This window comes from Pseudonocardia petroleophila (genome assembly GCF_014235185.1).
GTDB lineage: Bacteria > Actinomycetota > Actinomycetes > Mycobacteriales > Pseudonocardiaceae > Pseudonocardia > Pseudonocardia petroleophila.
On the sequence record NZ_CP060131.1, the window covers coordinates 4401141 to 4457580 of the forward strand.

Annotated in this window: 55 protein-coding genes (2 of these 55 only partly in view); 30 read left to right on the top strand and 25 right to left on the bottom strand. The window is 75.5% G+C overall.

Annotation, left to right across the window (positions count from 1 at the left end; genetic code table 11):
* From H6H00_RS32425 to glgX, 3 genes are all read left to right on the top strand, one after another.
* Positions 1 to 253 carry the 3' end of a CaiB/BaiF CoA transferase family protein gene (locus tag H6H00_RS32425; protein ID WP_185717575.1) on the top strand. It extends 884 nt beyond the left edge of the window, so 253 of the gene's 1137 nt are visible here — the last part of the coding sequence; its start codon lies off the left edge, out of view; its stop codon occupies positions 251 to 253.
* 127 nt (positions 254 to 380) lie between these two features.
* Complete coding sequence (locus H6H00_RS21755) at positions 381 to 1076, top strand: DUF4333 domain-containing protein (RefSeq protein WP_185717576.1); 696 nt, start codon at positions 381 to 383, stop codon at positions 1074 to 1076.
* 68 nt (positions 1077 to 1144) lie between these two features.
* Positions 1145 to 3253: a glycogen debranching protein GlgX gene (gene glgX / locus H6H00_RS21760; protein WP_185717577.1), complete on the top strand. Its 2109-nt coding sequence runs from the start codon at positions 1145 to 1147 to the stop codon at positions 3251 to 3253.
* On the opposite strand, the gene H6H00_RS21765 is transcribed toward glgX, so the two are convergent.
* The 3 genes from H6H00_RS21765 to hrpB form a co-directional block, all read right to left on the bottom strand.
* Positions 3254 to 4684 (bottom strand): SDR family NAD(P)-dependent oxidoreductase, encoded by a 1431-nt coding sequence (locus H6H00_RS21765; protein WP_221775622.1) that lies wholly within the window; start codon positions 4682 to 4684, stop codon positions 3254 to 3256. It lies immediately after the preceding gene.
* Positions 4685 to 4694: 10 nt separating this feature from the next.
* The gene (locus H6H00_RS21770; RefSeq protein ID WP_185717578.1) at positions 4695 to 5129 is read right to left on the bottom strand and encodes a DUF6319 family protein; all 435 of its coding nucleotides are present in this window, start codon (positions 5127 to 5129) and stop codon (positions 4695 to 4697) included.
* An 87-nt stretch (positions 5130 to 5216) separates the two neighbouring features.
* Entirely contained in the window at positions 5217 to 7733 is a 2517-nt protein-coding gene (gene hrpB / locus H6H00_RS21775) for an ATP-dependent helicase HrpB (RefSeq protein ID WP_185717579.1), read from the bottom strand.
* Between the two features lie 52 nt (positions 7734 to 7785).
* Between hrpB and H6H00_RS21780 the strand changes: the two genes are divergently transcribed.
* Positions 7786 to 8148 carry a hypothetical protein gene (locus H6H00_RS21780; protein ID WP_185717580.1) on the top strand — a complete coding sequence of 121 codons (363 nt, stop codon included), beginning with the start codon at positions 7786 to 7788 and terminating at the stop codon, positions 8146 to 8148.
* A gap of 55 nt (positions 8149 to 8203) precedes the next feature.
* Here H6H00_RS21780 and H6H00_RS21785 read toward each other — a convergent pair whose 3' ends face one another.
* Positions 8204 to 9190 (bottom strand): ferritin-like domain-containing protein, encoded by a 987-nt coding sequence (locus H6H00_RS21785; protein ID WP_185717581.1) that lies wholly within the window; start codon positions 9188 to 9190, stop codon positions 8204 to 8206.
* 68 nt (positions 9191 to 9258) lie between these two features.
* Positions 9259 to 10149, bottom strand: coding sequence for a hypothetical protein (locus tag H6H00_RS21790; RefSeq protein WP_185717582.1), 891 nt, complete (start codon positions 10147 to 10149; stop codon positions 9259 to 9261).
* Between the two features lie 77 nt (positions 10150 to 10226).
* Between H6H00_RS21790 and H6H00_RS21795 the strand changes: the two genes are divergently transcribed.
* A complete protein-coding gene (locus H6H00_RS21795; RefSeq protein ID WP_185717583.1) occupies positions 10227 to 11024 on the top strand; it encodes an intradiol ring-cleavage dioxygenase in 798 nt (265 codons plus the stop codon).
* A 22-nt stretch (positions 11025 to 11046) separates the two neighbouring features.
* On the opposite strand, the gene H6H00_RS21800 is transcribed toward H6H00_RS21795, so the two are convergent.
* Positions 11047 to 12342, bottom strand: coding sequence for an ABC1 kinase family protein (locus H6H00_RS21800; protein WP_185717584.1), 1296 nt, complete (start codon positions 12340 to 12342; stop codon positions 11047 to 11049).
* Between the two features lie 93 nt (positions 12343 to 12435).
* Here H6H00_RS21800 and H6H00_RS21805 point away from each other — a divergent pair, with 93 nt between their 5' ends.
* Positions 12436 to 14421 carry an alpha-amylase family protein gene (locus H6H00_RS21805; protein WP_221775623.1) on the top strand — a complete coding sequence of 662 codons (1986 nt, stop codon included), beginning with the start codon at positions 12436 to 12438 and terminating at the stop codon, positions 14419 to 14421.
* Positions 14422 to 14442: 21 nt separating this feature from the next.
* Here H6H00_RS21805 and H6H00_RS21810 read toward each other — a convergent pair whose 3' ends face one another.
* From H6H00_RS21810 to H6H00_RS21820, 3 genes are read right to left on the bottom strand one after another with little or no spacing between them, the layout of a single operon-like run.
* Positions 14443 to 15204, bottom strand: a complete 762-nt coding sequence (locus H6H00_RS21810; protein WP_221775624.1) for an AIM24 family protein — start codon at positions 15202 to 15204, stop codon at positions 14443 to 14445.
* Complete coding sequence (locus H6H00_RS21815; RefSeq protein WP_185717585.1) at positions 15201 to 15851, bottom strand: AIM24 family protein; 651 nt, start codon at positions 15849 to 15851, stop codon at positions 15201 to 15203. Before H6H00_RS21815 ends, H6H00_RS21810 begins: the two co-directional genes overlap by 4 nt.
* Positions 15851 to 16474: an AIM24 family protein gene (locus tag H6H00_RS21820; protein WP_221775625.1), complete on the bottom strand. Its 624-nt coding sequence runs from the start codon at positions 16472 to 16474 to the stop codon at positions 15851 to 15853. The genes H6H00_RS21815 and H6H00_RS21820 overlap by 1 nt, the downstream gene beginning before the upstream one ends.
* Before the next feature lie 142 nt (positions 16475 to 16616).
* On the opposite strand from H6H00_RS21820, the gene H6H00_RS21825 reads away from it, so the two are divergent.
* The 10 genes from H6H00_RS21825 to H6H00_RS21870 all read left to right on the top strand — a co-directional run bounded on the left by H6H00_RS21825 (position 16617) and on the right by H6H00_RS21870 (position 26638).
* Positions 16617 to 17618 carry a 3-oxoacyl-ACP synthase III family protein gene (locus H6H00_RS21825; RefSeq protein WP_185717586.1) on the top strand — a complete coding sequence of 334 codons (1002 nt, stop codon included), beginning with the start codon at positions 16617 to 16619 and terminating at the stop codon, positions 17616 to 17618.
* On the top strand, positions 17615 to 18346 hold the full coding sequence (locus tag H6H00_RS21830; protein WP_185717587.1) for a glycosyltransferase: 732 nt from the start codon (positions 17615 to 17617) through the stop codon (positions 18344 to 18346). Before H6H00_RS21825 ends, H6H00_RS21830 begins: the two co-directional genes overlap by 4 nt.
* The gene (locus tag H6H00_RS21835) at positions 18343 to 19497 is read left to right on the top strand and encodes a cytochrome P450 (protein ID WP_185717588.1); all 1155 of its coding nucleotides are present in this window, start codon (positions 18343 to 18345) and stop codon (positions 19495 to 19497) included. The genes H6H00_RS21830 and H6H00_RS21835 overlap by 4 nt, the downstream gene beginning before the upstream one ends.
* Positions 19490 to 21292, top strand: a complete 1803-nt coding sequence (locus H6H00_RS21840; RefSeq protein ID WP_255425304.1) for a class I adenylate-forming enzyme family protein — start codon at positions 19490 to 19492, stop codon at positions 21290 to 21292. The genes H6H00_RS21835 and H6H00_RS21840 overlap by 8 nt, the downstream gene beginning before the upstream one ends.
* 106 nt (positions 21293 to 21398) lie before the next feature.
* Positions 21399 to 22280: an NAD-dependent epimerase/dehydratase family protein gene (locus tag H6H00_RS21845; protein ID WP_185717589.1), complete on the top strand. Its 882-nt coding sequence runs from the start codon at positions 21399 to 21401 to the stop codon at positions 22278 to 22280.
* 123 nt (positions 22281 to 22403) lie between these two features.
* A complete protein-coding gene (locus H6H00_RS21850; protein WP_185717590.1) occupies positions 22404 to 22835 on the top strand; it encodes an ATP-binding protein in 432 nt (143 codons plus the stop codon).
* Positions 22836 to 22879: 44 nt separating this feature from the next.
* Complete coding sequence (locus H6H00_RS21855) at positions 22880 to 23830, top strand: esterase/lipase family protein (protein WP_185717591.1); 951 nt, start codon at positions 22880 to 22882, stop codon at positions 23828 to 23830.
* A 168-nt stretch (positions 23831 to 23998) separates the two neighbouring features.
* Positions 23999 to 24769: an ABC transporter ATP-binding protein gene (locus H6H00_RS21860; RefSeq protein WP_255425305.1), complete on the top strand. Its 771-nt coding sequence runs from the start codon at positions 23999 to 24001 to the stop codon at positions 24767 to 24769.
* A gap of 43 nt (positions 24770 to 24812) precedes the next feature.
* A complete protein-coding gene (locus H6H00_RS21865; RefSeq protein ID WP_185717593.1) occupies positions 24813 to 25829 on the top strand; it encodes an aliphatic sulfonate ABC transporter substrate-binding protein in 1017 nt (338 codons plus the stop codon).
* Entirely contained in the window at positions 25826 to 26638 is an 813-nt protein-coding gene (locus tag H6H00_RS21870; protein WP_221775626.1) for an ABC transporter permease, read from the top strand. Before H6H00_RS21865 ends, H6H00_RS21870 begins: the two co-directional genes overlap by 4 nt.
* Here the strand turns inward: H6H00_RS21870 and H6H00_RS21875 are convergent.
* The 3 genes from H6H00_RS21875 to H6H00_RS21885 are packed head-to-tail and all read right to left on the bottom strand — an operon-like array spanning position 26635 to position 30987.
* Positions 26635 to 28071 (bottom strand): pyridoxal phosphate-dependent decarboxylase family protein, encoded by a 1437-nt coding sequence (locus H6H00_RS21875; protein ID WP_185717594.1) that lies wholly within the window; start codon positions 28069 to 28071, stop codon positions 26635 to 26637. The genes H6H00_RS21870 and H6H00_RS21875 overlap by 4 nt on opposite strands.
* On the bottom strand, positions 28068 to 29429 hold the full coding sequence (locus tag H6H00_RS21880) for an alpha/beta hydrolase family protein (protein WP_221775627.1): 1362 nt from the start codon (positions 29427 to 29429) through the stop codon (positions 28068 to 28070). The genes H6H00_RS21875 and H6H00_RS21880 overlap by 4 nt, the downstream gene beginning before the upstream one ends.
* 19 nt (positions 29430 to 29448) lie before the next feature.
* A complete protein-coding gene (locus H6H00_RS21885; protein ID WP_185717595.1) occupies positions 29449 to 30987 on the bottom strand; it encodes a long-chain-fatty-acid--CoA ligase in 1539 nt (512 codons plus the stop codon).
* Positions 30988 to 31087: 100 nt separating this feature from the next.
* On the opposite strand from H6H00_RS21885, the gene H6H00_RS21890 reads away from it, so the two are divergent.
* The 3 genes from H6H00_RS21890 (at position 31088) to H6H00_RS21900 (ending at position 34190) form a co-directional block, all read left to right on the top strand.
* A complete protein-coding gene (locus H6H00_RS21890; RefSeq protein ID WP_255425306.1) occupies positions 31088 to 32245 on the top strand; it encodes an MFS transporter in 1158 nt (385 codons plus the stop codon).
* A 65-nt stretch (positions 32246 to 32310) separates the two neighbouring features.
* On the top strand, positions 32311 to 33618 hold the full coding sequence (locus H6H00_RS21895; protein WP_185717597.1) for a hypothetical protein: 1308 nt from the start codon (positions 32311 to 32313) through the stop codon (positions 33616 to 33618).
* Between the two features lie 17 nt (positions 33619 to 33635).
* Complete coding sequence (locus tag H6H00_RS21900) at positions 33636 to 34190, top strand: GNAT family N-acetyltransferase (protein WP_185717598.1); 555 nt, start codon at positions 33636 to 33638, stop codon at positions 34188 to 34190.
* A gap of 19 nt (positions 34191 to 34209) precedes the next feature.
* Here the strand turns inward: H6H00_RS21900 and H6H00_RS21905 are convergent, their stop codons facing one another.
* Positions 34210 to 34551 carry a histone-like nucleoid-structuring protein Lsr2 gene (locus H6H00_RS21905; protein ID WP_185717599.1) on the bottom strand — a complete coding sequence of 114 codons (342 nt, stop codon included), beginning with the start codon at positions 34549 to 34551 and terminating at the stop codon, positions 34210 to 34212.
* A 145-nt stretch (positions 34552 to 34696) separates the two neighbouring features.
* Here H6H00_RS21905 and H6H00_RS21910 point away from each other — a divergent pair, with 145 nt between their 5' ends.
* Positions 34697 to 35167: a MarR family winged helix-turn-helix transcriptional regulator gene (locus H6H00_RS21910; protein WP_255425307.1), complete on the top strand. Its 471-nt coding sequence runs from the start codon at positions 34697 to 34699 to the stop codon at positions 35165 to 35167.
* Here the strand turns inward: H6H00_RS21910 and H6H00_RS21915 are convergent.
* Positions 35154 to 35900, bottom strand: a complete 747-nt coding sequence (locus tag H6H00_RS21915; RefSeq protein WP_255425308.1) for a hypothetical protein — start codon at positions 35898 to 35900, stop codon at positions 35154 to 35156. The genes H6H00_RS21910 and H6H00_RS21915 overlap by 14 nt on opposite strands.
* A gap of 17 nt (positions 35901 to 35917) precedes the next feature.
* Between H6H00_RS21915 and H6H00_RS21920 the strand changes: the two genes are divergently transcribed.
* The gene (locus H6H00_RS21920) at positions 35918 to 36082 is read left to right on the top strand and encodes a hypothetical protein (RefSeq protein WP_185717601.1); all 165 of its coding nucleotides are present in this window, start codon (positions 35918 to 35920) and stop codon (positions 36080 to 36082) included.
* On the opposite strand, the gene H6H00_RS21925 is transcribed toward H6H00_RS21920, so the two are convergent.
* On the bottom strand, positions 36079 to 37365 hold the full coding sequence (locus tag H6H00_RS21925; RefSeq protein WP_185717602.1) for an acyl-CoA dehydrogenase family protein: 1287 nt from the start codon (positions 37363 to 37365) through the stop codon (positions 36079 to 36081). The genes H6H00_RS21920 and H6H00_RS21925 overlap by 4 nt on opposite strands.
* A gap of 22 nt (positions 37366 to 37387) precedes the next feature.
* Between H6H00_RS21925 and H6H00_RS21930 the strand changes: the two genes are divergently transcribed.
* Positions 37388 to 38953, top strand: a complete 1566-nt coding sequence (locus H6H00_RS21930; protein ID WP_221775628.1) for an acyl--CoA ligase family protein — start codon at positions 37388 to 37390, stop codon at positions 38951 to 38953.
* 16 nt (positions 38954 to 38969) lie between these two features.
* Positions 38970 to 40904, top strand: a complete 1935-nt coding sequence (locus H6H00_RS21935; RefSeq protein WP_185717603.1) for a bifunctional chorismate-binding protein/class IV aminotransferase — start codon at positions 38970 to 38972, stop codon at positions 40902 to 40904.
* Here H6H00_RS21935 and H6H00_RS21940 read toward each other — a convergent pair.
* The 3 genes from H6H00_RS21940 to H6H00_RS21950 are packed head-to-tail and all read right to left on the bottom strand — an operon-like array spanning position 40861 to position 43715.
* Positions 40861 to 42066 carry a trans-sulfuration enzyme family protein gene (locus H6H00_RS21940; RefSeq protein ID WP_185717604.1) on the bottom strand — a complete coding sequence of 402 codons (1206 nt, stop codon included), beginning with the start codon at positions 42064 to 42066 and terminating at the stop codon, positions 40861 to 40863. The two genes, H6H00_RS21935 and H6H00_RS21940, sit on opposite strands and share 44 nt — an antisense overlap.
* Positions 42063 to 43010, bottom strand: coding sequence for a TIGR03854 family LLM class F420-dependent oxidoreductase (locus H6H00_RS21945; RefSeq protein WP_255425309.1), 948 nt, complete (start codon positions 43008 to 43010; stop codon positions 42063 to 42065). The genes H6H00_RS21940 and H6H00_RS21945 overlap by 4 nt, the downstream gene beginning before the upstream one ends.
* 9 nt (positions 43011 to 43019) lie before the next feature.
* The gene (locus H6H00_RS21950; protein WP_185717605.1) at positions 43020 to 43715 is read right to left on the bottom strand and encodes a DUF4383 domain-containing protein; all 696 of its coding nucleotides are present in this window, start codon (positions 43713 to 43715) and stop codon (positions 43020 to 43022) included.
* 303 nt (positions 43716 to 44018) lie between these two features.
* Here H6H00_RS21950 and H6H00_RS21955 point away from each other — a divergent pair, with 303 nt between their 5' ends.
* On the top strand, positions 44019 to 45878 hold the full coding sequence (locus H6H00_RS21955; protein ID WP_255425310.1) for a transglycosylase domain-containing protein: 1860 nt from the start codon (positions 44019 to 44021) through the stop codon (positions 45876 to 45878).
* Here H6H00_RS21955 and H6H00_RS21960 read toward each other — a convergent pair.
* Entirely contained in the window at positions 45860 to 46054 is a 195-nt protein-coding gene (locus H6H00_RS21960) for a hypothetical protein (RefSeq protein ID WP_185717607.1), read from the bottom strand. The two genes, H6H00_RS21955 and H6H00_RS21960, sit on opposite strands and share 19 nt — an antisense overlap.
* A 59-nt stretch (positions 46055 to 46113) precedes the next feature.
* Here H6H00_RS21960 and H6H00_RS21965 point away from each other — a divergent pair, with 59 nt between their 5' ends.
* Positions 46114 to 46458: a DUF3817 domain-containing protein gene (locus tag H6H00_RS21965; RefSeq protein WP_185717608.1), complete on the top strand. Its 345-nt coding sequence runs from the start codon at positions 46114 to 46116 to the stop codon at positions 46456 to 46458.
* Here the strand turns inward: H6H00_RS21965 and H6H00_RS21970 are convergent.
* Genes H6H00_RS21970 through H6H00_RS21985 form a run of 4 tightly spaced genes read right to left on the bottom strand, consistent with a single transcriptional unit; the run spans position 46428 to position 51607 of the window.
* On the bottom strand, positions 46428 to 47249 hold the full coding sequence (locus tag H6H00_RS21970; protein ID WP_185717609.1) for an SWIM zinc finger family protein: 822 nt from the start codon (positions 47247 to 47249) through the stop codon (positions 46428 to 46430). The genes H6H00_RS21965 and H6H00_RS21970 overlap by 31 nt on opposite strands.
* Positions 47242 to 50301 (bottom strand): SNF2-related protein, encoded by a 3060-nt coding sequence (locus H6H00_RS21975; protein ID WP_185717610.1) that lies wholly within the window; start codon positions 50299 to 50301, stop codon positions 47242 to 47244. The genes H6H00_RS21970 and H6H00_RS21975 overlap by 8 nt, the downstream gene beginning before the upstream one ends.
* A 51-nt stretch (positions 50302 to 50352) precedes the next feature.
* Positions 50353 to 50637, bottom strand: a complete 285-nt coding sequence (locus tag H6H00_RS21980; protein WP_185717611.1) for a GNAT family N-acetyltransferase — start codon at positions 50635 to 50637, stop codon at positions 50353 to 50355.
* A complete protein-coding gene (locus H6H00_RS21985; RefSeq protein WP_185717612.1) occupies positions 50630 to 51607 on the bottom strand; it encodes a pirin family protein in 978 nt (325 codons plus the stop codon). Before H6H00_RS21985 ends, H6H00_RS21980 begins: the two co-directional genes overlap by 8 nt.
* Positions 51608 to 51705: 98 nt before the next feature.
* On the opposite strand from H6H00_RS21985, the gene H6H00_RS21990 reads away from it, so the two are divergent.
* The 3 genes from H6H00_RS21990 to H6H00_RS22000 are packed head-to-tail and all read left to right on the top strand — an operon-like array spanning position 51706 to position 54119.
* Positions 51706 to 52785 carry a dipeptidase gene (locus tag H6H00_RS21990; RefSeq protein ID WP_185717613.1) on the top strand — a complete coding sequence of 360 codons (1080 nt, stop codon included), beginning with the start codon at positions 51706 to 51708 and terminating at the stop codon, positions 52783 to 52785.
* A 3-nt stretch (positions 52786 to 52788) separates the two neighbouring features.
* On the top strand, positions 52789 to 53676 hold the full coding sequence (locus H6H00_RS21995) for an SMP-30/gluconolactonase/LRE family protein (RefSeq protein WP_185717614.1): 888 nt from the start codon (positions 52789 to 52791) through the stop codon (positions 53674 to 53676).
* 2 nt (positions 53677 to 53678) lie between these two features.
* On the top strand, positions 53679 to 54119 hold the full coding sequence (locus H6H00_RS22000; protein ID WP_185717615.1) for a TIGR03668 family PPOX class F420-dependent oxidoreductase: 441 nt from the start codon (positions 53679 to 53681) through the stop codon (positions 54117 to 54119).
* Here the strand turns inward: H6H00_RS22000 and H6H00_RS22005 are convergent.
* Positions 54116 to 54892, bottom strand: coding sequence for an alpha/beta fold hydrolase (locus tag H6H00_RS22005; RefSeq protein WP_185717616.1), 777 nt, complete (start codon positions 54890 to 54892; stop codon positions 54116 to 54118). The genes H6H00_RS22000 and H6H00_RS22005 overlap by 4 nt on opposite strands.
* Between H6H00_RS22005 and H6H00_RS22010 the strand changes: the two genes are divergently transcribed.
* Positions 54893 to 55318 (top strand): VOC family protein, encoded by a 426-nt coding sequence (locus tag H6H00_RS22010; protein WP_185717617.1) that lies wholly within the window; start codon positions 54893 to 54895, stop codon positions 55316 to 55318. It abuts the gene before it with no gap.
* On the opposite strand, the gene H6H00_RS22015 is transcribed toward H6H00_RS22010, so the two are convergent.
* Entirely contained in the window at positions 55278 to 55694 is a 417-nt protein-coding gene (locus H6H00_RS22015; RefSeq protein WP_185717618.1) for an MmcQ/YjbR family DNA-binding protein, read from the bottom strand. The genes H6H00_RS22010 and H6H00_RS22015 overlap by 41 nt on opposite strands.
* A 35-nt stretch (positions 55695 to 55729) precedes the next feature.
* Here H6H00_RS22015 and H6H00_RS22020 point away from each other — a divergent pair, with 35 nt between their 5' ends.
* Positions 55730 to 56440, top strand: the beginning of a protein-coding gene (locus H6H00_RS22020) for a SpoIIE family protein phosphatase (protein WP_185717619.1). Its footprint extends 1644 nt past the window's final position; the window shows 711 of its 2355 coding nt (coding positions 1-711); it begins with the start codon at positions 55730 to 55732; its stop codon lies off the right edge, out of view.

The following is a 56440-nucleotide window of genomic DNA, read 5'->3' on the forward strand; positions in this document are numbered from 1 at the left end:
CGGGTCGCAGCTCGTCGACCGGCTCGCGGACGCCCGCATCGCCCACGGCCGCCGCCGCGAGGTCGCCGAGGTGCTCGACCACCCGCAGCTCGCCGCCCGCGACCGCTGGGTGACCGTCGACTCCCCGGGCGGGCCGGTGCGCACCGTGCTCCCGCCGATCACGCTGCCCGGGCGCCCGCCGCGGCTGGACCCGATCCCCGGCGTCGGCGAGCACACCGACGCGATCCTGGCCTGGCTGGACGAGCCGGCCTGACGGGCCGGTCCGACGGGCCGGGGTGGTGCTGGCACGACCCCGGCCGACCTGGAGGCACCGTGTCCGGGAGGGCGCCCGGGGACGAGTGTTTATCTGCGTACAGCACCGAGACCCCAGGAGAGCCACCGTGTACGAGCCGACCACCGTCGTCCCGAACTTCGCCGGACCCCAGCAGATCCCCGCGCAGCGCCACCCCGAGTTCGCGCCCGGCACCCCGCCCTTCGGCTCCCCGCCGTTCGGGAACGGGGGGTACCCGCCCCCGCAGTGGACCCCGCCCGCGCCCCCGCCGCGGCGCCGGCGCACCGGCCTCGTCGTCGCCGTCGTGCTGGGTGCGCTCGTGCTGCTGGGCGCGATCGGCGCCGCCGCGGTGTTCCTGCTCGCCCCGCAGCGCCTCGACGTCGACGACGTCCGCGGCGAGATCGTCCGCGTCACGCAGGAGGAGGTCGGGATCGTGCCGGTCGACGTGGTGTGCCCGGAGACGATCGACGTCGTCGTGGGCGCCAGCACCACCTGCACCGCGACGCTGGACGGGCAGCCGCTGAGCTACACCGTCCGCCAGAACGACGACCAGGGCAACCTGACGATCTTCCACGACCGCACCCTGCTCGTCGCCGAGCTGGAGTCGGCCGCGTCCGCGCTGCTGAGCACCGACGTCGGCGAGGAGGTCGTCGTCGCCTGCACGCCCGAGGAGCAGACCGTCCTGGTCAACGCCGTGGGCGCGCCGATCTCGTGCGGGGCCGCGAACGTCGCCGACCCGTCGCTCACCGCGCAGGTGACCCTCACCGTCGACGAGGCGGGCACCATCGCCTACGAGATCCTCTGACGCGGTGACCGGGGGCACTCCCGGCCGCTGCGTCCAGCGGCCGGGCCCCCGCGATGGTGGGATGGTTCGTGCACATCTGGCCCGGTAAGCCCTATCCCCTCGGTGCCACCTACGACGGTGGCGGCACCAACTTCGCGATCTTCTCGGAGGTCGCCCACCACATCGAGCTGTGCCTCGTCGACGACGCCGGGGTCGAGACGCGGCTCCCCCTCCCTGAGCGCGACGGGCTCGTGTGGCACGGCTACCTCCCGCGCTGCGGGCCCGGCCAGCGCTACGGGTACCGCGTGCACGGCCCGCACGACCCCGCGGCCGGCCTGCGCTGCAACCCCTCCAAGCTGCTGCTCGACCCCTACGCGAAGGCCGTCGACGGGGAGAACACCTGGGACGAGGCGCTGTTCGGCTACCACTTCGGTGACCCGGACTCCTACAACGACGCCGACTCCGCCCCCTACGCCGCCACCTCGGTCGTCGTGAACCCCTACTTCGACTGGGCCGACGACCGCCCGCTGAAGATCCCGTACCACGAGACCGTCATCTACGAGGCGCACGTCAAGGGGATGACGATGCGCCACCCGGACGTCCCCGACGACGTCCGCGGCACCTACGCGGGCCTCGCGCACCCGGCGATGATCCGGCACCTGCAGTCGCTCGGGGTGACGGCGCTGGAGCTCATGCCGGTGCACCAGTTCGTCCACGACTCCACGCTCGACGACAAGGGCCTGCGCAACTACTGGGGCTACAACACGATCGGCTTCTTCGCCCCGCACAACGGCTACGCCTGCTTCGGCACCCGCGGCGAGCAGGTGCAGGAGTTCAAGACGATGGTGCGCTCGCTGCACCGCGCGGGCATCGAGGTGATCCTCGACGTCGTCTACAACCACACCGCGGAGGGCAACCACCTCGGCCCGACGCTGTCCTTCCGCGGCGTCGACAACCAGGCGTACTACCGGCTCGTCGACGGCGACGAGAAGTACTACTTCGACACCACCGGCACCGGCAACAGCCTCAACGTCCGCCACCACGAGTCGCTGCGGCTGATCATGGACTCGCTGCGCTACTGGGTCACCGAGATGCACGTCGACGGGTTCCGGTTCGACCTCGCGTCGTCGCTGGCGCGGGAGTTCCACCAGGTCGACCGGCTCTCGGCGTTCTTCGACCTCGTCAACCAGGACCCGGTCGTCAGCCAGGTCAAGCTGATCGCCGAGCCGTGGGACGTCGGCGACGGCGGCTACCAGGTGGGCGGGTTCCCCCCGCTGTGGACGGAGTGGAACGGCAAGTACCGCGACACCGTCCGCGACTTCTGGCGCGGCGAGCCAGCGAGCATCGGCGAGTTCGCCGCCCGCTTCACCGGCAGCTCCGACCTCTACGAGGCCGACAGCCGCCGCCCCATCGCCTCGATCAACTTCGTCACCGCGCACGACGGGTTCACCCTCAACGACCTGGTCTCCTACAACGAGAAGCACAACGAGGCCAACGGCGAGGACAACAACGACGGCGAGAGCCACAACCGCTCGTGGAACTGCGGGGAGGAGGGGCCGAGCGAGTCGGCCGAGGTCAACGTGCTGCGCGAGCGGCAGAAGCGCAACTTCCTCGCGACCCTGCTGCTCAGCCAGGGCGTCCCGATGATCTCCCACGGCGACGAGCTGTCCCGCACCCAGCACGGCAACAACAACGTCTACTGCCAGGACACCGAGATCGCCTGGGTCGACTGGGAGGACGCGCGCGAGCACGAGGTGCTCACCGAGTTCGCCGCGGGCGTGGCGAAGCTCCGCCAGGCGCACCCGGTGTTCCGGCGCAGGCGGTTCTTCCAGGGGCGCGCGATCACCGGGTCCAGCATCGAGGACATCGCCTGGCTGCGGCCCGACGGGCAGCAGATGTCGGACGAGGACTGGAACTCCGGCACCCGCAGCATCGGGGTGTACCTCAACGGCAAGGGCATCCCCGAGCGCGACGACCTCGGCGAGCAGATCGTCGACGACTCGTTCCTGCTGCTGATCAACGCCCACCACCAGCAGGTGTCGTTCACGCTGCCCGACGAGTCCTACGGGCGGGCGTGGCAGGTCGTCGTCGACACCGCGGACCCGCTGCTGGCCAACGCCCGGCGCCGCCACCCGTCGCCGGGGGGCCGGGTGCGGATCCCGGCACGGGCGATGCAGGTCCTGCAGTGCCGCTACTAGTCACCAGTCGGTGGGCGCGTAGTCCTTGAGGAAGCACCCGTGCACGTCCTCGCCCGCCTCGCCGCGGACGATCGGGTCGTAGACGCGGGCGGCACCGTCGACCAGGTCGAGGGGGGCGTGGAAGCCCTCCTCGGCCAGGCGCAGCTTCGTGGGGTGCGGGCGCTCGTCGGTGATCCAGCCGGTGTCGACGGCGGTCATCAGGATCCCGTCGGACTCCAGCATCTCCCCGGAGCTGGTGCGGGTGAGCATGTTCAGCGCGGCCTTGGCCATGTTCGTGTGCGGGTGGCCGGGACCCTTGTACGCGCGGCTGAACTGACCCTCCATCGCGCTGACGTTCACGACGTACTTGCGGCGGGCGGACGCGGCGGCCATCGCCGGGCGCAGGCGGCCGATCAGGATGAACGGCGCCGTCTGGTTGCACAGCTGCACCTCGAGCAGCTCCAGGGGGTCGATCTCGTCGACGTGCTGGGTCCAGCTGTTCACCGGGGCGGTGTCGGGGAGCAGGCCGCCCGCGTCGATCGCGGTGCCGGCGGCGATCCGCTCCGGTGACGCGCTGCGGGCCGCGAGCGCCAGCTCGGCGACGGCGCCGTCGAGGATCGGGTGCGGGCTCTGGTGCTGCAGGCTCCCCGCGAGGGCGGCCGGGTGGGCGTCGCTCACGTGGTCGAACGTGATCACCTCGACCGGCGTCTCCGGCAGCGCGGCGCGCTCGGCCTCGACCAGCGCCGAGTAGGAGCCGGGGGAGCGGCGGACGGTCTGGGCGGCGTTGTTGACCAGGATGTCGAGCGGGCCCTGGGCGGCGACGGTGTCGGCGAGCGCGACCACCTGCGCCGGGTCGCGCAGGTCGACCCCGACGACGCGGAGCCGGTGCAGCCAGTCGGCGCTGTCGTCCATCGCGGAGAAGCGGCGCACGGCGTCGTGCGGGAAGCGGGTGGTGATCGTGGTGTGCGCGCCGTCCCGGAGCAGCCGCAGCGCGATGTACATCCCGATCTTCGCGCGGCCGCCGGTGAGAAGGGCGCGGCGACCGGTGAGGTCGGTGCGGGCGTCGCGGCGGCTGCGGTTCAGCGCCGCGCACGGCGGGCAGAGCTGGTGGTAGAAGGCGTCGACGACGTGGTAGCGCCGCTTGCACGTGTAGCAGGCCCGCGACCGCAGCAGCGTGCCCGCGCTCGCGCCGACCGCGCTGGACACCAGCGGCAGCCCGGCGGTCTCGTCGTCGATCCGGCCGGGGGCGCCGGTGGCGGTGGCCGCGGTGACGGCGTCGTCCGCTGCGGCGACGGCGTCGCGCTTCGCGTGCCGGCGGGCGATCTTGACGGACTTCCAGATCCCCGCCGTGGCCCGCCGGATCGCGACGGCGTCGGGGTGCTCGGGCTCGAGGTCGGTGACCTGGTCGAGCACCCGCAGGCAGGTCTCCAGGTCGGCGGGGTCGATGGACACGCCGTAGAGGTTACGTGCCCGGGTTCGGCGTCCCGGCGTCGTCCATCTCGGCCAGCGCCTTCCGCGCCTGCTCGAGCTCGGCCTCCAGGGCGGCCACGCGGGCGGCCCGCTGCTCGCGCGCGGCCCCGATCACCGAGTCGATCGGGCCGGCGACCTCCGGGTGCAGCTCGGCGGCCGCCCGGGACACGGCGGCCGCGGTGACCGGCAGCCCGCGGGTGAGCCAGGTGGCGCCCTGCTTGAGGTCGGCCTGCCACTCGCCGTCGGCGGTGCCGCTGACGGTGAGCGTCAGCTCGACCACGCGCGTGGTGCGGGCGGTGGAGGTGGAGCCCTTCGGCCGGCCGCGGCGGCGCTTCTCCGGCTCGGCCGGGGCGTCGGCGGCCGGGGCGTCGGCGGCGGGGTCGGCGGGAGCCGGGGTGGGGACGCTGGTCTCGGTCGGGCTGGTCATCTCGCGGCGGGTTCCCTCTCGTGACGGTCGGCGATCCATGGTGATGCTAGAACACATGTTCGACGGAGTCGGCTCCGGGCGAGGCCGTCATCGCCGCGGACGCCCACCGGCACGACGGGTCGGTGCCGCGCCGAGGGGGTCCTCGGGCCACGGGTGCTTCGGGTAGCGCCCGCGCAGCTCGGCGCGCACCTGCGGGTAGCCGGTCGTCCAGAACGACGCGAGATCGGCGGTGACGGCGGTCGGGCGCCCGGCCGGGGAGAGCAGGTGCAGCACCACCGGGAGCCGCCCGCCCGCGACGGTCGGGGTGGCGGTCCAGCCGAAGCACTCCTGCAGCCGGACGGCGAGCACCGGCTGGTCGCCCGACCAGTCCAGCGTGACCGACGACCCGGTCGGCACGGTGATCCGCTCCGGGGCCAGCTCGTCGAGGGTGCTCGTGTGCCGCCAGTCCAACCGGGAGCGCAGGACCGGCCCGGCGTCGATGCGGCCGAGGTCGGCGCGGGAGCGGGCTCTCGCGAACGGGCCCGTCCACCACGGGTCGGGGTCGGCGAGCAGGGCCTCGTCGGACACGTCCGGCCACGGGTCCCCGACGACCCGGTGCAGGGTGGCCAGCCGGTCGCGCAGCCGCTTCGCCCCGTCCGACCAGCGCAGCAGTCCCAGTCCCTCCGCGCGCAGACCCTGCAGGAGCGCGGCGCGGACGAGGTCGCGGTCGGGGCGGTCGAGCCGGCGCTCGTGCAGGACGATCGCGCCGAGGCGCCGGACGTGGCGGGCGGTGACGTCGCCCCGGTCCCAGCGGACCTCGTCGGCCTCGACGAGCAGCGCGGGTGCCGCGAGCTCGGCGAGCTCCTGGTCGGCCGCGGCGGCGAGGCGGACGGTCCCGTTCTCCGCGCCCGGCGCCCGGTCGGCGACCGCGACGGCCAGCCACTGCGCCGCGGCCAGCGGGCTGCCGGGCGGCAGCGCGACCGCCGTGCCCCCGGCCATGAGGTACAGCGCGCCCCGCTCCGGCCGTCGCCCCTGCACCGGCGGTGCGGGGTCCCCCGGGCGGCGCCGGGCGAGCCGTTCGGGATGGGCCAGCGCGACGACGAGCGCGGCGTGGTCGTGGGGGTGCTCGTGGTCGTCCGCCCCGGAACGCCCCGACGAGGGTGCCGACGTGCGGCCGGGGTCGACCAGCCGGCGCAGGCGGGCGGACTCCGTGCGCCACCGCCCGCTGCCCGGGGCGGACCCGTCGCGCAGGCGGCGCAGCTCGGTGTCGGCGTCGGCCCCGGAGCCGAGGGTGTCGTCGTCGAGCAGGGCCACCACCTCCGCGGCGGTCCGGGCGCCGACCAGCGCGGCCCCGTCGAGCAGGGCCCGGGCCAGGCGGGGGTGCAGGCCCAGCCCGGCCATCCGCCGGCCGCGGTCGGTCACCGTGCCGTCGGCGGCGAGGGCGCCGAGCGCGCGCAGCACCTCCTGCCCGGCGCGCAGCGGGCCCTCCGGCGGGGCGTCCCACCAGCGCAGACCGCCGCCGTCCGGGGTGCCCCAGCAGGCGAGGTCCAGCGCCAGGCGGGTGAGGTCGGCGGTGCGGATCTCCGGCTCGGGGTAGCGGGGGAGCAGCTCGCCCTCGGGCCAGCAGCGGTGCACCCGCCCCGGGGCCTCGCGTCCGGCCCGCCCGGCGCGCTGCTGCGCCACGGCGTCGGAGACCCGGACGGTGACCAGCCCGGCCAGCCCGCGCCGGTGGTCGACCCGCGGCGTCCGCGCCAGCCCGGCGTCGACGACGGCGCGCACGCCGGGCACGGTCAGGCTCGACTCGGCCACCGCCGTCGCCAGGACGATCCGGCGCCGCGACCCGACGCCCCCGGCCGGTCGATGCAGCGCCGCGTCCTGCTCGGCCGCCGGGAGCCGTCCGTGCAGCGGCAGCACGTCGGCGTCGACGCCGGACAGCGCGGACGCCGTCCGCCGGATCTCCGCGACGCCCGGCAGGAACGCGAGCACGTCGCCGTCCCCGCCGTCCAGGGCCGCCCGCACCGCGCGCGCGACGGTGCCCTCGATCCGCTCGCCGCGCAGCGGGGGATCGTGGCGGACCGTCACCGGGAACGTCCGCGCCTGCACCCGCAGCACCGGGGCATCACCCAGCAGCTCGGCGAGCCGGCCCGTCGCCACCGTGGCCGACGTGGCGAGCAGCCGCAGGTCGGGGCGCAGGCCGTCGCGGGCGTCGAGCAGCAGGGCGAGCAGCAGGTCGGCGTCGAGGTGGCGTTCGTGGCACTCGTCGAGCAGGACGGAGCCGACGCCGGTCAGCTCGGGGTCGGCGGCCAGGCGGCGCAGCAGCAGCCCCGAGGTGACGACCTCGATCCGGGTCCGCGCCGACGTGCGGGAGTCGCCGCGCACGGAGTACCCGACGGTCCTGCCGACCGGCTCCCCGAGCAGGTGCGCCATCCGCGCGGCGGCGGCCCGGGCCGCGAGCCTGCGGGGTTCGGCGACGACCACCCGGCCGTCGAGGGCCAGCAGGGCGAGGGGCACCAGCGTGGTCTTGCCGGTGCCCGGGGGCGCGACCAGCACCGCGCAGCCGTGGGCGGCCAGGGTCGCCGTGATCTCGTCGAGCGCCGCGCGCACCGGGAGATCGGGGAGGTCCATCGCGGACCAGTCTCCCCGAGCGGTGGTGCGGGGCTGCTGCGAGGATCGGGCCATGACCTGGCTCCCTCGCACGCTCGGCGTGCTCACCGCCGCCTACGGCCTGTCCACCCTGGTCCGGCCCGCGATCTTCGCCAAGCCCGCCGGCCTCTCCGGCGACGAGCCGCCCGCCCCGGTCGGGATCCTCGTGCGCGCGGTCGGCGTCCGCGACCTCGCCAACGGCATCGCCATGGCCGCCGCCCCCGCGGGCCCGGCGCTGCAGCTCGCCGTCGCCGCCCGGATCGCCGGTGACCTCGGCGACGCGCTCACCTTCGCCCTGTCGCCCAACGACGACCGCGACGCGAAGAAGAAGGCGATCGGCGTCGGGCTGGGCTGGGGCGCGCTCAACGTGCTCGGCCTGCTGGCCGCGCGGCGCTGAACGCACGGGAGCGGGGCACCACCGACGGTGGTGCCCCGCTCCGCACGACCAGGGATCAGACCCCGGCCTCGTCCTTCGCGACCGCGGCGTAGCGGGTCTGCGCGGCGGAGGCGACGCCCGCGCGGTTCTTGTGGTTCTCCTCGTAGGTGGCGACGGCCGTGATGTCCTCCGGCGTCGTCAGCTCGCGGATCGCGGAGATCGCGTCCTGCGCGTTGAGCTCGTCGTAGTCGCGGACCGGCAGCTCCGAGGCGCGCAGCGTGCCCAGGTTGCGGCGCGTCTCGTGGACGGCCTGCGCGGTGTCGTCGGCGCCGTCACGGCGGGCGACCTGCTCGGCGCGGCCCAGCGCGGCGTCGCGCCCGGCGGTGGCGACCTCACGGGCGCCGGTGCTGATGCGCGTCACGGTGGAGGCGGTCTCGCGGGCCAGGTCCTCGGCGGAGTCGCGGACCTGCTCGCCCGTGCGCGAGACGGCGGCGACGGCCTGGTTGAACCGCTCGATCGCGAACCGCGTCGGCAGGCTCACGACGCGGGTGACGCCACCGGCGACGCGCTGCAGCGGCGTGGCGACCAGCGCGGTGACCCCGCCCATGGCCTCCTCGGCCAGCACGGTCGTCAGCCACTCGACGGTGGCCTCGTGCGCGGTGACGAGGTCGTCGGCCAGGCGCTCGGTCGAGACGCGCTCGGCGCGGCGGGCCAGCGTGCGGACGTAGCGGGCCCGGTCGAGCAGCTGGTGCTCGAGGGTGAGGTCGCCCAGCAGCGCCTCGTCGAGGGGCTGGCCCTGCTCGACGGTGGACTTGACCAGCGCGAGCACGCGGCCGATGGCCGGGGTGACGACGTCGGGCACGCCGCCGACGCGGCGCAGCTCGTCGTTGATGCGCTCGGTGCGGCGCTCGGCGTTGGCGCCGTTCTGCCGCAGCTCACGCCGCACGGCCTCGGTCCGGGCCTGGGTGACGCGCACCTTCGCGATCTGCGCCTCGGTCTGGGTGAGCTGCTGCAGAGCGCGGAGCTGGGTGATCAGGGTCGGGACGACGGTGCGGGTATCCATGTCCAGAGGGTGTCCGGGGCGACGGGGGGCTCACACCTCGTCACGGTGTGTCCGCCCGCACAAGCCGATCACGCCTCCTCGACCCGCGCCCTGGCGCGCGCCGTGCGGGTCGCGGCGGTGCCCGCCTCCCGGGCCGCGGCCCGCGCCGCGGCCGCGGCCTCCCGGCTGTCGGCGGCCGCGGTGCGCTCGTGGCGCTGGGCGGCGTCGAGCTCGGCGGTCAGCGACGCGACGCGCTCGCGGGCCCGCTCGTGCTCCTGCTCGGCCCGCTCGTGCTCGGCCTCGGCCGCGTCGCGCCGTTCCCGGGCCGTCGCCTCCATCGCCTCGGCGTCGGCGAGGTCGCGGCGGCGCTCCGCCCGCTCGCGCTCGCGGCGGGCGACCTCGGCGGGGTCCTCCGCGGGTTCCGCCTCCGCGGGCTCCGCCGCGTCGGCGGGCTCGGGAGCGGCCGCCTTCTCCGCCGCCCGCTGCACGACGGCGTCGGGGTCGGACCCGGGACCGAAGCCCGAGTAGGTGATCGTGCGGGTCAACCGACCGGACCGGACCTCGTCGGCGACGACGGGGTCGGCGAGGGCCGCCTCCAGGATGTCGCCCAGCTCGCGCAGCAGGGAGTCGCTGACGGGCTCGTGCGCCTCGCGCGCCAGCCGGCCGGCCTCCCGCGCCATCCCCGCCACGAGCTTGCGACGCTGCGACGACAGCGCGCGCAGCGCGGCCCCGTCGAGGGTCCGCTGGGCGTCGGCGAGGCTCGCGGCGATCCCGAGCAGCCCGTCGAGCTGGTCGCGGCGGTGGCGGGCCAGCAGGTTCGCCAGCCACGCCGCGCGGGTGGGGCGGCGCAGGCGCGCGGCGGCCGTCGCGAACTCCTTGTCGCCGCGCTCGCGCGCCGCCCGGACGGCCTCGTCCCGCGTGGCGACGAAGTCGGCGGGCGGCGCGGCGTAGAGCGCGTCGGCCAGCTCGTCCAGGTCCACGGGGAGGACCCTAGAACGAAACCGCCGCACAGCGGGCGCACAGCGGGCCCACAGGGCCGCGCGCCAGGCTCGGGGCCATGAGCGAACACGAACACGATCTCGGCCTGGCCCACGACCTGCCCCGCCTGATGGGACGCCGCAGCCTGCTCGGCCTGTTCGCCGGCGCCGGGGCCCTCGCGCTGGCGGGCTGCGCGTCGGCGGCGACCGGCACGACCGCGACGACCGGCACGGCGACCGGCACCGCGACGGGCTCGGCCGCCGAGATCCCCGAGGAGACCGCGGGCCCGTACCCCGGCGACGGCTCCAACGGCCCGAACGTGCTCACCGAGAGCGGCGTCGTGCGCAGCGACATCCGGTCGAGCTTCGGGTCGCTGTCGGGCACCGCGCAGGGCGTGCCGCTGACGATCACGCTCGCGCTGGTCGACACCGCGACGGGCGCCCCGCTGCCCGGCGCCACGGTCTACCTGTGGCACTGCGACCGCGACGGGCGGTACTCCCTCTACGACGTCGAGGACCAGAACTACCTGCGCGGCGTCCAGGCCGCCGACGCCGACGGCCGCGTCACGTTCACGACGGTCTTCCCGGCCGCGTACTCGGGACGCTGGCCGCACGCGCACCTCGAGGTCTACCCCGACCTCGCGTCGGCCACGACCCCGGAGAACGCGACGGTCACCACGCAGCTCGCGCTCCCGCAGGACGCCTGCGAGCTCGTCTACGCGACGACCGGCTACGAGTCGAGCGTGCGGAACCTCGCGCGGACCTCGCTGGACCGCGACACGGTCTTCGCCGACGGGTACGCCACGCAGCTCGCGACCGTCACCGGCGACGTGACGGCCGGGATGACCGCGACCCTGACGGTGGGGATCGACGCCTGATCCGGACCCGCCCGGGACCCGCTCAGCGGAAGCCCGGTAGCCACTCCCGCGCCAGGCCCCGGGCGTCGACGGTGCAGTCGAGCTGGGCCAGCACCGCGCACCAGCCGGACAGCACCCGCACCACCACCATGTGCCCGGCCGGCAGCGACAGTGCCCGCCCGGTCTCGCGGTAGGCCCGGCCGCGCAGGTCCGTCACCCGCGCGCCGTGCCGGGCCAGCCACGCGCGGTGGAACCGGAACCGCGGCTCGCGCAACGGGTCGGCCAGCCCGCCGACGAACCGCAGCACGTCCGACGCCGCCACCTCGCCCGCGACGAAACCCTCCGCGCGCATCAGCGCCACCGCGGCGTCCGCGTCGCCGTCGGCGACGTGCCGCAGGATCGTGGCCAGCACCGGCGGGACGCCGTCGGGCAGCTCCGCGACCGCCCCGAAGTCGACGAGCCCGAGCCGCCCGTCGGGCAGGACCAGGACGTTGCCCGGGTGCGGGTCGGCGTGCAGCAGCCCGAGGCGGGCGGGGGTGGAGAACATCGTCTCGACGATCGTGCGCGCCCACCGGTCGCGCTGCGCCGCGTCGGTGTCCCGGGTCATCGCGACGCCCAGCGGCTCGCCGTCGAGCCACTCCGAGACGATCACCCGCGGCGCCGACGCGACGACCTTCGCGACGGCCAGGTGCTCGTCGCCGTCGAACGCGGCGGCGAAGACGCGCTGGTGGGCGGCCTCGGCGCGGTAGTCGAGCTCGTCGAGCATCCGGCGGCGCAGCTCGGCGAGCACCGCGCGGGCGTCCAGCTCGGGGACGATCATCGTGAGGACCCGGGAGAACCGCTCCAGGGTGCGCAGGTCGGCGTCGAGCGCGTCGCCCGCGCCGGGGTACTGCACCTTGACGGCGACCGCGCGGCCGTCGTGCCACACCGCGCGGTGCACCTGCCCGACGCTCGCGGCGGCCGCGGGCTCGGCGTCGAACTCGCGGAACCGGGTGCGCCACGCCGATCCCAGCTGCGTGTCCAGGACGCGGTGCACGTCGGCGACCGGCATCGCGGGGCCCGCGGCCTGCAGGCGGGTCAGCGCCCGGCGGTAGGGCTCGGCGAACTCCGCGGGCAGCATCGGCTCGTAGACCGACAGCGCCTGCCCGACCTTCATCGCCCCGCCCCGGAGCTGCCCGAGCACGGCGAAGAGCTGCTCGGCGTTGCGCTCCAGCACGTCGGCCGACACGGCGTCGGCGTCGGCGCCGGCGAGGCGGCGACCCCAGCCGGCGACCGCGCGCCCGCCGAAGGACAGGGGGACGGCGGCGAGCCGCGCCCGGCGGCCGATCACGGTGGTCATGGGGGAATCCTGGTGCCGCTCCACCGACGGGTGAAGGACCCGGGTACCCGTTCCGCGGGTGGTGCCAGCACGCCCGTTTGGCAGGATGGGCCGGTGATCGCAGCTGCCGCCGCCCGGTCCGACGGCGAACGGGCCCGCAGTGCCGCCGACGCGCTGGCGCGGCTGCGCCCCGGCGTCGTGGAGGAGGCCCGGCGCTGCCTCGGATCGGTCGAGGCCGTCGGGTTCGTCGCCCGGCTGGACCGCTGGTTCGCCGACGTGCACGTGCCGCTGTCGGCGCTCTACCCCGACCCCGACGGGCTGGCCGCGATGATCGTGCATCTGGCCCTGCGCGCGGCCGCGCAGCGCCCGGCCGACCTGCGGGCGGTCGACCGGCGCCGGGAGGTCGACCCGGGCTGGTTCCAGCACGAGCGGATGGTCGGCTACGTCGCCTACACCGACCGCTTCGCCGGCACCCTCGACGCGCTGCCCGCCCGCCTGGACCACCTCGCCGAGCTGGGCGTGACCTACCTGCACCTGATGCCGCTGCTCGCCCCGCGCGAGGGCGCCAACGACGGCGGCTACGCGGTGGCCGACTACCGCTCCGTCGACCCGCGCCTGGGCACCATGGACGACCTGTCCGACCTCGCCGCGGAGCTGCGCGCCCGCGACATGAGCCTGTGCGTCGACCTCGTCCTCAACCACACCGCCCGCGAGCACGCCTGGGCCCGCGCCTGGCTGGCGGGCGATCCCGCGTACGAGGGCTTCTACCTCGCCTTCCCGGACCGCACGCTGCCCGACGCCTACGAGGAGACGATCACCGACGTCTTCCCCGACCAGGCGCCCGGCTCGTTCACCGAGGTGCCCGGCACGGGCTGGGTGTGGACCACGTTCTTCGACTACCAGTGGGACCTCGACTACTCCACCCCGCGCGTGTTCACCGCGATGCTGGAGGAGATCCTGTGGCTGGCCAACCGCGGGGTCGAGATCTTCCGGATGGACGCCGTGCCGTTCATGGGCAAGCGCCTGGGCACCTCGTGCATGAACCAGCCCGAGGTGCACGACATCGTGCAGGCGCTGCACGCGGCGGTGAAGCTCGCCGCCCCGGCCACGGTGTTCAAGGCCGAGGCGATCGTGGCGCCCGACGAGCTCGTCGCCTACCTCGGCGCCCACGGCGACGAACGGTCCGGGCGGTACCGCCCCGAGTGCGAGCTGGCCTACCACAACCAGCTCATGGTGATGCTGTGGTCGAGCCTGGCGACGAAGGACGCCCGGCTCGCCGTGCAGTCGCTGCGCCGGCTGCGCCCGATCCCGCCCGAGACCTCCTGGGCCACCTACGTGCGCTGCCACGACGACATCGGCTGGGCGGTCGGTGACGTCGACGCGCGGGCCGTCGGCTACGACCCGCACGCCCACCGCGACTTCCTCAACGCCTTCTACGCGGGCGAGTTCCCGCTGTCCTTCGCCCGCGGCGCCCGCTTCGGGGAGAACCCGGAGACCGGCGACGCCCGCATCTCCGGATCGACCGCGGCGCTGTGCGGGATCAGCGAGGCGCGCGAGCGGGGCGACGCGGCCGCGCTGGAGGCCGGCATCCGCCGGTTCGTGCTGCTGCACGCCGTCACGTTCGCCTGGGGCGGGGTGCCGCTGCTCTACATGGGCGACGAGCTGGCCCAGGGCAACGACACGACCTACCTCGACGACCCCGCGCTCGCCGGCGACAACCGCTGGATGCACCGCCCGTACTTCGACGACGCCGCGGCCGCGCTGCGCCACGACCCGGCCACCGTCGAGGGGCGGGTGTTCGGCTGGACGAAGGCGCTGGCCGCGGCCAGGGCGTCGCTGCCCGCGCTGCACGCGGCGGGGCGGGGGCGGGCGCTCGACGTCGACTCGCCGCACGTGCTGGCCTGGCACCGCCGCCACCCGCGCAGCGGGCACTTCGTCGGGATGGTCAACGTCGCCGAGCACCCGGTCACGGTCGACGCGCACGTCCTGGACGGGTTCGGCGCGCTCGACACGGTGCTGTCGAGCGACGGCCCGCTGCTCGTGCACGACGGCCGGCTCGTCGTGCCCGCGCTGGGTTTCGTCTGGCTCGCCGAGCCGTAGGCAGGGCCCCGCGGGCGGGCCTCAGCGCTGCTGCTGCTGGGCCAGCCGCTGCGCCACGACCTGCTGCATCCGCTGCAGCCCGGACAGCCCGAGCCCCGCGACCTGACCCTCCAGCTGCTGCAGCAGGTGGGGGTCGGCCACGGTGTTCTCGCTGGACTGGATGAGCACCGTGCCGGCGCCGGTGAAGTCGAACTGGCGCTCCTCACCGGAGTTGCTCCCCAGCATCCCCATCGCCCCGCCGAGGAACCCGGTCATCCACCGCGCGTCGTAGTGGTGGCTGGGGGACGGGCAGTCGGCCCAGCCGACCAGTGCGTCCGGGTCGACCCGGATCGGGGGCTCGGCGAAGATCACCGGGCCGGAGCTGGAGGCCAGGAACTTGCCGGTGCCGATCAGCGTGAGGAACCCGGGCACGATCGACTGCTTGAGCTCGAGGGAGGAGTCGAACGCGAGCAGGTTCGCGGCGCGCAGCGTGAGGTTGCCGTCGTCGAGGTCGTAGCTGTTGATGTCGTAGCCGCGGTCGCCGAGGATCAGGTGCCCCGCGCCGGAGGCCACCACCCAGTCGCGGGTGTAGAGAGGTGCGGAGAACCGGGTCGCGACCATGCCGCCGATGCTCGCCGAGGTGAGCGGTTCGAAGCGGATGCCGTTGCTGTGCGGGGCCGGGTAGTAGGCGATCATCCGGCCGGTCTGCATGAACAGCTGCCCGTCGAGGCGCACGCAGTAGGCGTAGTGGTTGCCGGGGAGGTTGTCGTTGTCCGGCAGCGTGCTCGGGTTGAGGGGGATCACAGCTTCTGCTCCGATGCCTGGACGTAGACGGTTCCCTGGCCGGTGAGCTTGAGCTGCACGGCCTCGCCGGAGCCCCGGCCCACGGCGTCGCGCCAGCCCACCGAGGCGGCGATGTCGACGTTCACCTGCCCGACGTGCGCGACGTAGGCCTGCGGGTCGACCGCGACCGGCCGCCCGCCGACCGGGATCGCGATGGTGCCGCCGTGGCTCAGGACCGCGGCGGTGCCGTAGCCGTGCAGCTGCGTGGTGAACAGGCCCTGCCCGGAGACGGCGCCGCGGACGGCCCCGCGGATGCCGCCCTGGGAGCCGAGGAACACCACCGTGGACTGCAGCGCGGCGTCGTGCGCGACGAGCCGGTCGGCCTCGACGGACAGCGGCCCGGACCCGTCGAGCTCGATGATCGTCACGTAGAGGCCGCGGTAGCCGTAGTGCACCGTCCCGTGGCCCTGGGCGACCATCATCGGGACCTGCTCGCCGGCCATCATCCGGCCGACCATGCCGCCCGCCCCGCCCTGGCCCGTGTGGACGGGGGAGAACCCGACGTCGCCGGTGTAGGCGAGCATCGCGCCGCGGCGGGCGAGGATCTCCCGCCCGGGTGCGACGGCGGCGGCGACGACCTTGTTGTTGATCTGCTCGAAGGTGCCCATCAGCGCTCCTCGGGCTGGATGTAGACGACCCCGCTGCCGTCGAAGCGCAGGGAGAACGCCTCGCCGGAGCTCTCGCCGATCAGGTTGCGCCACGACACGTCGGTGACGAAGGACTGGTTGAGCTGGCCCTGGCTGGCGATGAACGCGTCGGGGTCGACCACCAGCGGGTACTGCGGCGAGACCTCCAGCGCGATCGGCGGCCCGCCCGCCGACAGCAGCGCGACGGTGCCGTACCCGGTGACGGTGGTGGTGAACAGCCCCTGCCCGGACGACGCTCCGCGCACCCCGGCGAACGCCACGTCGGTCCTGAGCTTGTCCGACAGCGCGAGCAGCTGCTCGGACTCGACCTTGAGCGTGTCGCCGTTCAGCTCGACGATCAGCACCTCCATCGCGTCCTTCGCGAACCACACGGTGCCCTGCCCCGTGCAGTGCATGAGCGCGACGGACTCGCCCGCAGCGCGGCGCTTCAGGCCCGCCATCAGGCCGTCGCCGCCGCCCATGCCGGCGTTCTTGAACGTGACGTCGCCGGTGTAGGCGATCATCGACCCGGTCGCGGCGCGCACGGCGTCGCCCGCCAGGTCGATCTCCAGCACCCGCGACCCGTTGAGTCGGAATCCCTGCACGCGGGGGATCCTGGCACATGATCCTCCTGCGGTGGGCGGTATCGGTAGTTCCGCGGTCGTCGACGGTCGGGGCGCCTCCTAGGGTGCTGGTCGTCCCGGGTGATCTGGTCGTCCCGACCGACGGGGCCGGAGGGGGTGGGCCGTGGGCGCGCGGATCGCGGGGGTGGAGGTGCACCTGCCCGGGTCGCGGGTCGGCACCGAGGAGGTGGAGGCGCGGATCGCGGCAGCGTCGGGGTGGTCACCGCCGTCCGGACTGATCCACCGGCTCACCGGCATCTCGTCGCGGCACGTGGCCGCCGACCACGAGCAGGCCTCCGACCTCGCCGTGGCCGCGGCCCGCAAGCTGCTGGCCGGCACGGGCACGGCGCCGCACGAGATCGACCTGCTGGTCTTCGCCTCGGCCAGCCAGGACATGGTCGAGCCGGCGACCGCGCACATCGTCGCGGCGAAGCTGGAGCTGTCGTGCCCGGTGATGGACGTCAAGAACGCGTGCAACAGCGTGCTCAACGGCATGGAGGTCGCCGACGCGCTGATCGCCGTCGGTGGCTACGGGCGCGTGCTCGTCGTGAGCGGGGAGACGCCGTCGCGGGCGGTGCGGTGGGCCGTCGACGGCATCCGCGGGTTCCTGCGCGCGTTCCCCGGCTACACGCTCTCCGACGCGGGCGCGGCCGTGCTGCTGACGGCGGGGGAGCCCGGCACCGGCGTGCTCGGGTCCGGGTTCACCGCCGACTCCCGGCACTGGGAGGCGGGCACGCTGGCCGCGGGCGGGTCGCTGCACCCGCGCGAGGTCGAGCACACCTACTTCGCGATGGACTCCGCCCGGCTCAAGTCCGCGTTCCTGTCGGTGGGCACCGGGATCCTCGACGCGACGCTGGCCCGACTGGGTCTGGCCTGGGACGACATGGCGGTCGTCGCCGTGCACCAGGTCTCGCTGCCCTACCTGGAGGTGTTCGCGCGCGGTGCGGGGGTGCCGGGGGACAAGCTCGTGGTCACCGTCGCCGAGCACGGCAACGTCGCGTCGGCGAGCCTGCCGCTGCAGCTGGTCACCGCCCGGGAGCTGGGGCGCTGCGGGCCGGGTGACCTGGTCGCGCTCGTCGGGCTGGCCGGCGGGGTCAGCCTGGGCATCACGGTGGTGCGGCTGTGAGGCTGTTCGTCGTGGTCCCGGCGTTCGACGAGGCCGCGGGCATCGGGGCCACGCTCGACGCGCTGGCCGCCCAGACCGACCAGGACTTCCGGCTCGTCGTCGTGGACAACGCCTCGACCGACGGCACCGCCGACGTCGTGCGCGCGCACCCGGTGCCGGCCGAGGTCGTCGACGAGCCGCGGCGCGGTACCGGGACCGCCGCCGACACCGGGATGCGGTTCGCGATCGCCCGGGGCGCGACGCACCTGGCCCGCACCGACGCCGACTGCCTGCCCGCCCCCGACTGGGTCGCGCGGGTCCGGGCCGCGTTCGCCGACCTCGACCTCGTCGCCGGGCGCCTGCTCCCGCGCACCGACGAGGGGCTGCCCGCGTGGCAGCGCGGGGTGCTCGTCGGGGCGGTGGGGGTGGCGGCCGCGTTCGGCCGCTTCCGGCCCGGCAACCGGGTGCCGGGCGCGCTCGGGCCCTACGTCATGTCGGCCGGCTGCAACATGGCGATCACCGCGGAGCTCTACGAGCGCGCGGGCGGCTTCCCGCGCACCCGCATCCAGGACGTGCACGAGGACCGCGCGCTGGTCAACGCGGTGCGCCCGCTGACGGCCCGCTACGGGGCCCGGCGCGACGTCGTGGTGCGGGGGTCGAGCCGGCGGGTGCGGGCCTGGGGGCTGGTGCGGACGCTGGGCTGGTACGCCGACCACCGGTACCGCCCCGAGCACGTGGACATCCGATGACCGACCGGTGGGAGCGCCGGGTCCAGCTCGGGGCGCACCCGCTCGCGTACCCGCTGGTCCGGGGCCTGGCGCGGGTCGGGCCGGTGGTGCGGGTGCCGCGGGTCGGGGTCGTCGTCAGCGACGCCGCGCTCGCGCGGGCCGTGCTCACCGACACCGCGTCGTTCACCAAGACCGGTCCGGGATCGCCCGCCGCGCTGTGGACGCCCGTCGTCGGGCCGTCGGTGCTGCTCAACATGGAGGGCGCGGAGCACGCGGCGCTGCGCCGCGCGCTGGCCGACCTGTTCACCCCGGCCGCGGTGGCGCAGCTGTGTGCGCGGGTGCTGGCCGAGCCGTGCGCGGCGCTGCGCGGTCGGCTGGCCGCGGGGGAGGCCGTCGACCTCGTCCCGGTGGCCCAGCGCGCGGCCGGCGCGGTGATCGCGGGGCTGGTCGGGCTCGACGCCGGGGACGCCGCCGGGCCGGCGTTCGCGGCGGCGACGGCGGTGACCTCGATGGTGCGCCTGCGCCGCCCCGAGCTGACGCCGCGCCAGGTCGTGCGGGGCCGGGCGGCGCTGGCCGGGATCACGGCGCCCGCGGCCGCCGCCTACCGCGAGGGGGACCCCGCGACCGTGCCCGGCCGGATGCGCGAGCTGGGGCTCACCGAGCGCGAGGCGCTGGGGGCGGTGGCGGCGTTCGCACTGACCGGCACGGAGACGGTGGTGTCGTTCCTGCCGCGGCTGGTCGCCCTGCTGCACGACGCGGGGCTGCTGGGGGCGGTGGCGGCCGACCGCGGACGCGTGGACGCGTGCGTCGAGGAGGGCCTGCGGATCACCGTGCCGTCGCCGGTGATGCTGCGTCGCGTGGCCGCCCCGGCCCGGATCGGGACCGTCGCGGTGAGGCCGGGGGACCGCGTCGTCATCGCGACGGTCTCGGCCGCCCGGGCGCCCGGCGGCTTCGACCCGGACCGCCCGCACCCGCCCGCGTTGCGCCGGCTGTGGTTCGGGGCCGGTCCGCACTTCTGCCTCGGGATGCCGCTGGCCACGGCGCAGGTCCGGACGGTCCTCGACGCTCTGCTCGACGCCCACCTGGACCGGCCGCTGCGGATCACCCGCCGCCGCGTCGCCCACCGGGTGCTGATCCCGGCCTACCGCGAGCTGGTGGTGCGCGGTGCCTGAGTCCGGCGCGGCGGCCCGCGACCTGCTGAGCCTGGTCCTCGACGCCGCCGACCGGCACGGCGACGCCCCGGCCCTCACCGGCCCACCACCCCGGCGCGGCGCGTTCCGCGGGGCAGGAACGGCGTTCCGCGGAACGCGGCAGGACGGGGCCGGGGGAGCCTCCGGCAGGGCAGGAACGGCGTTCCGCGGAACGCGGCAGGACGAGCGGGGAACCTCCGGCGGGATACGCCGCGCGTTCCGCGGAACGCGGAAGGACGGGTGCGAGGGAACGTCCCGTGGGACAGGAACGGCGTTCCGCGGAACCCGGCCCGCCGAGGTCACGGAGCCGCACGCGGCGACGGAGCCGGCCGGGGTGACCCTGACGTACGCCCAGCTCGGCGACCGGATCCGCGCCGTCGCCGCCCGGCTGACCGCGGCCGGCTTCGCCCCGGGGCAGCGCATGCTGTTCTCCGTCCGCCCGTCACCGGACTCGGTGGTGCTCGCGCTGGGGGTCGTCGCGGCGGGCGGGACGGTGGTGTTCGTCGACCCCGGCGTCGGGCCCGCGCTGTTCGCCGCCCGCACCGAGCTGGCCGCGCCGGGCTGGGCCGCGGCGGAGTCGGTCCTCTACGCCGCGGGCCGCCGCCCGCTGCGGGCGCTGGCCCGTCGCCGCGGGGTGCTGCTGCCCGACTACGCGCGGCTGCCCGTCCGCCACGTGCGGGCCGGTCGGTGGCTGCCGGGCGTCCCGCGGAACGCGGTACCGCTGCGCAGCCTGCTGCGGCCGGTGCCGCGCCGGTCGGTCGCCTCGGACCCCGGGCAGGACGCCGTCGTCGTCTTCACCGCCGGGACCACCGCCGCACCGAAGGCCGTCGTGCACACCCGGGGCTCGCTCGGCGCGGCGCTGGACGTGCTGTCCACCCGCTGCGCACTCGGCCCGGGCACCCGCGTGCACACCGACCAGTTCCTGCTCGGGCTCCCGGCGCTGGTCGGCGGCGGGCACTGGTCGATGCCGCCCTACGGGTTGGCCCCCGCCGCGCGGCCGGACGAGCTGGCGCGCGGGCTGGACGGCGCCACCCACACGTTCCTCGTCCCCGCCGACCTCGCCGCGGTCCTCGACGCCGTCGAGCGCGGGCAGGTGGCGCTGCCCGCCTCCCTGCGGCAGGTCCTGCTCGGTGCGGCGCCGGTGCTGCCCCCGCTGCTGCGCCGGGCGGGCGCCGCGCTGCCGGGCGTCGAGTTCCTCGCGGTCTACGGGATGACCGAGATCCTGCCCGTCGCGGTCGCCACCGCGGCCGAGAAGCTCGCCCACCCCGGGCCCGGTGACCTGGTCGGGACCCCGCTGCCCGGTGTCCGCGCCCGCGTCGACGGGGACGGACGGCTCGTCGTCGGCGGCGCGAACCTCGGCCACTACCTCGGCGAGGAGCCCGCCGACGAGCACACCACCGGCGACCTCGCGACGCTCACCGACGACGGGGCGATCGTCCTCGGCGGCCGCGCCACCGACATGATCATCCGCGGCCGCACCAACATCTACCCCGGCCTGCACGAGCCCGCCATCGCCGCGCTGCCCGGCGTCGCGCGGGCGGTGCTGGTCGGGGTGCCGGACGCGATCGGCGACGACCGGGTGGTGCTCGCCGTCGTCGCCGCTGCGCTGGAGCCGCCCGGGCTCGCCGACCGGGTGCGGGCGGCGCTGCCGCAGGTGGTCGACGCGTCCGCGCTGCCCGACGAGATCGTCCTGGTCGATGACATGCCGGTGGCCGGGCGCACCCGCAAGACCGACCGGGCCGCCCTGCGGGACCGGCTCGCGCGGGCGCGGCGATGACGGGCGCGGCGATGAGGGGCGCGGCGATGACGGGCGCGGCCCGCACCGGTGCGGGCAGTGCCGCTCCGGGAACGGCCGGGTGCGACGTCCGGCGGGAGGGGGCGGCGTGCGGATCGCGGTGACCGGGGCCGCCGGGTTCGTCGGCTCCGCGGTGGTGGCGGCGGCGCGCGCCCGGGGCTGGGAGGTCCACCCGCTCACCCGGCGCGAGTGGGACGTCGCCGCCGGGCCCCTGCCCGGCCCGCCGGCCGTCGACGCCGTGGTGCACGCCGCCGCGGCCGTCACCGACTGGGCCGACCCGGTCCGGGTCTGGGCGGCCAACCTGCACGGCACCCGGCACGTCGCCGCGACCTTCCCCGGTGTGCGGCTGGTCCACCTCTCGACCGCGAGCGTCTACGACCCGTTCGTCCCGACCGTCGACGCGCCGGAGTCGGCGGGGCCCGCGGCGCGGCACCTCACCGCGTACGGGGCGTCCAAGGCGGCGGCCGAGCGGCTGCTGGCCGGGCGGCCGGAGACGGTGGTGCTGCGCCCGCACGCCGTCTACGGCCGCGGCGACCCGACGCTGCTCCCGCGCATCCTCGGTGCGGTCCGCGGCCGCACGCTCGTCGTCGCCGGGGACGGCGGCGCCCGCCACACCCTGACCGCGGTCGGCACGCTCGCCGAAGCGTGCCTGCTCGGGTGCACCGGCCCGCCGGGCACCTACAACGTCGGCGACGCCGAACCGGTCACCCTGGACGCCGCGCTCGGCGGGCTGCTCGCCGCCCGCGGGATCGACGCGCGCATCCGGCACCTGCCGCGCCGGGCGGCGTGGGGGCTCGCCGGGGTCGCCGAGGCGGTGGCCTGCGCGCTGCGCCGGCCGGACCCGCCGCGGCTCACCCGCTACGCCGTGAGCCAGCTCGGCACGGAGCGCACGCTCGACCTCACCGCCGCCCGCACCCGCCTGCACCTCGACCCGGCGCCCACCTCCTTCGCCGGCGCCGACGACTGGTAGGCCCGACGACCGACAGACCCCGACGAGCGGCGGCTCCGACGAGTGGCGCGCCGGGTCGGCCGAACGGCCCACTGCGCGCGGCGGGCGGGGTTTGCTCGGAAGCGCGCCGGGCAAATCTGGATCATGGAGCCGTTCGCACCGGGGCATGTGGAGTTCGTGCACCGCAGCTGGCCCGCCGATCCCGCCCAGCTGACCGTCATCCGTCACGAGCTCGCCGGGTGGCTCACGCCGCTGTCGCTGACCCCGGACGAGACCGCCGACGTCGTCCTCGCCGTCGACGAGGCCGCCGCGAACGTCGTCCGGCACGCCTACGGTCCGGACGAGTCCGGCGCGGTGGAGCTCACGCTGTGGACCGAGCCCGCCGAGGACTCGGCGTCCACGACGCTGTGCATCGAGGTCGTCGACCACGGCCACTGGCAGCCGCCGGTGGAGCGGCCGACCGAGGGCGGCCGGGGGATCCCGCTGATGAGCACGATGTCGGAGTCCGTCCTCATCCGCTACGACGAACGGGGCAGCCGCGTGCTGCTGCGCCACCGCATCCCGAACGCTGCGTGACAACTCGTGAGTAACCGCCGCTGACCTCCGCTCGTTCGCCGGGTATGGGTCGGGGACGCAGGATCGGGTACGTCGGGGGTGCCGCGCTGGTCGCGGCCGTGGTCGCGGGGCTGGCGGTGGTACCGGCGTCGGCGCAGGAGCGGGACCTCCCCGTGCCGTACGGCGCACTGGCGACGCTCGCCGCGCAGGCCTCCCCGGCCCCGGCCGACCCGCCCGGCTCCAACGACGACGACTGCGAGCCGAGCGCCGCGCACCCCGACCCGGTGGTCCTCGTGCACGGCCTGGGTGCGAACAAGTCGGTCAACTGGCAGACGATGTCGCCGCTGCTGGCCAACGAGGGCTACTGCGTGTTCGCCCTGACCTACGGCACCGCGCTCGCCGGAGAGCAGGTCGGCGGGCTGCTGCCGATGGAGCAGAGCGCGGAACAGCTCGACGCGTTCGTCGACGGCGTGCTGGAGGCGACCGGCGCGGAGCGGGTCGACCTCGTCGGACACTCCGAGGGCACGCTCATGCCGCAGTACTGGCTGCAGTTCCTCGGCGGCGACGCCGTCACCGACGACTACGTGGCCGTCACCCCGCTCTACGACGGGACGCTCGCCGATCCCCTGCCGGTCGCCGCGCTGGCCGACGCGCTCGGGGTGCGCGACGTCGCGGGCGCACCGGTCGCCCTGGCCTGCGGCTCCTGCCCGCAGTTCATTTCCGGCTCGGACTACCTGGAGCGGATGGCGCAGGCGGGCACCCGCGTCGAGGGCGTCGACTACACGACGATCATGACCCGCTACGACCAGCTGGTGGTCCCGTACACCAGCGGCGAGCTCGAGGGCGCCACCAACATCGTCGTTCAGGACGGCTGCGAGATCGACCTCTCCGACCACCTGTCGATCATCTTCTCCGAGCGCACCGGCGCCCTGATCCTCAACGCTCTGGACCCGGAGAACGCCCGCGACGTGCCGTGCCGCCCGGTGCTGCCGCTGCTGGGCAACGAGGTGATCTGACCGCTCCCGCGTTGCAGGATCGGGCATCGCTCACATAGCGTGCTCGCGTGGCGCAGCGCGATGATCTCTCGGCCCGACCGTGGGTCGACTTCGGCTACGTCTGCAGCGCCGCCTGTCGGGTCTGACGCACCGCCCCACCTGCGCCGACCCTCTCCGACAGGACCCCTCGTGACCACCCGTGTGCCTGCCGTGCCCGTCACCCTGCGTGCACTCGGTCGTGCCTTCGGCGACCGTCCGGTGCTCGCCGGCATCGACCTGGACGTCGCGGCCGGTGAGGTCGTGGCGCTGCTGGGGGCCTCGGGCAGCGGCAAGTCGACGCTGCTGCGGCTCGTCGCGGGCCTGGACCGGCCGACGGCGGGGGAGGTGCTCGTCGACGGCACCCGCGTCGACGGCATCGAGAACCGCGCCGCCGTCGTGTTCCAGGAGCCGCGGCTGCTGCCGTGGCGCACGGTCGCGGAGAACGTCGCGTTCGGGCTCCCCGACGGCACGGCGCGCGCCGCCGGCCGCGAGGAGGTGGCCCGCGCGCTGGACTCGGTCGGGCTCACCGCGTTCGCCGGGCACCGCCCGCGCGAGGTGTCCGGCGGCATGGCGCAGCGCACCGCGCTGGCCCGCGCGCTCGTCCGGCGGCCCGGCGTCCTGCTGCTCGACGAGCCCTTCGCCGCCCTCGACGCGCTCACCCGGCTGCGCATGCAGGACCTGGTCGACGACCTGCAGCGGACCTCCGGTGCCACGGTCCTGCTCGTCACCCACGACGTCGACGAGGCGCTGCAGCTCGCCGACCGGGCCGTCGTCCTGTCCAACGACCCCGCGGGAGCCGGGATCGGGCACGTGCTCGACGTCCCCGGTGACCGCCCGCGCGACCGCGCCGATCCCGTGCTCGCCGCCCTGCGCGTCGAGCTGCTCGACCGCCTCGGCGTGCCCCGGCACGCCCCCGCCTGATCCTCCCCGCCTGACCCTCCCGACGACTCTCGGAGCCGCCGTCATGTCCCGTCTCGCCCGCCTCGGCGTGTTCCTCGCCGCCTCCGCCCTGCTCGCCGGCTGCGTGTCGGGGGAGAGCTCCGACGGCTCCGTCGACGCCGCGCCGGCCGGTGAGGTGCAGCTCAGCCTGGACTACGCCTACTACAACCCCGAGAGCCTGGTGATCAAGGAGCAGGGCTGGCTCGAGGAGGAGCTCGGCGCGGGGTCGGTGGAGTGGATCCTGTCCCAGGGCAGCAACAAGGCCAACGAGAACCTGCGCGCGAACGTGATCGACATCGGTTCGACCGCGGGCACCCCCGCGCTGCTCGCCCGCGCGAACGGGTCGCCGATCAAGTCGATCGACGTCTACAGCCGCCCGGAGTGGTCGGCGATCGTCGTCGCGGCCGGCTCCCCGATCACGTCGGTGGAGCAGCTGCGCGGGCAGAAGGTCGCCGCCACCCAGGGCACCGACCCCTACTTCTTCCTCCTGCAGGCCCTCGCCCAGGCCGGCCTGTCGGCGTCGGACGTGGAGATCGTCAACCTCCAGCACTCCGACGGGCGCACGGCGCTGGAGCGCGGTGACGTCGCCGCGTGGGCCGGGCTCGACCCGTTCATGGCGCAGTCGGAGCTGGAGGCCGGCTCGACGCTGATCTACCGCAACCTCGACTTCAACTCCTACGGCCTGCTCAACGCGACCGAGTCGTTCATCGAGGAGCAGCCCGAGCTCGCGCAGACCGTCGTCACCGCCTACGAGCGGGCCCGGGCCTGGATCGCCGAGAACCCCGACGCGGCCGTGCAGACGCTCGCCACCGCGGCGGGCATCGACCCGGAGATCGCGCGCCGCCAGCTCACCGAGCGCACCGACCTCGCCATCGACCCGGTGCCCGGCGAGCCGCAGCGCGCGGTGCTGTCGCGCCTGCTGCCGCTGCTCGTCGCCGACGGGCTGGTGCGCTCCGAGCAGGAGGCGACCACCGCGCTCGACACCCTGTTCGAGCCGCGCTTCGCCGAGGCGGCCCGCGGGACGGGCTCGGCAGGCGCGTGACCCTCACCGAGCAGCCCACCGCCGTCACCTCGGCGCCCCCGCCGCCCCGGGCCCGCCGCGGGTGGTGGCGGGCCGCGGCGCTGGGTCTCGTCGTCCCGGTGCTGTTCGTGCTGGTCTGGCACCTGCTGGCGACGTCGGGGGAGTTCTCGCCGTCGCAGCTGCCGACGCCGGGGGCGGTGCTGGCGGCGTTCGTCGAGCTGCTCGGGCGCGGCGAGCTGTGGCGGCACATCGGGATCAGCACGCAGCGGGTCCTGCTCGGGTTCGCGGTCGGGGCGGGGGCCGGGCTGGTGCTCGGCGGGCTGGTGGGGCTCGCCCGCCCGGCCCGGTCGCTGCTCGCGCCGTCGATCCAGGCGGTGCGCGCGGTGCCGTCGCTGGCCTGGGTGCCGCTGCTGCTGCTCTGGCTGGGCATCGGGGAGACCCCGAAGATCGTCCTCGTCGCGATCGGCGCGTTCTTCCCCGTCTACACGACGGTCTCGGCGGCGCTCGACCACGTCGACCGCCAGCTCGTGGAGGTCGGCCGCGCCTACGGCCGGTCGGGGCTGCGGTTGTTCCTGTCCGTGCAGCTCCCGGCGATCGCCCCCGGCACGCTGGCCGGGATGCGGCTGGGGCTCGCGCAGGGCTGGCTGTTCCTGGTGGCGGCGGAGCTGATCGCGTCGTCGATCGGGCTGGGGTTCCTGCTGATCGACAGCCAGAACACCGGCCGCACCGACATCCTGCTGCTGGCCATCGTGCTGCTCGCCCTGCTGGGCAAGCTCACCGACAGCCTGCTCGGCCTGGCCGAGCGGCGGCTGCTGCGCCGCTGGAGCTAGCTCCCCGGTGCGGCCCCGCGCAGCCGGTCCCACAGCGCCACGACGTGCTCCCGCTCCGTCGCGACCGAGCCGATCGCGACGCGGACGACGTGGCGCCCGTCCACGACGGTGTGCGTGAGCAGGGCGGTCCCCGAGGCGTTGACGCGTTCCAGCAGCGCGCGCGTCGCCCGGTCGTCGGCATCGGGGTCGCCGGTGTCCAGGCGGAAGCAGACCAGCGACAGCGACCGCGGCACCGCCAGGACGAACCCGGGCTCCGCCTCGATCCACGACGCCAGCTCCGCGGCCAGCGCCACGTGCCCGCGCAGGTGCGCGCGCAGCCCCTCCAGCCCGAAGCCGTGGATCACCGTCCAGAGCTTCAGCGCCCGGAACCGGCGGCCGAGCGGCACCTGCCAGTCGCGATAGTCGACGACCGCCCCGGAGTCGGTGGCGCTGTTGCGCAGGTACTCGGGGGTGATCGACAGCGCGTCGGGGAGGGCGGCGGCGTCGCGCACCCACAGCAGCGAGGCGTCGAACGCCGTCATCAGCCACTTGTGGGCGTCGGTGCAGAACGAGTCGACGTGCTCCACGCCGTCGAGCAGGTCGCGGTGCTCGGGGCACAGCGCCGCCACCCCCGCCCAGGCCGCGTCGACGTGCACCCACACGCGGTGCGGGGCGGTGACCGCGGTGATCGCGGCGACCGGGTCGACCGCGCCGGTGCCGGTGGTGCCGACGGTCGCGCAGACGAGCACGGGCCGCAGGCCGGCGGCCACGTCGGCGGCCAGCATCTCCGCGAGCGCGTCGGCCGACATCGCGAGCGAGCCGGGCGACGGCGGCACCACCCGCAGCGCCCGCGCGCCGAGCCCGGCCACCCGCACCGCCTTGGCGAGCGAGGAGTGCGTCTCGGCGGTGACGTAGACGCGTTCGGTGCCGTCGACGCCGGACTCCCGCCACGCGCCCCCCGACGTCCGGTGCAGCGCCGCGAGCAGGGCCACGAGCGCCGCGGAGGACGCGGAGTCGGCGATCGTGCCGCCCCCGCCGCCGGCCCAGGTGAACGCCGGGCCGAGGCCGAGCGCGTCGGCCAGGCCGTCGAGCAGGACCTGCTCGACCTCGGTGGCCGCTGGCGAGGTCGACCACAGCATCCCCTGGACGCCGAGCCCGCCGGAGAGCAGGTCGCCCAGCACCGAGTGCAGCGAGGCGTTCGCCGGGAAGTAGCCGAAGAACCCGGGGTGCTGCCAGTGCGTGGTGGCCGGGACGACGACCCGGTCCAGCTCGCCGAGCAGCGCGCCCAGCTCCCGGGGCGCCTCCGGGAGGGTGTCCGGCAGCTGCGACCGGACCCACCCCGGCTCCACGGCTGGTCGCACCGGCAGGTCGCCGACGCCGGCCCGGTACCCCGCGATCCAGTCGACGACGGCGTACCCCAGCCGCCGGAACTCCTCGGGATCGAGATCCGTCACAGGAACCTCTCGCTCAGCCACGCCGTGACCGCGTCCAGCACCTCGGGCGCGATCGTCGTCTCGATGGTGCCGTACTCGCCGATCGCGCCCGTGGCCGTCGGCTGCATGAGGTGGTTGAGGCCGGGGAAGGTCCGGACGGTGGCGTCCGGGCCGCCCGCGAGCAGGTCCCGCATCGGGCCCTCGCTCTGCGACGGCGGCACCTGCAGGTCCTTCTCCCCGAAGAACGCGAACACCGGCACGTCGAGCGAGCGCAGGGCGGGGGCGGGGTCGTGGAGCAGGAACGGGGCGAGGTCGAGCGTCGAGTCCACGATCGCGTCGACCTGCTCCGGGCCCGGGCGCTGCGACTCCGGCAGCGTCGCGAGCTGGCCGATGATCTCGTCGCGCGACCGCGCCCGGGCGGCCTCGACGTCCCCCGCGCGCAGCAGGTCGGTGAACTCCGCCAGGAACGCCAGGTAGGCGTCGGTCTCGGCGGCGGGCGCGCCCGCCTGCTCGCGCAGCAGCCGGTTCTGCAGGATCAGCACGTCCTCGCCGGACACGGCGGGCCCGGCCATCGAGACCACGAACGCGACGTCGCCCCGCGACGCGGCGAGCGGGCCCAGGTAGCCGCCCTCGCTGTGCCCGAACAGCCCGACGCGGGCCGGGTCGATCCCGTCGGTGCCGCGCAGGAACGCGACGCCGGCGAGCGCGTCGTCGGCCAGCACCTCGTACGGCGTGCCGGACGCCGCTCCACCGGACCCGCCGACGCCCCGGTCGTCGGTGCGCAGCACGGCGAACCCGGCGCGGGTGAGGGTGTCGGCGAGCAGCAGGAACGGCTTGTGGCCCTCGATCGTCTCGTCGCGGTCCTGCGCACCGCTGCCGGTGATCATGACGACGGCGGGGAACCGCCCGGCGCCGTCGGGGCGGGTGAGCGTGCCGGCCAGGGTGACCTCGCCGCTGGGGAAGGTCACGTCGTCGGCGCGGTAGGGGAACGGCGGCCGCGGCTCCTGCGGGCGGGCCGCGGCCACCGGCTCGCCGCGGGTCAGGGCGAACGGGGTGGCCGGGGCGGCGCCCTGGGTGTAGTCGCCGCTGATCGTGTCGCCGTCGAGCGTTCCGCGGAACGTCGCGCCGCCGGGGGCGTCGGGCAGGGCGAACGTGACGGCGGCGCCGTCGACCCGCACGTCGCGCAGCGGGAGGCCGGTGACCCCCTGCGCGGGGATGTCGATCCCGCCGCCGTCACCGGAGAAGGTGAGCCGGACCTGCAGCGGCGAGCCGGGCGCCTCGATCCGGCCCTGCCAGGTGCCCTCGATCGCGGTGGGCCCGGGCGGGGCTCCGCACGCAGCCGTCAGGACGAGCACGACCGCCATGATCCACCACCTCACGGCCCCACCGTATCCGCACTCAGACGGCGGGCTCCGCCACCGACGCGGCGCCGTGCGCGGTGCGCAGCGCGGTCTTGAGGACCTTCCCGCTGGGGTTGCGCGGCAGGGCGTCGACCAGCACGATCCGCCGCGGCCGCTTGTAGGCGGCCAGGTGCTCACGGGAGAACGCCTCGATGTCGTCGGCCGTCGGCGGGTCGGCGGGGTCGCGCGGCGCGATCACCGCGAGCGGGGCCTCGCCGTAGCGCTCGTCGGGGACGCCGATGATCGCGACCTCGGCCACCTTCGGGTGCGCGGCGAGCGCGTTCTCGACCTCGGCGCAGTAGATGTTCTCGCCCCCGGAGATGATCATGTCCTTCTTGCGGTCGACGACGTAGAGGTAGCCGTCGGGGTCGGCGCGCACGAGGTCGCCGGAGTGGAACCAGCCGCCGCGGAAGGCCTCGGCGGTCTCTTCGGGCTTGTTCCAGTACCCCGCCATCACGGTCGGGCCGCGGTAGACGATCTCGCCGACCTCGCCCGGGGCCACGTCGACCATCTCGTCGTCGACGATCCGGACCTCGACGCCCACGATCGGCTTCCCGATCGAACCGATCTTGCGGATCGAGTCCTCCCCGCCGAGCATGCAGGTGACGGGGCTGCACTCGGTCTGGCCGAAGGCCGTCATGACCTCGGCCCCGGGGAAGGTGTCGATCATCGTGCGCAGCAGCGTGGTCGACGCGGGAGCGGCCCCCCACACCGCCCGGCGCAGCGCGGACAGGTCCCGGTCGCGGACGCCGGGCACCGCGACGATCGCCGCCCACTGCGCCGGCACGAAGAACACGGTGGAGACGCGCTCGCGCTCGAGCAGGTCGAGCATCGCCGACGGGTCGAAGCCGCCCGACGGCGTCAGCACGGTGGTGCCGCCCGCGATCAGGGTGTTGTAGAAGCCCGACACCCCGGCGATGTGGAACAGCGGCGCCCCCGACATCCCGACGTTGTCGCCGACGCCCGAGCCCGCCTGCAGGGCGTTGGCGTAGGCGTGCAGGTACATGTTGCGGTGGCTGAGCACCGCACCCTTGGGCCGGCCGGTGGTGCCGGAGGTGTACATGACCAGCGCGGGTGCGGCGTCGTCGACGGGCAGCTCCGTGTAGTCCTCCGACCCGCCCGCGAGCAGGTCCTCGTGCCCCGCGCCGATCGTGACGACGGTGCCCGCCCCGGCCGCCCCGGCGAGCGGCGCGAACGCGTCGTCGGCGACGACGACCCGCGCCCCGGAGTCGGTCAGCACGTAGGTGACCTCCTCGGCGACGAGCCGGAAGTTCACCGGCACGCAGATCGCGCCGAGCCGCAGGACCGCGGCCATCGCCTCGATCAGCGGCACGCTGTTGAGCGCCAGCACCGCCACCCGGTCGCCCGGGCCGACGCCGTGCCCGGCGAGCACCGAGGCCATCCGGCTGACGCGGGCGTGGGTCTGCGTCCAGGTGAGCGTCAGGTCGCCGTCGCGGAAGGCGACCGCGTCGGGGGTGGTGCGGGCGAAGCGGGCGACGAGGTCGCTCATCGTCATGCCCTGTCCGGAGACCGTCATCCACCCACCCTGGCCCGGCCGTCGTGGCGGGGGCAAGGGGTGGCGAGCCTCACGCGGCCCGGGGTCGGCGGGCGCGGGCCGCGAGGAGGAGGGTCGCCGGGTGACCACCGTCCCCGACACCCGGCTGCGCCTGCTCCAGGCCGCCGCGCTCACCAGCACCTGCGACCGCTTCGCGATCGCGCCGCTGCTCGTCGTGATCTCCCTGGACCTGGGCGCGTCGCTGGCCGCCGTCGCCGGCGTCGCGAGCGTCTACTTCCTCGCCTACGGCCTCATGCAGCCGGTGTGGGGGCTGGTCAGCGACCGGATCGGCCGGGTGCGAGTCATGCGGATCGCGCTGGTCGGGGCCGCGCTCGGCGGGATCGGGTCGGTGCTGGCGCCGGACCTGCTGGTCCTGGGGATCACCCGGGCGGTCGCGGGCGGGTGCTTCGCCGCGCTGATCCCCACGACCCTGGTCTACGTCGGCGACGCCTGGCCCGCCGACGTGCGGCAGCGCCCGCTGTCCGACGTGCTGGCGGCGTCCTCGCTCGGGGTCGCGGCCGCGACCGCGGGGGCGGGCCTGCTCGCCGACGTCGTCGGCTGGCGGGTCGTCCCGGGCGTCACGGCGACGGCCGCGGTGGCGCTGTGGTTCGCGCTGGCCCGGCTGCCCGAGCCGGACCGGGCCCCGACCGGGGGCAGCCCGTGGCACGCGCTGCGCGGGGTGCTGCGCTCGCCGTGGGCGGTCGCGGTGCTGGCGCTCGCGGTCAGCGAGGGGATCGTGGTGCTCGGGGTGCTGACGTTCCTCGCGCCCGCCGCGCAGTCGCTCGGCACGACCGCGACCGTCGCCGGGTTCCTCGCGGCCGGGTACGGGCTGGGGGCGCTGGCCTGGTCGCGGCTGGTGCGCCGGCTCGTCGGGCGGGTGCCGCCCGCCGGGCTCGCGGCGATCGGCGGGGCGTTCCTCGTCGCGGGCTGGGCGGTGCCCGCCACGGCGCTGAACCTCGTGACGATCGCCGTCGCGGGCGCGCTCGTCGGCGGCTCGTGGGCGTTCCTGCACTCGACGCTGCAGGCGTGGGTCACCGAGGTCGTGCCGGAGCAGCGGGCCTCGGCGGTGGCGCTGTTCGCGGCGTCGCTGTTCCTGGGCAGCGCCGCGGGCACCGCGCTGTTCGCGCCGCTGGCCGAGGCGGGGGCGTACCCGCTGGTGTTCGGGCTGGCCGTCGCCGCCGCGGTGCCGGTCGCGCTGCTGTCGGCGGCCGGGCGCCGGGCCTACGCCCGGCGGGGGTGACCGGGGATGTGACGGTCCGCGGACACCGCGCGCCGGGGGCGGGGCCCGTCGGCGATCATGGCCGCGTGAGCACCCCGACCCGCACCCCCGTCCGCCACCGCGCCCGGTGGGACCTGGTCGCGGTGGCCGCCGCCACGGCGCTCGTCGTCGCCGCGCACCTGGTGGGGGAGTCGCTCAAGGCCGCGGGCCAGGACATCTTCCTGGGCGTGCCGCCGCTGCTGGCCTCGTGGCTGCCGCACGTGGGGCCGGGCACGCCGGTGGCGGTCGTCGTCGCGCTGGCGGTCGTCGCGCGCGGCCCGGAGCTGGCCGCGCGGCTGGCCTGGCGGCCGCTGCTGCTGCTCGCCCACGGCGCCGCGGCCACCTGGACGGTGTCGCTCGCCCTGGTCGACGGCTGGACCCGCGGCGTCGTCGAGCGGCTGAGCAGCGACCAGGAGTACCTGTGGGACGTCCCGCGCGCCACCGACGTGCCGACGATGCTGCGCACGTTCACCGACTTCATCCTGCCCGCGCCGGACATGTGGGTCACCCACGTCGGCGCGCACCCGCCGGGCGCCTTCCTGTTCTACGTGGTGCTCGACCGGATCGGGCTGGGCGGCGGCGGACCGGCGGGCGTGGTGACGATGCTGATCGGGGCGTCGGCCTGCGTCGCGGTCGCGGTCACGCTGCGCGCGCTCGACGCCGAGGCGGTCGCCCGGGCGGCGCTGCCGTTCGGGGTGCTGCTCCCCGGCGCGGTGTGGGTCGGGGTCTCGGCCGACGGGATGTTCGCCGCGATCCTGGCCTGGGGGGTCGCGCTGCTCGCGATCGGGGCGGCCGGCCGCAGGGCCCTCCCGGCGTTCGCCGGGGGCGTGCTGCTGGGGTGCAGCCTCTACCTGTCCTACGGACTGGTGCTGGGCGGGCTCGTCCCGCTCGCGGTGCTCGGGCTGACGCGCTCCTGGCGGGCCGGGGCGTGGGCGGCGGCGGGGGTCGCGGCCGTCGTCGCGGCGTTCACGGTCAGCGGGTTCTGGTGGTTCGACGGCTTCGAGCGCGTCCAGGTGATCTACGCGCTGTCGGTCGCCTCGACGCGGCCGTACTCCTACTTCGTGTGGGCCAACCTCGCCGCGCTGGCGCTCGCGGTCGGCCCCGCGGTCGTCGCCGGGCTGCGGCGGGTCCCGGACCTCCCGGCCCGCGCGGCGTGGCTCGTCGCCGCGGCCGGGGCGGCGGTCCTGCTCGCCGACCTGTCCGGGCTGAGCAAGGCCGAGGTGGAGCGGATCTGGCTGCCGTTCGCGATCTGGCTGGTCGTCGCGTGCGCCGGGCTGCCGCACCCGCGGCGCTGGCTGGCCGCGCAGGCGGGTCTCGCGCTGGCGGTGAACCACCTGCTGCTCACCGTCTGGTGAGGGGCCACGATGGTCGGGTGGACGTCGCGCGCGAGGAGCTGTCCGCCGGGCCGGTGACGCTGCGGCGCTGGCGGATGTCCGACGTCGACGAGCTCTACCGGGTGGTGGGGGAGTCGCTCTCGCACATCGGGCCGTGGATGGCCTGGGCCGCGCACGGCTACTCCGACGCCGACGCGCGCCGCCACGTCGACCACGTGGACGCGGGCTGGGCGGCCGGTACCGGGTACGGCTACGCGATCCGGCTCGGCGCCGGGGCGGCGGGTGCCGGGGAGCTGGTGGGCGGCTGCGGAATGACGAACCGGATCGGCCCCGGCGGTATGGAGATCGGGTACTGGCTGCACCACGCCCGTACCGGACGCGGTTACGTGACGGCCGCGGTGGCCGCGTTGGCGGCCGAGGCGTTCCGGATCGGCGCGGATCGCGTCGAGATCGTGCACGACGTGGCGAATGTGCGCAGTGGGGCCGTGCCGCGCCGCCTCGGATTCACCGAGGTCGACCGCCGGCCGCCCCAGGAGGAACTGTCTCCCGGGGAGGCTGGCGAGGACGTCGTGTGGCGGTTGTGCGCGCCCTGATCAGCGGTTTCCGGGCGGATCAGTGGTTCGCGTGGTACGCCTCGAGAACGTTGGACGGGATGCGTCCGCGCTCCGAGATCTTCATCCCCTGGGCGACCGCCCATTCGCGAATCGCCTGGTTCTGCTCACGGTCGGTGCTCGGCCGGCTCGCCGGGGTGGCCGACGAACCGCCGGAGCCCCGACGTCCGCCGGACCGGCGGGCCGCGGAAACGAACGGGGCGAGGGCGTCGCGCAAACGCGAGCTATTGGCGGAGGAGAGATCGATCTCGTAGGCCTTGCCGTCGATCGCGAACTCGACCTGCTCGTCGGCCTCGGAACCGTCGATGTCGTCGACCAGGGTAACGGTGGTGTGCTTCGCCACGCACGTGCCTTTCTCGGGATCGTCAATTGTTCGTGGCCAACGATAAAGGATGCGATGCCGCATTGTCGAACAGGGGTCGGTATTTCGACCCCCGGGACGGGGGAATGGCGTCTCTCGACGGTCGAGATGCTGCTATCGTCGTGCCGTGGACGGTGATCGGGACGAGTTGGTGCGCCTGCTGCAGGCCTACGCCGCGGAGGCCGAACGGCTCAGCCACGTGTTCGCCGACCGCCACGGCATGCACGCCACCGACCTGTCCGCGCTCCTGGCGGTGATGCAGGCCGACCGCGCGGGCGCGCCGCTCACCCCCGGCCGGCTGGGCCGGCACCTCGGGCTGTCCTCCGGGGCGACGACCGCGGTCGTCGACCGGCTGGAGCGCGCCGACCACGTCCGCCGCGCCCGCGACGACCGCGACCGCCGCCGCGTCACGCTGCACTACGGCGCCGCCGCCGAGCAGGTCGGCTCGGCGTTCTTCGGGCCGCTCGGGGCCCGGATGGACGAGCTGCTGGCGGGCTACGACGCCGCGGAGCTCGCGGCCGCCCGGCGCTTCCTCGGCGAGGCCACGGAGATGGTGCGGGCCTACCGAGAGTCGGTGGCGCCTCCTACCGGGGGCTGACGCGGTCCCACGCGCGGCGCCACCGGGGACGCGGCGGGGCGGTCTCCAGCGCCACCGGCTCGGTGCCCGGGGCGGGCGGCAGGGCCACCTCGATCTCGCCGCCGAGCCGGAACCCCGCGGCCAGCTCCAGGTCGTCGCCGCTCCAGAAGCGGCCCGGGTCGTACCAGTTGGGCCGGCGGTCGCGGGGGAGCAGGCCCATCTCCTCGTAGGTCAGCGCCACGACCTCCGCGCAGTACGCGGTCTCCAACCCGGCCGGTCCGGTGTCTCGCTCGCGCCGCCACGGCAGCTGCGGGGTCCGGCCCCACAGCCAGCGGCCGGTGAGCCGGGCCGTCGAGGGGAAGGGGGTGCCGTCGAGGCGGGCGACCGCGCGCAGGGCCCCGTCCTCGTGCTGCCGGGCGACCGGCCCCTTCAGCTGCCGCAGCCAGCCGCGCTGCCCGTAGCGGTGCCCCCACTGCAGCACGGCGTCGCGCATGTCGTGCAGCTGCACGCCCCGCTGGTGCTGCCCGGTCCACAGGTCGAGCAGCGAGCGGCCCAGCTCGGCGTGCCACATCATCGGCGGCAGGTCGTCGACGACGATCGCCATGCCGACGTGGTTGACCGGTGAGTTGGTCAGTCCGCGGATCGCCCGGTCGGCGCCGCTGCTCCCGCGGAAGACCCAGATGTCGCCGGTGCGGGCGAGCTCGCAGGCCCGGTCGAGGGTGATCAGGCTCTTTCCTGAGTCCGGGGGAGGCACGCCGGTACGGTAGCGAGATGCGCTGGTGGAAGCTGATCGGACTCGCCGGGCTGGCCGGGGTCGCGGCGACGGGCGTCGTCACGGTGCGGGCGGAGCGGAAGCGGCAGGCCTACACCCCCGACGAGATCCGCTCCCGCCTGCACGAGCGCGCCGCCCGGGCCGCGGCGGAGCCGGCGGACTAGAGGTCGGCCGTCGCGCCCACCAGGTACTCCGCGAACCTCTCGCGCGCGGCCGCGGCCCGCGTCGGGACGTGCTCGGTCGGCACGTCGGTCGGGGTGTAGCCGCGCAGGATCCGCTTCGCGACGGTCGCCTTGTGCACCTCGTCGGGCCCGTCGTAGATCCGGGCGGCGCGGGCGGCGCGGTACATCTCCTCCAGCGGGAGGTCGCCGGAGAACCCGAGCGAGCCGTGCACCTGGATGGCCCGGTCGATCACGTCGTGGAGCACCTTCGCGCCCCAGTACTTGATCATCCCGATCTCCAGGCGGGCGTTGGACGCCCCGACCTGGTCCATCGTCCACGCCGCGTGCAGCGTGAGCAGGCGCGCGGCCTGCATCTCCGCGGCGCTGGTCGCCACCCAGTCCTGCACCATCTGCTTGTCGGCGAGGATCGACCCGTGCGTGTGCCGGCTGACGGCGCGCTCGCAGAGCATGTCGAACGCGCGGCGCGACTGCCCGAGCCAGCGCATCGCGTGGTGGATGCGGCCGGGGCCCAGGCGCTGCTGGGCGAGCCGGAACCCGTCGCCGGGGTTGCCGACCAGGTTCTCCTTCGGCACGCGCACGCCCTCGTAGAGCACCTCGGCGTGCCCGCCGTAGAGCTCGGGGGAGTGCAGGGGGTGGTCCATGACCGGGATGTCGCGGACCACGTTCACCCCGGGGGTGTCGGTCGGCACGATGATCATCGAGCTGCCCTGGTACGGCGAGACGTCCGGGTCCGTCACGCACATGACGATGAGGAAGTCGGCCTGCGAGGCGTTGGAGCTGAACCACTTGTGGCCGTCGATGACGTAGTCGTCGCCGTCGAGGACGGCGCGGGTCGACAGCAGCGTCGGGTCGGCGCCCGCCCCCGGCTCGGTCATCGAGAAGCAGCTGCGCAGCTCGCCGCGCAGCAGGGGGTGCATCCAGCGCTCCTGCTGCTCCGGGGAGCCGCCGATGGCGAGCAGCTCGGCGTTGCCCGAGTCGGGGGCCTGGTTGCCGAAGATCCCCGGGGCGTAGCGGCACTGGCCGAGGATCTCGTGCATGAGCCCCAGCCTGACCTGCCCGAACCCGCCGCCGCCCAGCTCCGGCGGCAGGTGTGCGGCCCACAGGCCGCGCTCCTTGACGCGCTCCTTGAGCGGGGTGGTGATCCGCTCGAACGCCGCGCGGTCGAGGTCGAGCGTCTCCAGCGGGATGATCTCGTCGCGGACGAACCCCCGCATCCACTCCAGCTGCGTCTCGAACTCCGGTTCGGTGGAGAAGTCCCATGCCATGCCCCCAACCTAGGTTTGGGCGATGCTGGCGTCCATGCAGCACAGCTTCGAGCCCCTGAGCCCGGTGTCCTTCCTCGACCGGGCCGCCGCCGCGCACGGTGACCGCACCGCCGTCGTCGACGGGGAGCGGCGCTGGACCTACACCGAGCTGCACGACCGCTGCCGGCGCCTGGCCGGTGGGCTCGCTCCGCTCGCGGACGGGCGCCCGGTGGCGGTGCTCGCCCCGAACACGCACGTGCTGCTGGAGGCGAACTTCGGCGTGCCGTGGGCGGGGGTGCCGCTCGTCGCCGTCAACACGCGGCTCTCGGCGGGCGAGGTGGCGTACATCGTGGAGCACTCGAACTCCTCCGTGCTGGTGCACGACCCCGTGTTCGACGACCTGGTGGACGCGGTGTTCGCCCAGCTGGACGCCCCGCCGCTGCGGATCCGGGCCGGCGCGGAGTACGAGGCGCTGCTCGACGGGGCCTCGCCGACGGCCCACACCGTCGACGACGAGCGCGGCCTGCTCTCGATCAACTACACGTCGGGCACCACGGGGAAGCCCAAGGGCGTGATGTACCACCACCGCGGTGCCTACCTGCAGGCGCTGGCGATGGTCGGGCACACCGGCCTGACGCCGAGCGCGGTGCACCTGTGGACGCTGCCCATGTTCCACTGCAACGGCTGGTGCTTCCCCTGGGCCGTCACGGCGGCGGGGGCCACGCACGTGTGCCTGCCGAAGGTCGATCCCAGCGAGGTGTGGCGCCTGATCCGCGAGGAGGGCGTCACGCACCTCAACGGCGCGCCGACGGTCCTGTCGATGTTGGCCTACGCGAAGGAGGCGGCGCCGCTCTCCGGTGTGCCGGTGCGGGTGGCCACCGGTGGCGCTCCGCCCAGCCCGGCGATCCTGCGTCGGATGGGGGAGCTGGGGTTCGAGGTCACCCACCTCTACGGGCTCACCGAGACGTTCGGGCCGGTGATGATCTGCGACTGGCGGCCCGAGTGGAACGAGCTCGACGCGGGCGAGCAGGCGCGGCTCAAGGCGCGCCAGGGCGTCGGGAACATGATCTCCTGCGCGGTGCGGGTGGTCACCGACGACGGCGCCGACGTGCCGCGCGACGGGGAGTCGGTCGGGGAGATCGCGCTGCGCGGCAACAACGTGATGCTGGGCTACCTCGACGACGAGCAGGCGACGGCCACCGCGATCCCGGACGGCTGGTTCCGCACCGGCGACCTGGGGGTGATCCACCCCGACGGGTACGTGGAGCTCCGCGACCGCTCCAAGGACGTGATCATCTCCGGCGGGGAGAACATCGCGTCGGTGGAGGTGGAGCAGGCCATCGCCGACCACCCCGCGGTGCTGGAGGTCGCCGTGATCGCGGTGCCCGACGAGAAGTGGGGCGAGGTCGCGGCCGCCTACGTCACGCTGCAGGAGGGGGCGAGCGCGACGGAGGAGGAGATCATCGAGCACGTCCGGGGGCGGCTGGCGCGGTTCAAGGCGCCGAAGACGGTGACGTTCACCGACCTGCCGAGGACCTCCACCGGGAAGATCCAGAAGTTCGTGCTGCGGGACGAGGCGTGGAAGGGGTCCGAGCACCGGATCCGGTGAGGGGGAGGATCGTGCGGTGATCCTGCACGTCGTCCCGCTCGACCTGCCCGGCCTCGGCGTCGGCGAGGCCGCCCGGCGCCTCGCCCACCGGGAGCGGGTCACCGCCTGGGCGGGGGACTGGTCGACCGGCGGCCTGGTCACCTGCGACCCGGTGCCCGGCGGCCGGTTCCCCGAGCTCCCCGCCGTCGCGCCGGACCCGGCGCACCCCGACGCCGTCGGCGGGGGCTGGTTCGGCCACCGCGGCTTCGACGGCACCGACTCGTGGGCGTCCTACCGCGACGTGCTCCGGTTCGACGGCACGGCCTGGTTCCACGAGGCGCTGCTCGACGGCGCGTTCGACGCCGCGGCCGCCCGGCGGCGGGCCGCCGAGCTGACCGCCGACCTGCGGCGGCCGGCCCGGACCGTGCCCGCCCGCCTGGAGGTCACCGCGTTCCCGGACCGGACCGCGCACGTCGTCGCGGTGGAGCGGTGCGTGCAGGCGATCCGGCGCGGGGAGATCTACCAGGCCAACATCGCCTGCCACGTGCACGGCCGGCTGCACGGGTCCCCGCACGACGCCTGGGCCCGGCTCGTCGAGGCCCACGCCCCCGCCCGCGCCGCACTGGTGGCCGACCCGGGCCGCACGGCGGTCGGCGCGAGCCCCGAGCTGTTCCTGCGCCGCCGCGGGCGCACCGTCGAGACCTCGCCGATCAAGGGCACGCGCCCGCGGACCGGCGGCCCCGACGACGCCGCCGAGCGGGACCGGCTCGCCGCGTCGGCCAAGGACGCGGCCGAGAACGTGATGATCGTCGACCTGATGCGCAACGACCTCGCGCGCGTCTGCTCCGGCGTCACCGTGCCCCGGCTGCTCGAGATCGAGCCGCACCCCGGCGTGTGGCACCTGGTGTCGACGGTGCGCGGCACCCTCGACACCGACGACGCCGGGCTGCTCGCCGCGACCTTCCCGCCCGGCTCGGTCACCGGCACCCCGAAGATCCGGGCGGTCGAGCTGATCGGCGAGCTGGAGGCCGGGCCGCGGGGGCTGTTCACCGGGATGCTCGGGTACCTGAGCCCGCTCGCCGGGGTCGAGCTCGCGGTGGCGATCCGCACGCTGGAGGTCGCGGCGGACGGCACGGCGCGGCTGGGGGTCGGCGGCGGCGTCACCGTCGACTCGACACCGGTGCAGGAGTGGGCCGAGTGCCGGACGAAGGCGGCGCCGCTGCTCGCCGCGCTCGGCGCCGCACCGTGGCCGCCGGACCCGGGGCCGAGCCGGCTCGCCGACCCCGCCGCCGGGCTGTTCGAGACCCTCCTCGCCGTCGACGGGCGGCCGCGGCGGGTGGCCGAGCACGTGCGGCGGCTGCAGGCGTCGTTCACCGAGTGCCACGGCCGGCCCCTCGACGCCGACGTGGCGGCCGCGATGACCACCGGTCCGCCCGGCCCCGCCCGCGTCCGGGTGGACGCGTCCCCGGACGGGCGGCTCACGGTGACCGCGGCCCCGTTCGTCCCGGTGCCGCTCGCCGCGCAGCCCGGCCTCGACCTGGTGGTGCACCGCCTGGGACCCGGCGGCGCCCCGCGGCACAAGTGCGCCGACCGCGACTGGGTGGCGAAGGTCGAGGCGCCGCTGGGGCCGGACCAGGCGGCGCTGCTCGTCGACGACCGCGACGTGGTGCTGGAATCCACCCGCTCGGGCGTCGCCGTCGTGCTGGGCGGGCGCGTCACCGTCCCGCCGCTGGACGGCCGGATCCTGCCGGGCACCGCCCGGCGCGCGCTGCTCGACGTCCTCGACACCGCCGCCGTGCCCTACGACCTGCGCGCCCCGGCGCTCGGCGAGCTGGTCGACGCCGACGGGGTGTTCCTGCTCAACGCGCTGCGCGGGGTGCAGTGGGTCCGCTCGGTGCCCGGGCGGACCTGGGCCGCGCCGGACCCGGTCACCGTGCGGGCGGCGCAGCTGCTGGGCGCGGACCGAGGGTGAGGGTCAGCGCCTGCTCCAGGTCGGCGACCAGGTCGCGGGGGTCCTCCAGACCCACCGACAGGCGCAGGTGGCCCCACCGGCGGAACTCCTCCGGGTAGTGGGCCACGCGCGGGCCCTCGGTGCCGACGTGCACGATCAGGGTCTCGTCGTGGCCCAGCGACACCGCCGACGTGATCAGCTCCAGCGCCGCGACGAACCGGTTCTGGGTGGCCGGGTCACCGCGGACCGCGAACGCGAGCATGCCGCCGGACCCGCCGTCGAGCGTGCGGGCGGCGAGCGCGTGCTGCGGGTGCGAGGGCAGCCCGGGGTAGGCGACGTAGGCCACCCGCGGGTCGGCCTCCAGGAACTCCGCGACGACCTGGGCGCCCGCGCAGTGCGCCCGCATCCGCATCGGCAGCGTCACCGCCCCGCGCATGATCAGCCAGGCGTTGAACGGGCTGATCGTGCCCCCGACGTTGACGCCCGCCTCCAGCCGGATGCGGTCGACCAGCTCCGCGGCCCCGATCACGGCCCCGCCCATCGCGTCGCCGTGCCCGTTGACGTACTTGGTGAGCGAGTGCACGACGAGGTCGGCACCGAGCTCCAGGGGTCGCTGCAGCACCGGGGTGGCGAACGTGGCGTCGACCGAGAGCAGCGCGCCGCCCTCGTGCGCCACCGCGGCGACGGCGGCCACGTCGGTGATCTTCGTCGTCGGGTTGGCCGGGCTCTCGACGTGCACCAGCCGGGTCTGCGGGCGCATCGCCGCCCGCACGGCGCCGGCGTCGGAGGTGTCGACGAGCGTCGTCGTGATCCCGTACTTGGCCGGCAGCAGCTCGGTGAGGAGCTGGTACGTGGCGGCGTAGGTGACGTCGGAGCAGACGACGTGGTCACCGGTGCGCAGCAGCGTGAAGAAGACCGCGTGCAGGGCCGCCACCCCCGTGGCCGTGGCGAACGCGGCCTCGCCCCCGTCCAGCGCCGCGAGCTTGCACTCCAGCCAGCCCTGGTTCGCGCCGCCGTTGCGGGTGTAGAGCGGGGTGCCGGTGCCCGACCAGCTCAGCTCCGACGGGTCATCGGGCAGCGCGTAGGAGTTCGCGGCGACCAGCGGGCGGCGGATCGCGCCGGTGCCGGGGTCGACGGCGTTCCCGGCGTGCACGGCGCGGGTGGCCAGGTGGTGCCCGCTCACGTCTGCTCCGGGCCGAGCTCGGCGACGAACTCGTCGACGAACCCGCGCCAGGACGCCACCGGGGCGAGCGGGCGCACCACGAACTTGGTGAGGCCGACGTCGACGAACGCCCGCACCTGGGTGCGCGCGGCGGCCCACCCGTCGGCGACGAGCAGCGCCGGGTCCACGTCCGGGCGGCGCCGCGCGGTCTGGGCCAGCGCGGCGGCGCGGTCGGCCTCGGACGTCCCGGGCGGGAGCAGTCCGATGTTGGTGCCGTAGTGGTCGTCCTCGATCTCCCGGTCGGCGTCGGCCGCGGCGCGCTCGATCCCGGCCCGGCACCCGCCCGCCTCCGCCGGGGTGACGGCGGCGCCCAGCCAGCCGTCGGCCAGGCGCCCGATCCGGCGCAGCGCGACGGGGGCGGTTCCGCCCAGCCACAGGTCGAGCGGGCGCGGGGGCAGCGGGCCGACCGCGGCGTCGTCGAGGTGGAAGAACTCGCCGTGGTGGGTCACCGACGGCTCGGACAGCAGCCGCCGCAGCACGAGCAGGGCCTCGTCGAACACCGCGGCGCGCTCCCCGGGCACCGGGTAGAGGGCGCGGTCGCGGACGCTGACGGCGCGGACGCCGAACGTCGGCAGGATCCGCTTCGGGGCCAGCGCGACGAGGGAGGCGAGCTGCGCCGCGACCAGCATCGGGTTGCGACCGGGCAGCACGAGCACCCCGGTGCCGAGCTTGAGCCGGCGGGTGCGGCCGGCCGCGTAGGCCAGCCCCACCAGCGGGTCGACGGCGTCGGTGGAGGCGAAGTCGGGCAGCCAGACCGAGTCGACGCCCGCCGCCTCGCACGCGTCGACGTACCCACCGAGGTCGTCGTGCGGCACCGAACCCAGGCCGATGCGGATCTTCGACTGCGACGGGGCCTTCGGCGACTGCGACGGGGCCTTCGGCGACTGCGGGAGGGGAGGAGGCACCCCGCGACGTTAGCCCGCCGACGGCTCCGTCGCGGATCCCGTGGCCGACCGCCAGGCCACGAGCCGGTCCTCCGCGGTGCGGACGTCCCGGATCGCGTGCACGGCCGCGGCCTGCTCCGGGGTGGCGCTGTGCTGGGCCACCGCGCGCTCGGCGTCGGCGAGGTCGCGCACGGCCACGGCGTCGTCCGCGTGCGGGTAGATCGTCGGCAGCGGCGCGCCGGCGCCGTCGTCCCCGTCGGCGGCGCCGCTCTCGCCCGCCTGCCGGTACGGGCTGTCGTCGGGCAGCCGGCCCGTGAACCGGCCGTAGGCGCCGAGCACCATGAGCAGGCCGCCGGCGAGCAGGCTGAAGATCACGTTCGACATGCGGAACGCGAGGACGTTGAAGGGGGTGTCGAGGACCAGGACGTTCGCCACACCGGAGAGCAGGAACGCGACGCCGATCCCGAACGTCACCGTCGACGCCATCCGCCCGCCGCGGACCGCCGCCGCCACCAGCAGGGCGGCCGTGACGAGGGAGATCACCGACAGCAGGCCGTTGGAGGACAGCCCGAGGACCGGGGTGCCGCTCGTGGTGAAGGGCTCGAGCTGGTTGACCAGGCCGAGCACGCCGAAGACGACGAGGCCCGCGGCGAACACCACCGCCCCGATCCGGTGCACGAGCCCCAGCCGCGTGCCGGGTTCAGGATCGCGCCGAGAGTTGTTCACACGACCCACAGTGGGGCCGGGCGCCCGGTCCCGCCACTCGACGCCGCAGGTGCGCGGAATGTCGGGAGGAGGCATTCCGTCCGATCCGACGCCTGATCGCGCGGGAATGGTAGACCGGAGACCGTGCGGATCGCGGGTGCGGGAACACGGTTGGTCGGGCTGGTCGTGGCCGGGGGGTTGGTGGCCGCCCTGATGTCGTTGCCGCTGGTCGGGGGCCTGGGGCTGGTCGCGGAACGGGCCAGCGGATCGGCGACGGAACTGTCGCCGGAACTGCGTTCGGGAATCGTCCCGGAAGCGACCACGGTGACCGATTCGGCCGGTGCGCCGATCGCCTATCTCTACGACCAGTTCCGGATCCCGGACGGCTCGGTGTCCGCGGCGATGCGCGCCGCGATCGTCGCGATCGAGGACCGGCGCTTCTTCGACCACGGCGGCGTCGACCCGATCGGCACCCTGCGCGCGGTCGTCCACGACGCGAGCGGGGGAGCGCAGCAGGGCGGGTCGACGCTGACCCAGCAGTACGTCAAGAACTACGAGCTCTACGTCACCGCCACCACCGACGCCGAGCGCGCGGCGGCGGTGGCGCCGAGCCTGGCGCGCAAGGTCACCGAGGCGGAGCTGGCCGTCCAGCTCGACCACGCCCTGAGCAAGGACGAGATCCTCGCCCGCTACCTCGATCTCGTGTACTTCGGGCACGGCGCCTACGGCGTCGGCGCGGCGGCGCAGGCGTACTTCGGCACCACGCCCGACCGGCTGACCGTCGCGCAGTCCGCGCTGCTGGCGGGCCTGGTGCAGAGCCCGGCCGAGGACGACCCGGTCGCGCACCCGGACGCGGCGCTGACCCGGCGCGGCCTGGTCCTCGACGCGATGCACGCCCAGGGCGCGATCGACGACGCGCAGTACACCGCGGCGTCGGCCGAGCCGCTGGGCGTCGGTGACGTCGGGGTGCCGCGGGCGGGCTGCTCCGCCGCGGGCGACGCCGGGTACTTCTGCGCCTACGTCAGCTCCTACCTGCAGGCGGCCGGTCTCCCGCCCGCGCTGCTCGCGGGCGGCGGGTACACCGTGCGCACCACGCTCGACCGCTCCGCGCTCGGGCACCTGGTCACCTCGCTGACCGCGCAGGCCCCGCCGGACGGCTCGCACGTCGCCGACGTCATGTCCGTGGTGGCGCCGGGCGCCGACCGGCACCCCGTCGTGGCGATCGCGGCGAACCGCCCGTTCGGCAACGGCGAGGGGGAGTCCGCCTACGACCTGCCGGTGGTGCCGGAGAACCTCGGCGCGGGCTCGGTCTACAAGATCTTCACCGCGGCGGCGGCGCTGGACCGGGGCATCGCGGGCATCGACACCGTCCTCGACGTCCCGGCCAGCGGCTCCACGCTGCCCAACTACCGCGGCGCCGACGGTCGCCCGCTGCCCGTCCGCAACGCCGGGACCTACCCGGCGCAGCTCTCGCTCACCGACGCGCTCGCGCAGTCGCCCAACACCGCGTTCGTCGAGCTGGAGGGGCGGACGGGGGTCGCGCCCGCCGTCGACATGGCGCAGCGCCTCGGCCTCACCTCGCTCGACACCCCCGGCCCCGACGGCCGGTCGGTCGCCGACGTCGCCCGCGCGGAGGACCAGGCGTCGTTCACGCTCGGGGTGTCGCCGACGAGCGACCTGGAGCTCGCGAACGTCATGGCGACGATCGCGAGCCACGGCACCTGGTGCCCGCCGACGCCGATCGCCTCGGTCACCGACCGCGACGGGAACGCCGTGGCGCTGGCCGAGCCGCCGTGCACCCAGGCCGTCGACCCGGGCCTCGCCGACACGCTCATGGTCGGTCTGGGCCGCGACCACCTGCCCGGCGGCACGTCCGCGGCCGCCGCGGCGTCGAGCGGGTGGGACCGGCCGATCGCGGCGAAGACCGGCACGACGCAGGACCAGGAGTCGGCCGCGTTCGTCGGGGCCACGCCGCAGCTGGCCGGGGCCGTGATCACCTTCGACGACTCGGCGGCGCCCCGCCCGATCTGCGACGGGTCGCCCCCGCGCAGCTGCGCGGGCGGCACGCTGTTCGGCGGGACGGTGCCGGCCCGCACGTTCTACCGGGCGATGGGCCCGATCCTGGAGGGGCGGCCGGTGGCGCCGCTCCCCGATCCCGATCCCCGCTACCTCGACGCGCGCTGACGGACCACCCGGTACAGCAGCACGGCGCCGGCCACCAGGCAGACCAGGCCCACCACCAGCCAGAACCGGGAACCGGTCATGAAGCTGCCGGGCAGCACGTTCGCGCCCTGCAGCGTCCAGACCGCCCCGATCAGGAGCAGGAGCACGCCGAGGACGGTGGGGACGGCACGGGTCATCGGCCGATCATGCCCCACCCGGTTTCGACAGCCGGTAGAAGGTCGGGCAGAGTGGCGGGGTGTCCGCTCCGGTCCTGTCCCCGCCCCTGACCGCCCGGCTCTTCCGCGTGGTGTCGGTCGCCGAGGCCTGTTCCTGGGTCGGGCTGCTGGTGGGGATGTTGTTCAAGTACGTGGTGGTGTTCGACGACATCGGGGTCACGGTGTTCGGGCCGATCCACGGCGCGCTGTTCGTGGCCTACGTCGCGGTCACCCTCCTCACCGCGCGGGTGTTCCGCTGGGACCTGCGCACCCTCGTGCTCGCGCTGGCTGCCAGCATCCCGCCGCTGGCGACGCTGTGGTTCGAGCGCCGGGCGCGGCGGACGGGACGCCTGGACTACTCCCCGTCGGGGTCGGCCAGCGCCTGATACGCCGGACGCAGCAGCTCCACCACCGACGCCCCGCGCACCGCCACCGGGAACTCCGGCACCTGGTCGAGCAGGGCGTCGGACGGGGTCCGCGGCCCGGCGATCCGCTCGCCGAGCCCCGGGCCCGCGACGAAGTAGGTGTCGAGCAGGTCGGCCAGCGGGGCCACGCCCGTGGGGGCGGGGGAGCCGCGCCGGGCGCGCAGGTCGTCGAGCACGGTCTCGCGGTCGCGCCCGCGCAGAGCGAGGATCTGGAACGGGTCGGCGTCGAAGCGTTCCGCGAGCACGTAGAACACGGCCGCGAGGTGCTTGCAGGGCACCGCGAAGTCGGGGCAGCTGCAGTCCATCACCAGGTCGCGCGCGGTGGCGGGGAACAGGCTCAGGCCGGCGCGGTCGAACACGTCCTCGATCCCGCGCGGCATCTCCCCGGCCAGCAGCGCCGCGGCGTAGGAGGCGTCGGCGGCGAGCGCGTCGAGGACCTGCGTCCACTCGGTCTTGCCGTACGCCGGCACCCCGATCCGCGCCCGGTACGGCTGCGGCCGGCTGCCCTGGACCTGCGCGACCGCCCCGCCCGCGTCGACGTCGAGGGAGACGATCTGCCCGGCCCGGGCGTAGGACCTGCCGCGCGAGAGGCGCCCGCCGATGCCGAGGCACTCCACGACCGACAGGAAGCGCCCCGACCACCAGGTGCGCGCGACCTTCCCCCGCCGGTTCCGGATCTGGATGCCGCCCTCGACCCGGCGGGGACGGGTGTCCTCGTCCTGCCACCAGAAGGGATCGGGGGTGTCAGTCATCGTCGACCACCTCGTCGAGCGCCTCCTGGCCCAGGCTGAACACCTCGCGCAGCGACTCGGTGGACAGCTCGGTGAGCCAGCCCTCCCCGTCGCCGACGACCATCTCCGACAGCGCCTTCTTCTTCGTGATCATCTCGTCGACCCGCTCCTCGACGGTGCCCGGGCAGACGAACTTGCGGACCTGGACGTTGCGCCGCTGCCCGATCCGGAACGCCCGGTCGGTGGCCTGGTCCTCCACGGCCGGGTTCCACCAGCGGTCGAGGTGGACCACGTGGTTGGCCGCGGTGAGCGTCAGCCCCGTGCCGCCCGCCTTGAGCGAGAGCAGCAGGACCGGCGGCCCCTCCCCGGCCTGGAACCGCGCGACCATCGCGTCGCGGCGCTTCTTGGGCGTGCCGCCGTGCAGGTAGGCGACGTCGGTGTCGAAGCGGGCGCTCAGGTGCGGCACGAGCAGGTGCCCGAACTCGGTGAACTGCGTGAAGCACAGCACGCGGTCGCCCTCGTCGAGGATCTCGCCGAGGATCTCCTCCAGCCGGATGATCTTGCCGGAGCGGCGCCCGACCGCGGAACCGTCGTGCAGCAGCTGCGCGGGGTGGTTGCAGACCTGCTTGAGCTTGGTCATCGCCGCGAGGACGTTGCCGCGCCGCTCGATGCCCTCGCTGTCCTCGATCTTCTCCATCATGTCGTCGACGACCGTGCGGTAGAGCGAGGCCTGCTCGCGGGTGAGCCGGTAGTGCTGGGTGATCTCGATCTTCTCCGGCAGGTCGTCGATGATCGTGGGATCGGTCTTGAGCCGGCGCAGCAGGTAGGGCCGGGTGACGCGGCGCAGCAGCTCGGCGGCCTCGGTGCTGCCGTGCCGCTCGACCGGGATCGCGTAGCGCGCCCGGAACTTCTCCGACGTGCCGAGCAGGCCCGGGTTGAGGACGTCCATCACCGACCACAGCTCGGACAGGCGGTTCTCCACGGGCGTGCCGGTGAGCGCCACCCGGTGCCCGGCGACGAACCGGCGCACGGCGTGGCTGTGCGTGGCCCGGCTGTTCTTGACGGCCTGCGCCTCGTCGAGCACGAGCCGGTGCCAGGGCCGTGACTCCAGGTCCTCGACGTCGCGGGTGGCGGTGGCGTAGGTGGTGACGACGAGGTCGGACGCGGCGATCCGCTCGGTGAGCTCGGCGCCGCGGGGACGGCCGGGACCGTGGTGGGCGTGGACCCGCAGGCCGGGGGCGAACCGCGCGGCCTCGCGCTGCCAGGTGCCGACCAGCGACATCGGGCACAGCAGCAGCGTCGGCCCCGGGCTGCCGTCGCGCCGCTCGTGCGCCTCCAGGGCCAGGAGCTGCACCGTCTTGCCCAGGCCCATGTCGTCGGCCAGGCACGCGCCGAGGCCGAGCCGGGCCAGGAACGCCAGCCACGCGACGCCGCGCTGCTGGTAGGGCCGCAGCTCGGCGCGGAACCCGGGGATCGGCGGGACCGGGGCCAGCGCGCTCTCGGCGCGGCCGGAGAGCAGGTCGCCGATCCAGCCGTCGGTGCGCACGGCGACGGGCAGGGGCGCGTCCTGGTCGTCGGGGTGCTGCTGGGCGACCGCGAGCACCTCGGCGACCGTGGGGGCCCGCCCGCGCCGCCGGGCCTTGGCGAGGAACTCCAGCCCCGCGCGGAGCCGGTCGGCGTCGACGCTGACCCAGCGCCCGCGCAGCCGCACCAGCGGCGCCTTCGCCGCCACCAGCTCGCCGATCTCCTCCTCGGAGAGCTCGTCGTCGCCGACGGCGAGGGACCAGGCGAAGTCGGCCAGCTCCTCGCGGCCCAGCCCGCCGCGGGTGATCACGCCGTCGGTGGGGGTGCTGCGGGCGCTGAGCGTGAGCCCGACGGTGCGGGCGCCGTCCCACCCGGCCGGGAGCTGCACCCCGAACCCGGCCCCGACGAGCAGCGCGGCGTCGGAGGTGAGGAAGCGGTGGGCGCCGTCGAGGTCGAACTCGTACCGCGCCGGGCGGGGCGAGCGCAGCGCCTGCGCCAGGGCCGGCACCACCTGCGCGGCGCGCCCCAGCTCGGCGAGCAGCAGCTCCTGGGGCTCGGCGATGAGCCGGGCCGCCGCGCCGTCCCACACCTGCTCGGCGGGGACCTGCAGGCTCGGGTCGGCGGAGGACTGCAGCAGGAACTCCAGCACCCAGCGCGTGCCGTCGCCGGTCTGGTCGTCGGGGTCCTCGCCCGGGTCGGACGGGTCGTGCAGCGTGCGCTCCTCCACCAGGCGGAAGCTCGCGCGCCCCTCGCCGGTGGGGGCGGTGCCGAACGCGTCCCACGCGGCGAGCTCGTCGGCGAGGCCGCCCAGCTCGCGCTCGCCCGCGTCGACCCGGGCGTCGGGGGTGAGGAGGGCGGCGAGCCAGGTCTCGGTGACCGGTGACCGGCTGCGCCGCGCCGGGGCGATGGTGAGGGGTTCGGGGGTGCGGGCCAGGCGGTCGCGCACGCCGGCGTCGACGAGGACGGCCAGCGCGTCGGCGACCAGCGCGCCCGGGTCGGGCCCGACCAGCTCGGTGCGACCGCCGGTGTGCTCGGCCCGCCCGACCGGGGGCATCGACGCCGCGAGCGTGTCGACGGCCACCGCGTCGAGGCCCTGGACGACCGGTCGCCAGCGCGCCTCGCCCGCGGTGAGCGTGGGCAGGACGCGGCCGCGGGTGACGAGGTCGGCCGCCGTCGCGGCGACCGCGCGCAGGTGGGCGACCGACGCGCCGTAGCGCACCTCGTCGACCGGGTCCTCCAGCTCCGCGATGTCGACGACCAGCGCGGGCACCGACCACGGCCGCAGCACCGGCCCGCCCCGCGGCGAGGTGTCGCGGGCCCGCACCAGCTCGGGCGAGGCCAGCGGCCCGCCCGCCCGTGACGGCAGCAGCAGGGAGACGGTGGTGGCCTTGCCCGGGTGCAGCGCCGCGAGCCCCGCCGACGGCACCGCGAACGGGTGCGGCCGGGCCGAGCGCAGCGACCGGCTGCTGCCGGTGGCCGGGCGCTCCCCGTCCTCCGCCCAGATCAGGACGCCCCGACCGGGGGACCAGAGGGCGTGGACGGCGAGCACCGGGCCAGAGTACGAAGCCGCCCCGACAGTCCTCGCGCCAGGCGGGAGGAGCTAGGCCGGGACCAGGTCGGCGTAGTCGGGGTGCTTCGCGATCCAGCCGCGCACGAACGGGCAGTCCGGGTGCACGGCCAACCCCCGTGCGCGGGCGGAGTCGAGGGCCGCCCGCACCAGCACCCCGCCCAGGCCCCGGCCCGCGACGGCGTCGGAGATCTCGGTGTGGGTGAACCGCAGTCCGCCGGGAACGGTGCGGTAGGCCGCGAACCCGACGGTCTCCCCGTCGACGCGGACCTCGAACCGCGACCGCTCCGCCACGTCGACGACCTCGGCGTCAGCCACGGGCACCGCCGTGCGGGACGTACGTGGCGGGCACGACGCCCAGCTTGCCCTTCTGGTAGTCCTCGAACGCGGCCATGACCTCGGCCTTGGTGTTCATGACGAACGGCCCGGCCCAGGCGATCGGCTCGCGGATCGGGGCGCCCCCGAGGATCACGACGTCCATGCCGGACAGCCGCGACTCCTGCGCGGCCGCCGCGGTGATCGAGAGGACGTCGCCGGGACCGAACAGCGCGGCCTGGCCCGTCCGGATCGGCCGCCGGTCGGCGCCGACGGTGCCCTCGCCGGACAGGACGTAGACCAGCGCGTTGAAGTCGCGCCGCCACGGCAGCCGCACCCGCGCGCCGGGGGCGACCGTGGTGTGGGTCATCGCCATCGGCGTGTACGTCGAGCCCGGCCCCGTGTGCCCGGCCAGGTCACCGGCGATCAGCCGGATCAGCGCGCCGCCGTCGGGGGTGGTGAGCAGGGCGGTCTCGCTGCCGCGCAGGTCCTGGTACTTCGGCTCGAGCCACTTGTCGGCCTTCGGCAGGTTGACCCACAGCTGCAGGCCGTGGAACAGCCCGCCGCTCGCGACCAGCGCCTCCGGCGGCCGCTCGATGTGCAGCAGCCCGCCGCCCGCGGTCATCCACTGGGTGTCGCCGTTGGTGATGGACCCGCCGCCGCCGTGGCTGTCCTGGTGCTCGAACTCGCCGTCCATGATGTAGGTGACGGTCTCGAAGCCGCGGTGCGGGTGCCACGAGGTGCCCTTGGGCTCGCCGGGCGCGTACTCGACCTCGCCCATCTGGTCCATCATCAGGAACGGGTCGAGGTCGCGCAGCTCGATCCCGGCGAACGCGCGGCGCACCGGGAAGCCCTCGCCCTCGAAGCCGGTCGGGGCGGTGGTGATCGCGCGGACGGGCCGGTCGACGGCCGTCACGTCGGGCTCGGTGACCCGGGGCAGGACGGTGATGTCGGGGACGGTGACGGCGGGCATCGGAGTACCTCCGTGGTCAGGTTGTTGCGAGTGCAACGATCAACGGGGCGCCGCAGCCGATTGTTCCCGATACCGGGCTCGTTCCCATACTGGTGCCCATGCCCGACCTGGACCTCGTCGACGGCCACAACGACCTGCCCTGGGCCCTGCGACGACTCGGCGACACCGACGTCGCGCGCCCCCGACCCGAGCTCCACACCGACCTCCCGCGCCTGCGGGCGGGGCGGGTCGCCGCCCAGTTCTGGTCGGTCTACGTGCCGTGCTCGTTCACCGGCGACGCGGCCGTCACCGCGGTGCTGGAGCAGGTCGACCTCGTGCACCGGCTCGTCGCGCGCCACCCGCGGGACCTGGCCCCGGCCACGACCGCCGACGACGTCGACGCCGCCCGCGCCGACGGGCGGATCGCGTCGCTGCTCGGCGCGGAGGGCGGGCACTGCCTCAACGGCTCGCTCGCCGTGCTGCGGATGCTGCGCCGCCTCGGCGTCCGCTACCTGACGCTGACGCACAACTCCAACACCGACTGGGCCGACTCGGCCACCGACGAGCCCGTCTGCGGGGGACTGTCCCCGTTCGGCCGCGAGGTGGTGGCCGAGATGAACCGGATCGGCGTGATCGTGGACCTCTCCCACGTCGCCGCCACCACCATGCGCGACGCACTCGACGCGACGCGCGCCCCGGTGCTGTTCACGCACTCGTCGTGCCGGTCGGTCACCGACCACCCGCGCAACGTTCCCGACGACGTGCTGGCCGCCCTCGCGGCCAACGGCGGCACCGCGATGGTGACGTTCGTGCCCCGGTTCGTCTCCACCGCCGTCGCCGAGTGGGACGAGCGGCTGGCCGAGGCGATGGGGGAGCGCGGGCTCGACCACGACGACCTGCGGGCCCGCGACGCCTTCGCCGCGTCCTGGGACGGCCCGCCCGCGCCCCGCGCGACCCTCGACGACGTCGTCGCCCACCTCGACCACGCCCGCGAGGCCGCCGGTGTCGACCACATCGGCATCGGCGGCGACTACGACGGCTGCGCCGAGCTGCCCACCGGGCTGGAGGACGTCTCCCGCTACCCCGCCCTGTTCGACGCCCTGCGCGACCGGGGCTGGTCCGACGACGACCGGGCCAAGCTCGCCGGACGCAATGCGCTGCGGGTGCTGCGCGCCGCCGACGAGACGGCCACACTCTGACCCATGTCCCCTGAGACCGGGCCCACCGCCGTGCTGGAGAAGTACTCGTTCCTGGAGAGCCCCCGCTGGCGGGAGGGCCGCATCTGGGTGTCCGACTTCTACACCCACCGCGTGCTGTCCGCCCGCGAGGACGGCTCCGACGTGCGCGTCGAGGCCGAGGTGCCCGCGCAGCCGTCCGGGCTGGGCTGGCTGCCCGACGGCCGGCTGCTGATCGTCTCGATGCGCGACCACCGCGTGCTGCGCCGCGAGGCCGACGGGACGCTCGCGGTCCACGCCGACCTGTCCGAGTACGCCACCGGCCACCTCAACGACATGGTCGTCGACGCCGACGGGCGCGCGTTCGTCGGCCACTTCGGCTTCGACCTCATGTCCGGCGCCCCCGTGCGCACCGCCTCGGTGGTGCGCGTCGACCCGGACGGCTCCACCACGGTGGCCGCCACCGACCTGAGCTTCCCCAACGGGTCGGTGTTCATCAACGGCGAGTTCGTCGTCGCCGAGACCCTCGGCAACCGGATCAGCGGCTACCCCGTCGACTTCGACGGCTCGCTGGGGCAGCGCCGCGACTGGGCCCGCTTCGGCGACCACCCGACCGGCACCGAGGTGCCCGACGTCCTCGGGTCGCTGGCGGTCGCCCCGGACGGGATGTGCGCCGACGCCGAGGGTGCGGTGTGGGTCGCCGACGCGCTCGGCAACCGGGCCCTGCGGGTGCGGCCGCAGGGAGCGGTCGTCGACACCGTCGACGTCGGGACGGGCGTGTACGCGTGCGCGCTGGGCGGCGAGGACGGCCGCACGCTGTTCCTGTGCACGGCCCCCGGGTTCGCCGAGCACGAGCGGCGCGACACCCGGGAGGCGGCGCTGCTGGCCGTGCGGGTCGAAGTCCCGGCGGCGTAGCGGTGCCGGTCCTCGACGACGCCCAGCGGCGGGAACGGCTCGCCGCGGCCCCCGTGGCCCGGCTCGCGACCCTGCGCGCCGACGGCACCCCGCGGCTGGTCCCGATCACGTTCGTGCTGCTCGGGGACCTGCTGTGCTCCGCGGTCGACGACGTCAAGCCCAAGCGCAGCACGCGGCTGGCCCGGCTCGACGACGTGCGCCGCGACCCCCGGGTGGCCCTGGTCGCCGACCACTACGCCGACGACTGGTCGACGCTGTGGTGGGTGCGGGTCGACGGCACGGCCGCGGTGCACGAGGACGGGGACCTGCGCGCCGAGGCGCTCGCCGCCCTGTGCGCGAAGTACCCGCCCTACGCCGCGGCCCCGCCCGACGGCGCGGTGCTGGTGATCACCCCGGACCGCTGGTCGGGCTGGACGGCGGTCCAGGGGAGGGCGGCGGTCTAGGGGAGGGCGGCGAGGAACTCCAGCAGCGCGTCCGTCGTCTCCTGCGGGGCCTCCAGGTGGGGCGCGTGGGCGCAGCCGAGGACGACCAGCCGCACCGGGCCGGACGCGAGGTCGCGCACCGCCTCCACGTGCGCGACCGTGCCGTACGGGTCGTCGGTGCCCTGCACCGCGAGCACCGGGCAGGTGATGCCGGGCAGCTCGGGGCGCAGGTCCCAGTCGCGGAAGCCGTCGCTGAGCCACACGTCGTTCCAGTTGCGGAACACGGCGTCGGGGTCGCGGTGCCGGCGCGCCATCCGGGTGCGCAGGCCGCCCTCGTCGTACGCCGTGCGCGCCGCGCGCACCCCGGCCAGCCCGAACTCCTCCGCGAACACGTGCGGGGCGAGCACCGCCAGCCCGGTCACCCCGTCGCCCGCGGCAGCGGGCCGGGCCGCGTGCAGCAGCCCGATCGACGCCCCGTCGCTGTGCCCCACCAGCACGGGCGCCTCGAGGCCCAGCGCCGCGCGCAGGGCCGGGACGACGGTGCGCGCCTCCTCGTGCATGAACCCGGCGCCGCGCGGCGCGGGCGGCGGGTCGGACCAGCCGTGACCGAGCCGGGAGTAGGCCACCGCGCGCCGCCCGGTGGCCTCGGCGACCCGCCGGTGCCACCCGCGCCACAGGGCGACCGACCCGAGGCCCTCGTGCAGGAACAGCAGGGGGGCGCGGTCACCGGAACCGGACACGTCGTCGTACTCGACGCGGCCGCCGGGCACGGCGAGCGTGGGAAGATCGGACACGTGTCGAACGTAGCCGTCCCCCCGTTCCACCTCGCCGTCCCCGTCGACGACCTCGACGCCGCCCGTGCCTTCTACGGCGACGTCCTCGGCCTGGCGCGCGGCCGCAGCGCCGACAACTGGCAGGACTGGGACCTGCACGGCCACCAGTTCGTCACCCACGTGGCGCCGGGCGCGGGGCCGGTCGGGCACAGCGAGGTCGACGGCCACCGCGTGCCGGTCCCGCACTTCGGGCTCGTGCTGGACGTCGCGGAGTTCCACGCCACCGCCGAGCGGCTGCGCGCGGCGGGCACGGCGTTCGTGATCGAGCCCTACCTGCGGTTCGCGGGCGAGCCGGGGGAGCAGTGGACGATGTTCCTGCTGGACCCGGCGGGCAACGCGCTGGAGTTCAAGGCGTTCGCGGACCCGTCCGCGCTGTTCGCGACCTGACCTCGGCCGCGAGCTTCTTCGGGGCGATCTCCAGGTAGGCGTCGGTGACGATCTCGGCGATCTCGGCCCAGTCGGGGTCGACGTCGAGCCGCACCCCCAGCCACCCCCGCCCGCCGACGTAGGGCGGGCGGAAGAAGCGCTCCGGCTCGGCCGCCACCAGCTCCTCCTGCACCCCGGGCGGGGCGGCGCACCAGAACGCGAGGTGGTCGTCGTGGTGGTGGTCGGCGAGGGAGACGAACACCTTACGCACGAACCACGTCGGCTCGCCGTGGCTGAGCTTCTCGGTGACCTCGGGCAGGGCCAGGCACAGGGCGCGCAGCCGGTCGACGGGGTCCTGCCGGTCACGGTCCGCGCTGCCGTCCACGAACCCCAGCATCGCACCAGGGGCCTTCCGGCACCTACGATCTCCGCGTGGAGCACCCGGACGACGTGCCGGCCGGGGTCGTGGACCGGCTGCCGGTCGGGGTGTTCGCACTCGACGGGGACGAGACCGTCGTGCTCTGGAACCGCCGCGCCGAGCAGCTGACCGGCTGGCCGCCGGAGCGGGTGCTGGGCACCCGGCTGGCCGAGCCGTCGCTGGACGCCCCGACCGTCGCCCGGATCGCCGACGAGCTGCGCGCCGGCCGCCCGTTCGCCGGGCGCGTCCCCGCCCGCGGCTCCGGCCCCACGCTGTACTTCCGGGCCGTCCCGGTGACGATGCCCGGGATCTCGGTGGTCGGGGTGCTCCAGGACGTCGACGACACGCGGGCGGGGGACGAGGCGTTCGCGCTGCTCGACGCCCTGTGGGAGAGCGCACCCGTCGGTCTCGCCTACTTCGACACCGCCCTGCGCTACCGCCGCGTCAACGGCGCCGTCCTCGACATCGACGGCGGCACGGTCGACCAGCGGCTCGGCCGCACGCTGGAGGAGGTGCACGGCGCGGTCGGCGCCACGATCGCCGACGGCCTGCGCGCCGTCCTCGCCGGCGGGCGGGCCCGCGCGTCCGTGCCGGTCCGGGGACGGCTCTGGCACGGGGCCGGCCCGCCGCAGGAGTGGCGGGTGAGCATGTACCCGGTGCACGCGCCGGACGGGCGGGTGATCGGGTGCGGCGCCGTCATCGTCGACGTCACGGTGGCCGAGAGG

Excerpts from the sequence above, each read along its gene's own strand:
- H6H00_RS21770 (WP_185717578.1), bottom strand. The coding sequence starts at position 5,129 with ATGACCAGCCCGACCGAGACCAGCGTCCCCACCCCGGCTCCCGCCGAC.
- hrpB (WP_185717579.1), bottom strand. The coding sequence starts at position 7,733 with ATGGACCTCCCCGATCTCCCGGTGCGCGCGGCGCTCGACGAGATCACG.
- H6H00_RS21780 (WP_185717580.1), top strand. The coding sequence starts at position 7,786 with ATGACCTGGCTCCCTCGCACGCTCGGCGTGCTCACCGCCGCCTACGGC.
- H6H00_RS21785 (WP_185717581.1), bottom strand. The coding sequence starts at position 9,190 with ATGGATACCCGCACCGTCGTCCCGACCCTGATCACCCAGCTCCGCGCT.
- H6H00_RS21795 (WP_185717583.1), top strand. The coding sequence starts at position 10,227 with ATGAGCGAACACGAACACGATCTCGGCCTGGCCCACGACCTGCCCCGC.
- H6H00_RS21800 (WP_185717584.1), bottom strand. The coding sequence starts at position 12,342 with ATGACCACCGTGATCGGCCGCCGGGCGCGGCTCGCCGCCGTCCCCCTG.
- H6H00_RS21815 (WP_185717585.1), bottom strand. The coding sequence starts at position 15,851 with ATGGGCACCTTCGAGCAGATCAACAACAAGGTCGTCGCCGCCGCCGTC.
- H6H00_RS21835 (WP_185717588.1), top strand. The coding sequence starts at position 18,343 with ATGACCGACCGGTGGGAGCGCCGGGTCCAGCTCGGGGCGCACCCGCTC.
- H6H00_RS21850 (WP_185717590.1), top strand. The coding sequence starts at position 22,404 with ATGGAGCCGTTCGCACCGGGGCATGTGGAGTTCGTGCACCGCAGCTGG.
- H6H00_RS21855 (WP_185717591.1), top strand. The coding sequence starts at position 22,880 with ATGGGTCGGGGACGCAGGATCGGGTACGTCGGGGGTGCCGCGCTGGTC.
- H6H00_RS21865 (WP_185717593.1), top strand. The coding sequence starts at position 24,813 with ATGTCCCGTCTCGCCCGCCTCGGCGTGTTCCTCGCCGCCTCCGCCCTG.
- H6H00_RS21885 (WP_185717595.1), bottom strand. The coding sequence starts at position 30,987 with ATGACGGTCTCCGGACAGGGCATGACGATGAGCGACCTCGTCGCCCGC.
- H6H00_RS21920 (WP_185717601.1), top strand. The coding sequence starts at position 35,918 with ATGCGCTGGTGGAAGCTGATCGGACTCGCCGGGCTGGCCGGGGTCGCG.
- H6H00_RS21925 (WP_185717602.1), bottom strand. The coding sequence starts at position 37,365 with ATGGCATGGGACTTCTCCACCGAACCGGAGTTCGAGACGCAGCTGGAG.
- H6H00_RS21930 (WP_221775628.1), top strand. The coding sequence starts at position 37,388 with ATGCTGGCGTCCATGCAGCACAGCTTCGAGCCCCTGAGCCCGGTGTCC.
- H6H00_RS21960 (WP_185717607.1), bottom strand. The coding sequence starts at position 46,054 with ATGACCCGTGCCGTCCCCACCGTCCTCGGCGTGCTCCTGCTCCTGATC.
- H6H00_RS21970 (WP_185717609.1), bottom strand. The coding sequence starts at position 47,249 with ATGACTGACACCCCCGATCCCTTCTGGTGGCAGGACGAGGACACCCGT.
- H6H00_RS21985 (WP_185717612.1), bottom strand. The coding sequence starts at position 51,607 with ATGCCCGCCGTCACCGTCCCCGACATCACCGTCCTGCCCCGGGTCACC.
- H6H00_RS21990 (WP_185717613.1), top strand. The coding sequence starts at position 51,706 with ATGCCCGACCTGGACCTCGTCGACGGCCACAACGACCTGCCCTGGGCC.
- H6H00_RS21995 (WP_185717614.1), top strand. The coding sequence starts at position 52,789 with ATGTCCCCTGAGACCGGGCCCACCGCCGTGCTGGAGAAGTACTCGTTC.
- H6H00_RS22015 (WP_185717618.1), bottom strand. The coding sequence starts at position 55,694 with ATGCTGGGGTTCGTGGACGGCAGCGCGGACCGTGACCGGCAGGACCCC.